The 57,671-nt window shown below is 42.9% G+C and carries 57 protein-coding genes and 1 other RNA gene (2 of these 58 cut by a window edge); 49 read left to right on the forward strand and 9 right to left on the reverse strand.

All coding sequences use genetic code 11. The features are described from left to right. Together WC819_00570 and WC819_00575 are read left to right on the forward strand one after the other, a co-directional pair. A protein-coding gene (locus WC819_00570; GenBank protein ID MFA5985824.1) for a DUF456 domain-containing protein crosses the window boundary here: on the forward strand, nucleotides 1-371 show its 3' portion. The gene continues 118 nt to the left of window position 1, outside the view; the window shows 371 of its 489 coding nt (coding positions 119-489); its start codon lies beyond the left edge, outside the window; its stop codon occupies nucleotides 369-371. Between the two features lie 128 nt (nucleotides 372-499). Continuing rightward, the gene (locus WC819_00575; GenBank protein ID MFA5985825.1) at nucleotides 500-631 is read left to right on the forward strand and encodes a hypothetical protein; all 132 of its coding nucleotides are present in this window, start codon (nucleotides 500-502) and stop codon (nucleotides 629-631) included. Nucleotides 632-769: 138 nt separating this feature from the next. On the opposite strand, the gene prmC is transcribed toward WC819_00575, so the two are convergent. Beyond that, entirely contained in the window at nucleotides 770-1,666 is an 897-nt protein-coding gene (gene prmC, locus WC819_00580; protein MFA5985826.1) for a peptide chain release factor N(5)-glutamine methyltransferase, read from the reverse strand. 138 nt (nucleotides 1,667-1,804) lie between these two features. Between prmC and WC819_00585 the strand changes: the two genes are divergently transcribed. The 6 genes from WC819_00585 (at nucleotide 1,805) to rnc (ending at nucleotide 6,419) form a co-directional block, all read left to right on the forward strand. Next, nucleotides 1,805-2,731, forward strand: coding sequence for a hypothetical protein (locus tag WC819_00585; GenBank protein ID MFA5985827.1), 927 nt, complete (start codon nucleotides 1,805-1,807; stop codon nucleotides 2,729-2,731). A 4-nt stretch (nucleotides 2,732-2,735) separates the two neighbouring features. Then, nucleotides 2,736-4,112 (forward strand): DUF4012 domain-containing protein, encoded by a 1,377-nt coding sequence (locus tag WC819_00590; GenBank protein MFA5985828.1) that lies wholly within the window; start codon nucleotides 2,736-2,738, stop codon nucleotides 4,110-4,112. A 112-nt stretch (nucleotides 4,113-4,224) separates the two neighbouring features. Next, nucleotides 4,225-4,731, forward strand: a complete 507-nt coding sequence (locus tag WC819_00595; protein MFA5985829.1) for a hypothetical protein — start codon at nucleotides 4,225-4,227, stop codon at nucleotides 4,729-4,731. A gap of 179 nt (nucleotides 4,732-4,910) precedes the next feature. Next, on the forward strand, nucleotides 4,911-5,108 hold the full coding sequence (gene rpmF, locus WC819_00600; GenBank protein MFA5985830.1) for a 50S ribosomal protein L32: 198 nt from the start codon (nucleotides 4,911-4,913) through the stop codon (nucleotides 5,106-5,108). A 40-nt stretch (nucleotides 5,109-5,148) separates the two neighbouring features. Beyond that, on the forward strand, nucleotides 5,149-5,637 hold the full coding sequence (gene nusB, locus WC819_00605; protein MFA5985831.1) for a transcription antitermination factor NusB: 489 nt from the start codon (nucleotides 5,149-5,151) through the stop codon (nucleotides 5,635-5,637). Between the two features lie 92 nt (nucleotides 5,638-5,729). After that, entirely contained in the window at nucleotides 5,730-6,419 is a 690-nt protein-coding gene (gene rnc, locus WC819_00610; protein ID MFA5985832.1) for a ribonuclease III, read from the forward strand. Nucleotides 6,420-6,486: 67 nt separating this feature from the next. Here the strand turns inward: rnc and WC819_00615 are convergent, their stop codons facing one another. From WC819_00615 to def, 3 genes are read right to left on the reverse strand one after another with little or no spacing between them, the layout of a single operon-like run. Beyond that, nucleotides 6,487-7,335: a rhodanese-like domain-containing protein gene (locus WC819_00615; GenBank protein MFA5985833.1), complete on the reverse strand. Its 849-nt coding sequence runs from the start codon at nucleotides 7,333-7,335 to the stop codon at nucleotides 6,487-6,489. A gap of 18 nt (nucleotides 7,336-7,353) precedes the next feature. Beyond that, on the reverse strand, nucleotides 7,354-8,601 hold the full coding sequence (gene fmt / locus WC819_00620; protein MFA5985834.1) for a methionyl-tRNA formyltransferase: 1,248 nt from the start codon (nucleotides 8,599-8,601) through the stop codon (nucleotides 7,354-7,356). A 14-nt stretch (nucleotides 8,602-8,615) separates the two neighbouring features. Then, complete coding sequence (gene def, locus WC819_00625; GenBank protein ID MFA5985835.1) at nucleotides 8,616-9,194, reverse strand: peptide deformylase; 579 nt, start codon at nucleotides 9,192-9,194, stop codon at nucleotides 8,616-8,618. A gap of 107 nt (nucleotides 9,195-9,301) precedes the next feature. Between def and WC819_00630 the strand changes: the two genes are divergently transcribed. From WC819_00630 to WC819_00655, 6 genes are all read left to right on the forward strand, one after another. Then, nucleotides 9,302-9,985: an FAD-dependent thymidylate synthase gene (locus tag WC819_00630; GenBank protein MFA5985836.1), complete on the forward strand. Its 684-nt coding sequence runs from the start codon at nucleotides 9,302-9,304 to the stop codon at nucleotides 9,983-9,985. A gap of 119 nt (nucleotides 9,986-10,104) precedes the next feature. Then, entirely contained in the window at nucleotides 10,105-10,389 is a 285-nt protein-coding gene (locus WC819_00635; protein MFA5985837.1) for an NUDIX domain-containing protein, read from the forward strand. Nucleotides 10,390-10,781: 392 nt separating this feature from the next. Continuing rightward, nucleotides 10,782-11,111, forward strand: coding sequence for a nucleoside triphosphate pyrophosphohydrolase family protein (locus WC819_00640; protein MFA5985838.1), 330 nt, complete (start codon nucleotides 10,782-10,784; stop codon nucleotides 11,109-11,111). Between the two features lie 46 nt (nucleotides 11,112-11,157). Next, nucleotides 11,158-11,556, forward strand: a complete 399-nt coding sequence (locus tag WC819_00645; protein MFA5985839.1) for a four helix bundle protein — start codon at nucleotides 11,158-11,160, stop codon at nucleotides 11,554-11,556. 57 nt (nucleotides 11,557-11,613) lie between these two features. Next, on the forward strand, nucleotides 11,614-13,089 hold the full coding sequence (gatB, locus tag WC819_00650; protein MFA5985840.1) for an Asp-tRNA(Asn)/Glu-tRNA(Gln) amidotransferase subunit GatB: 1,476 nt from the start codon (nucleotides 11,614-11,616) through the stop codon (nucleotides 13,087-13,089). An 80-nt stretch (nucleotides 13,090-13,169) separates the two neighbouring features. Beyond that, on the forward strand, nucleotides 13,170-13,454 hold the full coding sequence (locus WC819_00655) for a GIY-YIG nuclease family protein (GenBank protein ID MFA5985841.1): 285 nt from the start codon (nucleotides 13,170-13,172) through the stop codon (nucleotides 13,452-13,454). A gap of 155 nt (nucleotides 13,455-13,609) precedes the next feature. Here the strand turns inward: WC819_00655 and WC819_00660 are convergent, their stop codons facing one another. The 3 genes from WC819_00660 to thrS are packed head-to-tail and all read right to left on the reverse strand — an operon-like array spanning nucleotide 13,610 to nucleotide 16,914. After that, entirely contained in the window at nucleotides 13,610-14,185 is a 576-nt protein-coding gene (locus tag WC819_00660) for a YdcF family protein (protein MFA5985842.1), read from the reverse strand. Between the two features lie 3 nt (nucleotides 14,186-14,188). Then, nucleotides 14,189-15,139 (reverse strand): tRNA (adenosine(37)-N6)-dimethylallyltransferase MiaA, encoded by a 951-nt coding sequence (gene miaA / locus WC819_00665; GenBank protein MFA5985843.1) that lies wholly within the window; start codon nucleotides 15,137-15,139, stop codon nucleotides 14,189-14,191. A 23-nt stretch (nucleotides 15,140-15,162) separates the two neighbouring features. Continuing rightward, nucleotides 15,163-16,914: a threonine--tRNA ligase gene (gene thrS, locus WC819_00670; GenBank protein ID MFA5985844.1), complete on the reverse strand. Its 1,752-nt coding sequence runs from the start codon at nucleotides 16,912-16,914 to the stop codon at nucleotides 15,163-15,165. 595 nt (nucleotides 16,915-17,509) lie between these two features. On the opposite strand from thrS, the gene WC819_00675 reads away from it, so the two are divergent. Together WC819_00675 and WC819_00680 are read left to right on the forward strand one after the other, a co-directional pair. Beyond that, the gene (locus tag WC819_00675) at nucleotides 17,510-18,070 is read left to right on the forward strand and encodes a hypothetical protein (GenBank protein MFA5985845.1); all 561 of its coding nucleotides are present in this window, start codon (nucleotides 17,510-17,512) and stop codon (nucleotides 18,068-18,070) included. 177 nt (nucleotides 18,071-18,247) lie between these two features. Beyond that, nucleotides 18,248-18,964 carry a hypothetical protein gene (locus WC819_00680; protein MFA5985846.1) on the forward strand — a complete coding sequence of 239 codons (717 nt, stop codon included), beginning with the start codon at nucleotides 18,248-18,250 and terminating at the stop codon, nucleotides 18,962-18,964. 52 nt (nucleotides 18,965-19,016) lie between these two features. Here WC819_00680 and WC819_00685 read toward each other — a convergent pair whose 3' ends face one another. Then, nucleotides 19,017-22,535: a DNA polymerase III subunit alpha gene (locus WC819_00685; GenBank protein ID MFA5985847.1), complete on the reverse strand. Its 3,519-nt coding sequence runs from the start codon at nucleotides 22,533-22,535 to the stop codon at nucleotides 19,017-19,019. A gap of 162 nt (nucleotides 22,536-22,697) precedes the next feature. Between WC819_00685 and WC819_00690 the strand changes: the two genes are divergently transcribed. The 9 genes from WC819_00690 (at nucleotide 22,698) to WC819_00730 (ending at nucleotide 32,697) form a co-directional block, all read left to right on the forward strand. Further along, on the forward strand, nucleotides 22,698-23,369 hold the full coding sequence (locus WC819_00690; protein MFA5985848.1) for a ribonuclease HII: 672 nt from the start codon (nucleotides 22,698-22,700) through the stop codon (nucleotides 23,367-23,369). 72 nt (nucleotides 23,370-23,441) lie between these two features. Next, complete coding sequence (locus WC819_00695) at nucleotides 23,442-23,726, forward strand: hypothetical protein (protein ID MFA5985849.1); 285 nt, start codon at nucleotides 23,442-23,444, stop codon at nucleotides 23,724-23,726. Continuing rightward, on the forward strand, nucleotides 23,723-27,349 hold the full coding sequence (purL, locus tag WC819_00700; GenBank protein ID MFA5985850.1) for a phosphoribosylformylglycinamidine synthase: 3,627 nt from the start codon (nucleotides 23,723-23,725) through the stop codon (nucleotides 27,347-27,349). The genes WC819_00695 and purL overlap by 4 nt, the downstream gene beginning before the upstream one ends. Before the next feature lie 235 nt (nucleotides 27,350-27,584). Continuing rightward, on the forward strand, nucleotides 27,585-27,731 hold the full coding sequence (locus tag WC819_00705) for a hypothetical protein (protein ID MFA5985851.1): 147 nt from the start codon (nucleotides 27,585-27,587) through the stop codon (nucleotides 27,729-27,731). A 309-nt stretch (nucleotides 27,732-28,040) separates the two neighbouring features. Next, nucleotides 28,041-28,457 (forward strand): 30S ribosomal protein S12, encoded by a 417-nt coding sequence (rpsL, locus tag WC819_00710; GenBank protein ID MFA5985852.1) that lies wholly within the window; start codon nucleotides 28,041-28,043, stop codon nucleotides 28,455-28,457. Between the two features lie 44 nt (nucleotides 28,458-28,501). After that, nucleotides 28,502-28,969, forward strand: a complete 468-nt coding sequence (gene rpsG / locus WC819_00715) for a 30S ribosomal protein S7 (GenBank protein MFA5985853.1) — start codon at nucleotides 28,502-28,504, stop codon at nucleotides 28,967-28,969. A gap of 43 nt (nucleotides 28,970-29,012) precedes the next feature. After that, on the forward strand, nucleotides 29,013-29,915 hold the full coding sequence (locus tag WC819_00720) for a DUF1189 family protein (GenBank protein ID MFA5985854.1): 903 nt from the start codon (nucleotides 29,013-29,015) through the stop codon (nucleotides 29,913-29,915). Between the two features lie 90 nt (nucleotides 29,916-30,005). Further along, on the forward strand, nucleotides 30,006-32,105 hold the full coding sequence (gene fusA / locus WC819_00725) for an elongation factor G (protein MFA5985855.1): 2,100 nt from the start codon (nucleotides 30,006-30,008) through the stop codon (nucleotides 32,103-32,105). A 154-nt stretch (nucleotides 32,106-32,259) separates the two neighbouring features. Further along, nucleotides 32,260-32,697: a hypothetical protein gene (locus tag WC819_00730; protein ID MFA5985856.1), complete on the forward strand. Its 438-nt coding sequence runs from the start codon at nucleotides 32,260-32,262 to the stop codon at nucleotides 32,695-32,697. A gap of 98 nt (nucleotides 32,698-32,795) precedes the next feature. On the opposite strand, the gene WC819_00735 is transcribed toward WC819_00730, so the two are convergent. Next, nucleotides 32,796-32,996, reverse strand: coding sequence for a cold shock domain-containing protein (locus WC819_00735; protein ID MFA5985857.1), 201 nt, complete (start codon nucleotides 32,994-32,996; stop codon nucleotides 32,796-32,798). Between the two features lie 195 nt (nucleotides 32,997-33,191). On the opposite strand from WC819_00735, the gene WC819_00740 reads away from it, so the two are divergent. The 24 genes from WC819_00740 to murJ form a co-directional block, all read left to right on the forward strand. Continuing rightward, nucleotides 33,192-34,235 (forward strand): RDD family protein, encoded by a 1,044-nt coding sequence (locus WC819_00740; protein MFA5985858.1) that lies wholly within the window; start codon nucleotides 33,192-33,194, stop codon nucleotides 34,233-34,235. Nucleotides 34,236-34,499: 264 nt separating this feature from the next. After that, nucleotides 34,500-34,880 carry a septum formation initiator family protein gene (locus WC819_00745; GenBank protein MFA5985859.1) on the forward strand — a complete coding sequence of 127 codons (381 nt, stop codon included), beginning with the start codon at nucleotides 34,500-34,502 and terminating at the stop codon, nucleotides 34,878-34,880. Nucleotides 34,881-34,891: 11 nt separating this feature from the next. Then, nucleotides 34,892-35,923, forward strand: coding sequence for a peptidylprolyl isomerase (locus tag WC819_00750; protein MFA5985860.1), 1,032 nt, complete (start codon nucleotides 34,892-34,894; stop codon nucleotides 35,921-35,923). Between the two features lie 28 nt (nucleotides 35,924-35,951). Continuing rightward, entirely contained in the window at nucleotides 35,952-37,220 is a 1,269-nt protein-coding gene (locus WC819_00755; protein ID MFA5985861.1) for a trypsin-like peptidase domain-containing protein, read from the forward strand. Between the two features lie 24 nt (nucleotides 37,221-37,244). Next, on the forward strand, nucleotides 37,245-39,848 hold the full coding sequence (clpB, locus tag WC819_00760) for an ATP-dependent chaperone ClpB (GenBank protein ID MFA5985862.1): 2,604 nt from the start codon (nucleotides 37,245-37,247) through the stop codon (nucleotides 39,846-39,848). 7 nt (nucleotides 39,849-39,855) lie between these two features. Further along, on the forward strand, nucleotides 39,856-40,605 hold the full coding sequence (locus WC819_00765) for a hypothetical protein (GenBank protein MFA5985863.1): 750 nt from the start codon (nucleotides 39,856-39,858) through the stop codon (nucleotides 40,603-40,605). A 9-nt stretch (nucleotides 40,606-40,614) separates the two neighbouring features. Further along, the gene (locus tag WC819_00770; GenBank protein ID MFA5985864.1) at nucleotides 40,615-41,769 is read left to right on the forward strand and encodes a S1C family serine protease; all 1,155 of its coding nucleotides are present in this window, start codon (nucleotides 40,615-40,617) and stop codon (nucleotides 41,767-41,769) included. Nucleotides 41,770-41,884: 115 nt separating this feature from the next. Beyond that, nucleotides 41,885-42,535, forward strand: coding sequence for a hypothetical protein (locus tag WC819_00775; protein ID MFA5985865.1), 651 nt, complete (start codon nucleotides 41,885-41,887; stop codon nucleotides 42,533-42,535). Between the two features lie 545 nt (nucleotides 42,536-43,080). Continuing rightward, a complete protein-coding gene (locus WC819_00780; GenBank protein MFA5985866.1) occupies nucleotides 43,081-43,242 on the forward strand; it encodes a hypothetical protein in 162 nt (53 codons plus the stop codon). Next, on the forward strand, nucleotides 43,242-43,547 hold the full coding sequence (locus tag WC819_00785; protein ID MFA5985867.1) for a DUF1294 domain-containing protein: 306 nt from the start codon (nucleotides 43,242-43,244) through the stop codon (nucleotides 43,545-43,547). Before WC819_00780 ends, WC819_00785 begins: the two co-directional genes overlap by 1 nt. Before the next feature lie 78 nt (nucleotides 43,548-43,625). Then, nucleotides 43,626-44,195 carry a sigma-70 family RNA polymerase sigma factor gene (locus WC819_00790; GenBank protein MFA5985868.1) on the forward strand — a complete coding sequence of 190 codons (570 nt, stop codon included), beginning with the start codon at nucleotides 43,626-43,628 and terminating at the stop codon, nucleotides 44,193-44,195. A gap of 9 nt (nucleotides 44,196-44,204) precedes the next feature. After that, nucleotides 44,205-44,993: a hypothetical protein gene (locus tag WC819_00795; protein ID MFA5985869.1), complete on the forward strand. Its 789-nt coding sequence runs from the start codon at nucleotides 44,205-44,207 to the stop codon at nucleotides 44,991-44,993. Nucleotides 44,994-45,119: 126 nt separating this feature from the next. Then, a complete protein-coding gene (locus tag WC819_00800) occupies nucleotides 45,120-45,521 on the forward strand; it encodes a hypothetical protein (protein ID MFA5985870.1) in 402 nt (133 codons plus the stop codon). A gap of 240 nt (nucleotides 45,522-45,761) precedes the next feature. Beyond that, on the forward strand, nucleotides 45,762-47,303 hold the full coding sequence (locus WC819_00805) for an SdrD B-like domain-containing protein (protein MFA5985871.1): 1,542 nt from the start codon (nucleotides 45,762-45,764) through the stop codon (nucleotides 47,301-47,303). A gap of 126 nt (nucleotides 47,304-47,429) precedes the next feature. Next, a complete protein-coding gene (locus WC819_00810) occupies nucleotides 47,430-47,963 on the forward strand; it encodes an SdrD B-like domain-containing protein (protein MFA5985872.1) in 534 nt (177 codons plus the stop codon). A 138-nt stretch (nucleotides 47,964-48,101) separates the two neighbouring features. Further along, an RNA gene (rnpB, locus tag WC819_00815) (RNase P RNA component class A) lies at nucleotides 48,102-48,463 on the forward strand. A 45-nt stretch (nucleotides 48,464-48,508) separates the two neighbouring features. Beyond that, complete coding sequence (locus tag WC819_00820) at nucleotides 48,509-49,933, forward strand: sugar transferase (protein MFA5985873.1); 1,425 nt, start codon at nucleotides 48,509-48,511, stop codon at nucleotides 49,931-49,933. Nucleotides 49,934-49,970: 37 nt separating this feature from the next. After that, nucleotides 49,971-50,321, forward strand: a complete 351-nt coding sequence (locus WC819_00825; protein ID MFA5985874.1) for a phage holin family protein — start codon at nucleotides 49,971-49,973, stop codon at nucleotides 50,319-50,321. Further along, the gene (locus WC819_00830) at nucleotides 50,318-51,463 is read left to right on the forward strand and encodes a glycosyltransferase (protein MFA5985875.1); all 1,146 of its coding nucleotides are present in this window, start codon (nucleotides 50,318-50,320) and stop codon (nucleotides 51,461-51,463) included. Before WC819_00825 ends, WC819_00830 begins: the two co-directional genes overlap by 4 nt. Next, on the forward strand, nucleotides 51,450-52,031 hold the full coding sequence (locus WC819_00835) for a hypothetical protein (protein ID MFA5985876.1): 582 nt from the start codon (nucleotides 51,450-51,452) through the stop codon (nucleotides 52,029-52,031). The genes WC819_00830 and WC819_00835 overlap by 14 nt, the downstream gene beginning before the upstream one ends. Before the next feature lie 4 nt (nucleotides 52,032-52,035). Further along, entirely contained in the window at nucleotides 52,036-53,196 is a 1,161-nt protein-coding gene (locus WC819_00840; protein MFA5985877.1) for a glycosyltransferase family 1 protein, read from the forward strand. Between the two features lie 65 nt (nucleotides 53,197-53,261). Further along, nucleotides 53,262-54,383, forward strand: a complete 1,122-nt coding sequence (locus WC819_00845; GenBank protein MFA5985878.1) for a glycosyltransferase family 1 protein — start codon at nucleotides 53,262-53,264, stop codon at nucleotides 54,381-54,383. A gap of 2 nt (nucleotides 54,384-54,385) precedes the next feature. After that, complete coding sequence (locus WC819_00850) at nucleotides 54,386-56,824, forward strand: DUF4012 domain-containing protein (GenBank protein ID MFA5985879.1); 2,439 nt, start codon at nucleotides 54,386-54,388, stop codon at nucleotides 56,822-56,824. 79 nt (nucleotides 56,825-56,903) lie between these two features. Then, nucleotides 56,904-57,671, forward strand: partial view of a murein biosynthesis integral membrane protein MurJ gene (gene murJ / locus WC819_00855; GenBank protein ID MFA5985880.1) — the 5' portion only. 867 nt of this gene lie beyond the right edge of the window; only the first 768 of its 1,635 coding nucleotides appear in the window; it begins with the start codon at nucleotides 56,904-56,906; its stop codon lies off the right edge, out of view.

Below are 57,671 nucleotides of genomic sequence, written 5' to 3' on the forward strand. Positions count from 1 at the left end.
TCTATGGTGTTTTGACGAATTTTTCTGAGGTGACGATCACGGTCGTAGTTATTACGGGTGCGCTTATGATCATTGGAACCGTATGTGATCTTTTTGTCGGTTCATTTGGTGCAAAAAAATATGGAGCGAGTTGGGCAGGAATCTGTGGTTCATTTTTTGGTGGCATGATTGGTGCGATTATTTTTAATATTGGTGGATTTATTATTGGAACTTTCGTTGGTGCATTTGTCGGTGAATTTATTTTTTATAAAAAGACGCATGCGGCATTGAAAGCAGGTGCGGGAACGATCGTGGGATTTCTCTTTGGCATTGCGATAAAAATATTTATTGCGTTCGTCATGTTCGGTATTTTTATTTTTGCCCTTTTCTAATTTGCAAACTATTGATATAATAAAATAAGTTTGATATAATATTAATATAAAACAAAATTATTTTTTAAATAAAAAATAATTTGTGTGTAAATAGAAAATAAAAATAGAAAGGAAGGTGACATTATTTTATGGCAGCAAAGAAAAAAGCAACAAAGAAAAAAGTTGCAAAGAAAGCAACAAAGAAAAAAGTTGTAAAGAAAGCAACAAAGAAAAAAGCAGTAAAGAAAGCAACAAAGAAAAAAGCAGCAAAGAAGAAATAGTGTTTTCCTCAACTGTTTATATCTGAAATATTTAAACCAGAAACCCCGGCAATGTCCGGGTTTTTGGTTTTTGGTGAAATTGCACGAGATGAAGCAAGGATCTTAGGTGGACTATACGGTGCATTTATATGAGAAGCTCTATATGCGAGCAGAAAATAGGCGAGTCTTTCCAGTCAGATCGCAAAAAAACGTCATGTCTTTTTTTGTGCAGTTGTTTTTGTGCATAAACTCTGTGAGGACATCTTTTTGCTTAGGGTCGATTTCATAAAAAAGTAAGAATGTCTTTTGGGGATTATTCTTTTTTAGAGATAGGATCTGTCTTGTAAGTTTTTTGTAATAGGCTAGTCCACCATCATCTGCCCATAAGGCAATTGACGGTTCGTACTGCAGTGCAAAAGATTCTTTTTTTGTCATGAGGGTAGATTTTTCTTCTATGTCTACATAGGGAAGATTTGCGATGATGATTATTTGTGTATAATGTGATGCGGATAGCAAGTCACGCAAACAATTATTATGAAGAAGGTCAGACACGTAAAAGCGGATGCAATCATCAACTGAATGACGTGTGGCATTTCTTTTTGCAACTGTGAGCGTTTTTGGCGATATATCGGTTGCGATCATATCCAGGTGCTTCTGTGAGGGCAATAATTCTTTGGCGAGTGTGATCGCGATTATGCCACTACCAGTTCCAATATCAATAATTGCGGTATCTGAGAAATTTGTGGAATGTAGTTGCTTGATCACATCAATGATGAGCTCTGTCTCCGGGCGAGGTATGAGCGTGTCAGGTGTTACAAAAAAAGAGCGGTTGTAAAACTCTTTTTCTCCGGTGATATAGGCAAGGGGAGTATGTTGGGCTCTTTTTTTTAGGGCGACAATGATTTCTTGTTGTACGTGCGGAGTAATGATGTCGGTATTGTGTGCAAGGACAAAATTGCGATCTTTCTTTAAAACAAAGGCAATAATCAATTCAATGTCAATGCGATCAAGTATTTCTTGCCAATCATGGATGATGTCTTCTATTGTTTGTAGCATGATTTTATAGGGTTATGGGTAAAATTGACAAAAATAGGGACTTTTGATACAATGGGCAGTCATGTAATAATTGACGATTCAGTTGGTTGCTTCTTGTTGATTTTTGCGTATTTTTGTTTTATATGAAACGATAGTGATATGATCAGATTATATACAGTATTGATGTTTGTAGCAATTCTTGGCATGGGTGCATATGCAGTTTTTGTTGTGTTGCAACCGCAATATGTTTCACACACCTCTTTTATTATTACACAAAAAGATCATGCGATACAATTTACACAGATGGATCGTGTCGTAAATGATATTGTGTTTATTGCGCAGGAGTCCATATATGATAATTCTGTCGTCAAACAATATAATGCACGTGTGAACATTGCGTCTGCGGGCGACGCGAATGTCATTTTGATCGATGTATATGCAAAAGATCCGCGTGTAATAAAAAACGTGGAAAAAAATGTTTTTGAGGAAATGACAAAAAGTGTTCGTATGTATTATACAGAGGATGCGGTGTCGATGCGTACACTGCACCATGATCGTATGCCACAACATACGAGATTTTCACGCTTCTTTACATATGGGATTATGGTGGTCATTGTTGCTGGCATAGTTGCCGGTGTGCGTGTATTATATTACTATATTGATCAGACGCGTGATAAGCGTGTGCGTGTGACATCACTTGACGGTAAAAAAATTTTTGAGAAGTTCCATTTCAATCCTGTGATGGAAAAACATGAGGAAGATGCGCAACCTAAAGCGCAAAAGGATAAAGAAGAGGAAATTATCATAAGTGAAAGCGATCACAAAATAGACCAGCAATCAAAAGAAGAGACAAAAAAAGAACAATCACTTGCATATACAGAAGCGAAAGATGTGCGTACAATGAATGTGGCGACAATCCCGGGGGGATTAGCTGCAACTCCGGGCAACCTTCCGGTAGTTGATGTTGGTGCGTTAGGTTTTGTGACGACACAATCGCGCATAAATGAAAGCGCAGTTGAAACAAATGAACCGACAGAAGATGAATTGAAGGCACGACTCAATGATTTATTGCGAGGTAAATTATAAAAATATGATGCAAAAAAAATTAGTGAAAAATGTGATATTTTTTGTACTTGTGGCTGTGATCATTGCGATGATCATCTTGTTTTTTTCTCTAAAAAATAATCCACAAAAATTGGTTAACATTGCATATACAACATCAAAAATTTTACCACTTGGAGATCGATATAATACAGCTGTAGCATTGGCACACTATATTTTACAAAACGACGATCAAGAACGAACGTTCTTGATTCTTTTGCAAAATAATATGGAATTGCGTCCCGGTGGCGGATATATCGGCTCATTTGCCATTGTGACGGTTAAAAATGGCGCTGTGGTCAAGAGTGCGGTGCATGATACGGCAAATTTTGACGGGAGGATCCCTGATGCTCTGGAGCCGCCATATCCGATGAAAGAAACGATGCATATTCCATCATGGAAACTGCGCGATAGTAATTGGATGCCTGATTTTCCAACAAATGCACGTGTTGCAGAAAATTTTTATACATTGGGCGGCGGTACGGAAAAATTTGATGGTGTGATTGCTGTCAATGCGACAATTCTTGACATGATTCTCGATGTTACCGGTCCGATTACGCTTGATGATTATCCGCATACGTTTAAAAGTGGCGATGCAATCATGACGTTGGAATATCAAGTTGAGAAAGGATATAAGGAGCAAGATATTGAAAAAGGTGATCGCAAGGTTATCATGGATGCATTGATGAAAGAAATTGTGCGTCGTGTTGCGGATGTCTCTGTACAAGAAAAGATTGGTTTGGTAAATATGTTCGTCCAATCGTTTGATAATAAAGACATACAAGTGTATCTCGATGATGAAAAAATGGCGCAGATGATCAGCGCAGTCAATTGGCAGGGATCTGTTGACGCAACATGGGATAAAGATTATTTGATGGTTGTTGATGCGAATCTGGCATCATATAAAACGGATCATGTTGTAAAGCGCAGTGTGGATTATGATATTGATCTTTCTGGTACGATTCCCCAAGCAGTGCTCACTGTTCATTATGAAAATACTGCAACACAAAAGGATTGGAAGACATACGATTATCAAACATATCTCAGGATATACACGCCAGAAGATACATGGTTTACAGAAGTACCACAATGCGTATTACCACCGCAATATGGATCAAAATATGGCAAACGATATGTAGGTTGTCTCGTGCAGGTGCCACTTGGGACAGAAAAAGATGTGGTTGTGCGATATAATTTGCCGATTGATATGAAGAATAAATATCCATATGATCTTAAAATTCAAAAACAATCCGGCGTACATGATGTGCCGGTTGCTGTCCACGTACATAATCCTGGATCAACGGTAGCAGATGAATATTCGTTTGTGATGGACATGGATACTACACTGTCTGAATTGAAGAAATAACAGTGGAATGAATATTGTGGACAAGAAAAACACGTGTTTATAGCACGTGTTTTTTGTGGTATAGTGATACGTGGGAAATGAGTATTTATAATATACACTAATTTATATCATTATGAATAGATTTGAAGGTGGTATACAAGATGTGGCACATAAGAAAGTAGAAAATGGTTTCGATCCCGATAAAACAATTCGGATAGAACCTATGGAAAACGACAAAGATGAATTGTCACAGCAACTCCGTGAATTAGAAAATTGGAAAAAAGGGATTATTGATGTACGAGATCGTCGTCATTCAGATGATGATACAATTCTAAAAAAAATTGATGAAAAGATTGCACAAATAAAACTTGAAAAGGAAAAGAGAAGAATATTCAATATCATTGATAATGTTGGCGGAGCATATTCTCCGCCAGATGATCGTGAGATCTCTGCAGAAGAAATGAAAAAAACTATTGAAACCGTTTTGATTACTCATATGATCGATGATGATCCGAGATCATCGAACTATATTCCAGAATCGCCGATTTATGGTACAAGAAAAAATTTACGTGACAAGGTGCGAGAACTATTGGATATTGCACCGAAAAAACCAGATATCAAAAAAGATTTCATGATATAACAGGGAGTATTCGAGTGGAAAAACAAATATACACACCCGCGTGGTCTTTTTTGTCACTACATATGGAAATCTTGCAAAAATCGAGAAAACCTGATATACTGATTATATTGAATTCTTCACATCGGGGATGTGGCGGTTTCTGTTGTTTATAGGGTATAATCTGTTTTACAAATGATTCTATGGCTGTTCCAAAGCAAAGACATAATGTTTCGCGTCGCGAGCGACGGCGCAAACACAATATTTCAAAAATTGCAGTAAGCACAACGCAAAAATGTGCTTCATGTGGCGAGGAGAAGTTGCCACATCGTGTATGTGTTTCGTGTGGCATGTATCGTGGGACACAATACAAAGAAGTGGTGAAAAAAGTGAGTGCATAAAGGACGAGCGTATATTTTAAAATACAAAAGTAACATTATTATGGCAAATCGACATCTCCAACGTTCAATCGCAATGCAAAGTCTTTTTGAATGGGATTTTCGCGGACAAGAAGATGATCGTGTTGTTATGATCGTGACACATAATTGTGCGGAGTTTGCACCCGGTGCGGACAATTTTGCTTTTGTAAATGCTCTTGTTTCCGGTACTGTGGAAAAAATTGATGATATTGATCCACTGATCTCCAAGTGTGCGCCAGAGTGGCCACTTGAGCAGATTGCTACAGTAGATCGAAATATTCTTCGTTTAGGCACGTATGAATTGCTCTTTGGTAATTATGATGAAACTCCGCCAAAAGTTGCGATCAATGAGGCTATTGAGCTTGCAAAGACCTACGGTGGCGATAGTAGTGCACGTTTTGTTAATGGTGTTTTAGGTACGATCTATCGTGAAATGGGTGAGCCAATGAAGGATGATGATGCATCAAAGGCCAAGCAACGTCGAGTGAAAACAAAAGAAAAAACAACATAAGAATTTTTATAAGTAATTCAAAGCATGTTCAATGTGTTTTCATGTCAGTAAATGATTACTGATTTACATACATAGGACATTCTTTACGTGGCATGATGGATATTCACGCTTTTTCACATACATGTGGGATTAGTATTGTTAATCCTGATCTTTTTATTGAGGCGATGACACATCGCTCATATCTCAATGAGAACAAAAATCACAAGCATCCGCACAATGAGCGCTTGGAGTTTCTGGGCGATGCTGTTTTGGAACTCATTGTGACGGAATATCTTTTTCAGAATTTTCACAATCCTGAAGGTGAATTGACGGCATGGCGCGCAGCACTCGTCAATGGAGAAATGCTTGCAGTCGTTGCGCATGAGATTGGCATTGAGAGTTTTTTGCTTATGAGTAGAGGAGAATCCAAGGATACAGGCAAGGCGCGTAATTACTTATTGGCAAATGCAATTGAGGCGATCATCGGAGCGATCTATTTGGACCAAGGATATGACGCGGCAAAAGAATTTATCACTATGCACATTATAAAGCATATTAATGAAATTTTAGAAAAAAAATTATATTTGGATCCAAAAAGCTTTTTCCAAGAAAAGGCGCAAGAAGCGGTAAATGTTACGCCACATTATAAATTGATCAGCGAGTCTGGGCCGGATCATGATCGTGTGTTTATTGTGGGCGTGTATCTGAGTGATGAAAAAGTGGCAGAAGGCAGTGGTAGAAGTAAACAAGAAGCACAGCGCGAAGCGGCACGTATTGCTTTGGAAGTTAAAAAATGGCTCTAGCTCAAATGATACGGTGAACAGACTTTTGTAAAAAAGCATCATGCGTTTGTCGCATGATACGCTTTTTTTATTTTACGACAGGATAGTTGTATTTTTCCCATGCGTCAAAACCACCTTTTATTGTTTTTGTGTTAATGAAATTGAGATCATAGAGGAGGGCACCTGCTTCAAAGCTGAGGGTGTCATTTGCGCCATAAACAAATATTTTATAGCCACTTGGCAGTGTATCATAGTGATATTCTAATTCAGAGAAGGGAATATTAATTGATCCTGCAATGTGACCTGTCGCAAAATTACCGGGACGTCGCGTATCAAGGATGACGGTCTTTTTCATCTCTTCCAGATTTTTAATGATCATGAAAACATCACGTGGTTCTACAAACTGCACTTTGCTTGTGTTTGCAAATGTTTGTTCCGTTGTTGGTGCAATGAGGGAATAACCGTTATTTGTCCATTGCGCAATGCCACCAGAGAGATTAAAAACCGTATTATTGGTCGGGGTGATGTCCTTATAGTAGGAGATGATCGTAGACTCGTCACCGGTAGCTGTGACGAGTATGATCGTGTCATGCAATTGCGTTGACGCAATATCGTTAATGGGATAGCTGCCCGCAATATGACCGGCATCGAATAATGATCTGTCGCGCATGTCAATGATCATCATATGTGCACGATCTGTAAGGATTTTTGTGGAAAGTTCCTTTGCATCGATCTGTGGAATAACGGTTTTGACAGCGGGGGTTTCATCAGCATTGCTTATTTCTGTGTCAGAAGATTTTGTGCTAGTCTCGATCATTGTGTCATCTTTTGCATCTTTTTCATTTTTGATGGTAGTATAGCGTGTCATTGTCCACACCAAAAGACCTACAATGATAATTGCAAGTGCAACGATAATGTTTTTATCAGTCTTTTTCATGATATTTCTCGCATAATTTTAGTGAAGGACAGCACCTTCGAAATCTTTGTATCCGTTCAAAAAATCATATACTGGCATGACAGCTTTGCATTCCGGCTGGATTGATTCGAGGATGATCGCAGTGTCAAAGGTTTTTATACATAGTTGGTCACGCGCAATAAATACTGTCCCTGGGAGAAGATCTTTTTGTTCATCTGATAATTCGCCCGTAAAGGGATAAATGCCACGAAGCTTGATGCGGATGATGTGGCTTTCTCGAACCTCCCAATATCCAAAAATGCCAGGCCACGGATACAATGCGCGATAGCGATTGTAGATCTCTTCCGTTGTATCAGTCCATTGGATATGGCCGTCTTCACGGTCGATCATTTGACAGAGTGTTGCTTGCGCAGAATCCTGCTCCGTCGGTGTGATGGAGTGATCTAAGATTTTTGGGCATGTTTCGATGAACAACTTTGCGCCAACGCGAGAGAGTTTTTGCGTAAGTTCATCTGCTTTTTCATGATCCTCAATCGTCACTTTCTCTTGTGCAAAAATAGCACCGGTATCCATACCAGTATCCATGCGCATAATGGTTACACCAGTCTCTTTGTATCCAAGGAGAAGAGCATTTTGAATTGGGGATGATCCGCGTAGTTTTGGAAGAAGTGATGTGTGAATGTTTATGGCGCCAATTTTAGGAATTTTAAGGACTTCTTGCGGTAATATTTTGCCATAAGAAGCAACGACGATCGCATCTGGTGCGATGCTCTTTATTTTATCAATAGTTTCTGCATCAAACTTATATGGTTGGATGAGAGGGATATTGTTCTGCATGGCGACATCTCGAACAGGATTTAAGGCAAGTGCACGATTGATCCCGGTTTTTTTTCTGCCAAGTTTTTTTTCTGGCTGTGTTATGACTGCTGCGAGATTGCATTTGGCATGTGCAAGCATTTCATTGAGAATGTGCGATGCAAACTCTCCTGTACCCATAAAAATCGTTTTGATCGTGCCGGTATGCTTTTTGGGAAAAGGTTTCTTTTCTTGTGTTGGCAAAGGGGCTTCTGCCGGCGAGGGCGATTGCGTCAGCGGTGTTTCGGCAGGTGTAGAAGTCTCTGCATTTTGCAGTTGCGTCTCATCTGAATCTTTCAAAAGAGAGACCGGGTTTTCCTGGAGGTTTTCTGTTGAGATGTCTTCGTGCACAGACACAGGCGACTCGTGTGTGTCGGCATCAATAGTGATGTTTTTTGGTTTAACCTTTTTGATGTCTTCTAATATGCTCATATGGATTTTTATGACTATGAAATATTTATTTCTTCACGAATGGCCTTCTGTTGAGCATAACGATCGGTGATCAATATACCATTTAAATGGTCGATCTCATGCTGGCAAACAACGGCGAGAAGGGCGCTGGCCTTTAGTTTATTTTTCATCCCGTTTGCATCAATGTACTGTACAGTGATTTTTTGATGGCGGATGATCGGTAATTCTTGATCGGGCACACTGAGACAGCCCTCCGTAAAGATGATCATTTCCGGCGATCGTGTGATGATCTTTGGATTGATCAGCGTGAACTGCTGGCCGTCGAGATCGATCACAGCGATTTGTTTTGACACATTGATCTGTGGTGCCGCGAGTCCGACGCCGTTCTCAAGTTTCATGATCTCATACATGCGCGTGATAAGACCTTGCATTTCAGCACTTCCGATGTCTGACGCGGACGCTGCCTTTTTGCCCAAAACAGGATCACCAATCTCTATAATATTGCCACTGTGGGCATTTTTCTGATGGTATAACATACCTGTATTATGACGTATTTTTTGACTGTAGTCAAAAAGAATTGCGGCTACGAATTTTTGACATTTGGGGTGTGTCATGCGATGATGGTCTATTCAGTCCAATGGGGGACTGAGAACGTGTTTTTTTACATCATACACAAAGAAAAGGGAGGTGATGAGTATGCGATGCCTTTCGCGAGGCATATATGCTGTGCCCCACAGACACATGGATCAAGGGATTGGCTTGTGCGGTGGCAGTGCGGCATCCGGTATTTTTCCCCGAAGTGAATTTTGGCGGGGATAATAAAATGGAACAGCTGATCGAAAAAGTCGATCTGGCAACGCTTGACGGTGTGATCAAAGATGAAAACCCGGATCTGTGGCGCAGACATCGATTTGTCGCGGTGAAATTTATCGTCAATCGCGCAGTGACACATGAGCTCGTCCGGCACCGCCCGTGTTCGTTCTTGCAGGAAAGCCAGCGGTACTGTAATTATGGTCTGGACCGTTTTGATAAGCGGGTGACATTCATCAAGCCGTTATTTTTCCCCGAGGATTCAGAGGAATATCAGGATTGGCTGGAGGCTGTAGAATTCACAGCAAAAAAATATTTTAAGCTTCTCAAAACGTCAACACCGCAGGCGGCACGTACCGTATTCGCAAACAGTTGCAAGACGGAGATCATCGTTTTTACCAACATCGAACAATGGAATCACATCCTGCATCTTCGCACAAGTTCCGCAGCAGAGCCGTCCATGCGCGAGGTTATGATCCCATTGCAAAAGGCAATGCAGGAGATGTTCCCGCGAGACTCATTTGATAAGCGGATTCCCGAGGCATATGCTCAGTTTCCATGGGAGTGGGATGCATTTTGTCTGGAATATCCGTGACGCGCTGTTTTTGTGAGATGTATTATACCGCCTATGGGAGAATTCCTGTAGGCGGTCTATTTTTTGAGTTATTATATAAATAATGGTACGATAGCTTTGATAAAAGATGTATCAAAAATATGTTAAAAATTGCGTGTAAAAATAATTTTGACAAAATAGTTGATGTGCCAGCGGATAAATTCGTCTTTCGTCCCAGTGCGTACGGTGTGATCGTTCAAGATGATCGTGTGCTTATGTTGCGCAATAGAAGTAATGGAAAATTGTGGTTTCCTGGTGGCGGTGTGGATATTGGTGAAAAGATCGATAATGGATTGTACAGAGAAATGCAAGATGAGACGGGGTTGCAGGTCGAGATCAATAATATGGTTCTTTTTAAAGAGAATTTTTTTACTATCAACCATTAGATGAGGCATATCATGCGTTCCTATTCTTTTTTGCATGTACTGTGACGGGTGGCACATTGCATCATGATGAGCTTGTAGATGATCGAGAGTCCACAAAACCTCGATGGATTGATCGCACAACGCTTAAAAAAGAGGATATAAGCGATTTACAAGATGATCTGTACCATCTCATTACTCATTTTGAGGAATATATTTTTTAAATAGTCCAGTCGTATTTTGTCAGATTGTTAGTTGATCTCACTAAAATCCTGCGTCTTGTCAGGTCGCAATTACTGAGAGAAGTTGTCTACAGGTCTACCTATCTAATTATCTAATAATCCAGTTATTTTTTTCTTTGAATATTATAAAAAAAGTGGTAGAATGGTGGGGTTAAATCCTTACTTTTTGATCCTATGAATTTCAGTGAATATCAAAGTGAATCACGCAAAACAGCGCTGTATCCTGATGTGGGGAAGAATTTCGTCTATCCGACGCTTGGGTTGGCGGGTGAGGCGGGGGAAGTGGCGGACAAGCTCAAAAAGACGATCCGTGATGATGGCGGTGTTTTGACAGCAGAAAAAAAACAGGAAGTAGGCAAGGAATTGGGCGATGTGCTTTGGTACGTGGCACAGGTTGCGTCGGAGCTTGGACTGTCGCTTGATGAAGTCGCACAGGCAAATTTGGAGAAATTATTTAGTCGTAAAGAGCGCGGGACATTGACCGGGAGCGGAGACAATCGATAGAAAGAAGAGGTATATGTCATTGGAAATAGGATAAGAAATACGATGTATGTCAGAAGATTATCACAAAAGCATTTATAGTTATACGGATTTGGATGTTTATAAGAGAGCATATAAATTGTCTATTATTGTATGTACAAAGTTGATCATCAAGTTGCCAAAAGAAGAGCAATTCGTTCTTGTGGATCAGTTGCGAAGATCGTTCAAAGCAATACCGCGTTTGATTGCAGAGGGATTTGGTAAAAAACATCAGAAAAAAGGTTTTCAAAAATATTTAGATGATGCAATTGCTGAAAATAATGAAACGATTGTGAGCCTTTCACATGTACGAGATATTTACCATAAGTGTGTAAATAAATCATCAATAGAAAAAATGATCAGTGAATATGAGATTGTGGGCAAACAACTGTTTAGATTAAAACAAAGTTGGAACAAATTTTCTCAATGAACCAAAAAACAAATATCCGATGACTATTCCTAATGCTAATAACTTAACCTTATAACTATGTCAAAAAAGTATAACGTGACAATCGGTATGGAGATCCATGTGGAGCTCAAGACAGAGTCAAAGATGTTTTCCGGTGCGCCAAATCATTTGGGTATGGAGAAGACGCCAAACATGTCGATCGATCCCGTGACGATGGCGCTGCCGGGCAGTTTGCCGGTGCCAAACAGGAAGGCGATCGAATTTGTCCAAAAAGCGGGACTCGCATTGGACTGTGAGATCGCGCGCAAAAGCAAATTTGATCGCAAAAATTATTTTTATCCCGATCTGCCAAAGGGGTATCAGATCTCGCAATACGATATGCCTCTGTGTGAGCATGGCAAGGTGATGATCGGCGATAAAGAGGTTGGCATTACGCGTATCCACATGGAAGAGGACACAGGGAAATCCACGCATCCGGCCGGTGCGTCATATTCCCTTGTGGATCTCAATCGTGCGGGTGTGCCTCTTATGGAACTCGTGACCGAGCCGGATATCACCAGCGGAGCGCAGGCGAGAATGTTTTGTCAGAAGTTACAGCAGATCTTTCGCTATATCGATATCGCCGATGCGGATATGGAAAAAGGACAGATGCGCTGTGAGGTGAACATTTCTCTTTATAAAGAAGGTGCCGATCGTCTTAGTGGACAGAAGGTGGAGGTAAAAAATCTCAGTTCATTTCGTGTTGTAGAAAGAGCGATCGATTATGAGATCGAACGGCAAGCCAAGGCGTTGGATGGTGGCGAAGTGATCGTGCAAGAGACGCGCGGATGGGATGATGCAAAAGGTAAGACTGTATCACAACGCAAAAAAGAAAATGCGCATGATTATCGCTATTTCCCGGAGCCGGATATTCCGCCGATGACATTTACCGACGAGTACGTGGAGCAATTGCGTCGTACTTTGCCGGAGTTGCCGCGACAAAAGGAAGAGCGTTTTATCAAAGAATACGGTCTGAGTGTGCAAAACTGCTCTGTAATCACGGCGGATATCGCGATGGCAAATTACTTTGAGCATGTTGTCAGTGAGATCATGGAAAAAAAGGCGTCCGGTGAAATGCGATCCGAACCCGAAAAGGCCATAAAACTTGCCGCAAACTATTTGGTCAGCGAAGTGCAAAAACATCTCGTCAAAGAAGGACAGAGCATTGATGATATAAAAATTTCCGCGGAGAATTTTGCCGAACTCATGGCAATCGTTGCAGATGGCACGATCAATTCGTCGGCGGCACAGATCGTTTTGGAAGAAATGTTTTATGGTAAGGACGATGACCCAAGTCATATTATCGAAGCAAAAAATCTCTCACAGGTGTCAGACACGGGTGCATTGGAACAGCATGTCGATGACGTTCTTGCGCAGAATGCACAGTCTGTGGAGGATTACAAAGCCGGCAAAGAAAATGCGATCAAGTACCTTATGGGACAAGTAATGAAAGTTTCCGGCGGAAAAGCCAATCCACAAATGGTGATGGAGATCTTGAAAGAAAAGTTGAAATAATCACTGTTGCGGTGTAATGCTCGTTGTCATTCCCGCGCAGCCTGCCTGCCGGTAGGCAGGGCGGGAATCCAGATTTGTCTATGAAAAACTATTTTGTTTATATATTGGCAAGCAAAAGAAATGGCACTCTTTATATTGGTATAACGAGCAATTTGCAAAGACGCATATATGAGCATAAAACAAAACAGATTAAAGGATTCACAGAAAGATATGGCGTAGATCATCTTGTATATTTTGAGCAGACGACGGATGTGTACAGTGCTCTAACAAGGGAAAAACAATTAAAAAAGTATAACAGACTATGGAAATTGCGATTGATTGAAGAACAGAATCCGCAGTGGCAGGATCTTTCAGAAGATTTGTAATATTCTAGATTCCCGCCTTCGCGGGAATGACAACATATAATAATCTTGAAAGAAAAGTTGAGATAATTATGTTGTGATATTGGGAATGGGCATTGTCATTCCTGTGCAACCTGCCTGCCGGTAGGCAGGGTAGGCAGGGCAGGAATCCAGATCTATTAGATCAACACATTGATGTGGAAGAAATAGTAGATCGTGCCAATCACTTCATGGATGAAAAATTGGGGCTCTTTGAAGTAGCGACCGTGATAGTAGTTTGCACGGTGGAGAGAAAAATCTGTAATGCCATGTTGTCTCGCAAGGACGGCGATGCGTCCGAGATGAAAGTCATTGGAAACAAAGACAAAACTTTTATTTTTGGGGAGATTTTTGATCGTGGCGTGCGTGTTGAGTCCGTTGTAATCCTCGATGATGTCTTCGGTGGCAACGTTGTTTTTTTGCGCCAAGTCTAGCATGACGTCTACTTCGTGTGCGCCATACGTACTGGGACCGCCGGAAAGAACAAGGCAGGACACAGTATTATTCTTATATAATCCAATGCCGGTCATTGTGCGGTCATAGAGTGCATGTGATGGGATGGCATCACGCCACACGGCAGCACCAAACACCACAGCGCAATCTTTTGGCTCTGTGGATGCATGGAAATAATTTGCAATTGTGTAAAATGCGCTTGCAAAGATGACTGTAAATATTATAGCAATCAGCGCAATGCAGATCTTGATGAATTTTTTCATGAGTTATGGTGTGTATAAAAATTTCTTTGCAAATGTATGTGCTTCTTTCTCTTTTGTAATACGCCTGATCGGTGCATTTTGTTTCTCCCAGCGGCGGATCCAGGTCTCTTGTCTTTTGGCATAGTGTTTGAGGTCGCGGATCGTATTGTCGCGCATGAGATCAAATGAGACTTGTCCTCGCACATAGCGTGTACACCACTTGTACTCCAGTCCAAAGCTTTCCAAACGTGACCAAGGCACATGAAGGGTATGATGTGCATGGATGATCTCGTCAAAAATGCCGGTATCAAACCATGTGTCCATGCGTTTTTCAATGCGCGCGTTTAGTATATCACGCGGATGCATGATTGCGAGGATGAGGTCGCTCTGCGGATCGATCGGTATGCGCTTTTCTTGCGGTACGCTTCCAAGTGCTGTGGCGATTTCGATCGCGCGGATGAGTCGGACAGGATTATTGGGATCGATCTTTTGCGCATAGATGGGATCCAGTGATCGCAGTGTGGCGAGTAATTGTGTGCATGTTGATTTTTGCAACGATGTGCGTAAAGGAGGATTTGGCAGTACGGAGGGGAATACCGCATTTTCAATGAGTGCTTGTGCCCAAAACAGTGTGCCACCGCAGATGATCGGCAATTTTTTCCTTTGCTGGATGTCTTTTTGAATGCGCATGGCTTTGCGAACAAATTTTCCTGCGTTGTATGGGGTGTTGGGATGGACAATATCGATCATGTGATGACGAATGCCATTGGAAAGATAGACGGATTTCTTGCAACCGGAAAAATCCGTATACAACGTAAGATGTCCGGGTTCTTTGCCGGTGCCAATTGTAAGGTTGCGGTGGATTTGGCGCGAGTCTGCACTGATGATCTCACCGGAAAATTGCTTCGCCAGAGCAATGGCGATAGCTGATTTGCCTGAGGCAGTCGGTCCGATGATGGTGATACGCTTCGGCATATGGTTTTTTGTGCATATGACAATTATTGTGATTGTAGTTTTGTGATGAAATCATCCACGCTGGTTGTTCCTTCGTCATCATTTTCTCGTGAACGGATGGATACGGTTTTATCAGCGACTTCTTTTTCGCCAACGACAAGGATATAAGGCACTTTCTCTTTTTGTGCAACGCGCACGCGTTTGCCGAGTGTTTCGGATTGGTCATACAGTTCTACGCGAAAATCGTCTTGCATCAATCGATCACACACCTCTTTGCCATAGTCATTGAATTTGTCCGATACGGGGATGACAACAATTTGTACAGGAGAGAGCCAGAGGGGAAATGCGCCGGCAAAGTGTTCGATGATCACCGAGAGAAAGCGTTCCAATGAACCGGCGATTGCGCGGTGGAGCATGACGGGGGTTTGTTTGGCGTTTGTTTCGTCGGTATATTCCAATCCAAATCGCTCCGGCATCACGAAGTCGAGTTGTGCTGTTGCCAATTGCCACTCGCGTCCGATCGCATCACGGAACATGAAGTCTAATTTCGGTCCGTAAAATGCGGCTTCACCTTCTACACGTTTGTAAGGGAGGTTTTCTTTTTTAGCGATGTCTTCCAATGTTTTCTCCGCTTTGTCCCATTTGGCGGGGTCGCCGAGATATTTTTCCGGTGTCTTGGGATTGCGCACGGAAACAGAAACCCAATAATCACCCTCATTGAACATGTTGAGCGATGTGTAGAAATCCTTGATCACTGAGACGATGCCACCGACCTCTGTTTCGATCTGAGCGGGTGTGCAAAATACGTGTCCATCGTCCTGAGAGATCGAGCGTACGCGCGAAAGTCCCAAGAGTTCTCCCGCTTGTTCATCGCGATATACCATAGTCGTTTCCATATAACGCACCGGTAAGTCGCGGTACGAGCGTTGGTGTGATGCATAGATCTGTGTGTGATGGGGGCAGTTCATCGGTTTCATCACAAACTCTTGATCGGACTGACCTTTGACTTTGAATAATTCATCGCCAAACTTTGCCCAATGTCCTGATTTTTCGTAGAGATCTTTTTTGGTGATGTGAGGGATCGTGACTTTTTGATAACCGAATTTTTTCTGGAGGTTTTGGATCTTTTCGACGATCAGATCGCGCAGAAGTGTGCCTTTTGGTGTGAAGAGAGGAAGTCCGCCACCGACAAGTTCGGAGAATGTAAAGAGATCCAGCTCTTTGCCGAGTTTGCGGTGATCGCGTCGCTTTGCTTCCTCGATGCGCGCAAGGTAGATATCTAATTCTTCTTTGGTGTCAAAGAGTACACCGTAAATACGCGTAAGCTGTTCGCGCTTCTCGTCGCTTTTCCAGTATGCGCCGGCCAGACGTGTGATCTTGAGTGCAGATGCGTCGATCTCTTTGCTGTTTTCCACGTGTGGGCCACGGCAGAGGTCGGCAAAATCTTTGGATGTATATACTGAAACGATTGCTTCACCACTAGTTGCGAGATCGTCAATGAGCTCCAATTTGTATTTTTGATCCTTGAATTGACCTTTTGCTTCGGCGATAGAAATTTCTGATCGCTCAAACGGGATATTGTGACTGATCATTTTTTTCATGCGCTTCTCGATCTGTTTGAGGTCAGCCTCCGTGATCGGTTGTGCGGTTTCGATATCATAATAAAATCCGTCATCGACAATCGGTCCGATACCAAAGAGTGCATCGGGTCGGATCTCTCGCACAGCCATTGCGAGGAGATGGGCGGCGGAATGGCGTTTTTTATTTAGCTCTTCTGATGGGTTGTGTGAACACATATGTTTTTTAATTAGTCCTGTCGCTCACGAGCGACGGGATGATTGGTTAATAATTAATAATGAATTTATTGATTTAATGTCATTCCCGTGCAGACGGGAATCTAGTCAATAAAATATGTTGTGCTGGATTCCCGCCTATGCGGGAATGACAGCTATGAGATATTTTTGCAGTGCTGCCTTGATCTTGCCGAGAGGTATTCGTTTTTGTTGAGGAGAGATCCACCCGAGGCGCCTGCCTGCCGGTAGGCAGGGATTAATTTTTCTTTTAGAAAAATTAAAAAGCGTCAACAACAAATACTGCAAACTTTGTACTGAGACCCTTCTTTGGAGAGGGGCGGTTCCACTCAGTTTCCCGTTTTTGTTGTGGGCGCTCTTTGGATCGTGCATCTCACGTGTACACGTCATTACGCAGACTCCATAGTTTGGTAGGCTATATCATCATCTGTATGAAATTGTACTTGTATTGTGGCATGAAAAATGGCAGGATGTCAAGCATTGACAAAATACAAATCGTATGCTATAATGTACGGTTGTTATTTTTTGTTCGTTTTATCATCAAAAAAGCGCATATTGCGCACAAAAAAGGAGAAATGGTATGAATACTGTTGCGAGAAGTTTGTCAGATTTGGGTTTGGCCATTGCTTCATATGATCCGTCTCACAGGGCACCAAAAGTCCGGCGACCGAAAAAAGAGAAAAAGAGGATCGTCGTCATGCAGAAAGTCAGTGAAACGAAAGGCGGGTCACAGACTACCGATGAAAAAGTCGTAAAACCTGTAGCTCCTCGGTACACATCCATCACGACAGAAACCGGCGTAAAAATCCGGGTGCCAAAAAAGAATGGTCTGGAGTATAAGGAAGAGTATTTCTTAAGCGGAAGGTGCATTGAAGCGCACTATCATCATGTGTGTGGACTCGACAAGAAAGGCGTTCTCAATAGATTCTTTTATGGGATCAAAGAAGAGCATTTTGGTAAAAATATTATTACCACAGTTGTCGTTGTGGAAAAAACAATGCCGGACGGTCATGTGTTCACGATGACTAATATCTACAACACGCCGGAGGCTGTGAAAAAAAGTACGTTCACCATGCCAATCGGAGGTGACAAGGGCATAAAGATCATCCAGTCACAGTCGCAACACATCGTATTTGCGTAACCGATGTCAGTCTCCACAGGAAAGCAAAATGCTTTCTTGTGGGGATTTTTTATTTCATTGTGGTTACAGATGTATTAATATTGACTTTGTGGTGTATATTATGATACGATGATCTGTCGTTGGGAATATGTGATAGTCACTTAGTTTGTTAACAAATAGGAGAGGAGAAGTAAAACAATGGCCAAAAAAATGACAGGGGAAGTGGTAAGGAAGCGGTATCAGGGTCGACTGGAAAAAACTGCGAAATATGTCGCGAAACTGATTTGCAACGAAATTGATAAAAAAATAAATGCTTATAGCAGTCAAGATGCGAGTCAGCATGCAAAGTTTAGCGTTTTTATCGACAAAATAACCAGTGGCAATAAGTATAAATTACCGCAAGGGATGTTGGAATGGCGGTTTGCAAGTCCTATAAACTCTTGCAATTACCAGCCTCTGGTTGATCGGATTGTCGAACACATACGTGCGTATTACGCTGATTGGTCGAGAGTAGAACTGAATGGTTTTAAAGATAAGTTGAGAGAGGCATATATCGTTTTGGATGCCGGCTTCAAAGTGTCGACCGAGATCCGTCATCCGTGTGATCTTGATAATATCTTTCGAGATCGCAGAAGAGAAATGGTGCTGTATTTTGTCAATGGTATCCGTGCGGAGATCGAAAAGAGATACGGAAAGCAGTCTTCGTGCCAACAGATCTTTACTGATGATATGATATATCAATCAGACCTATCGCTTGATATGAAGGAGGCACAGGAACTCTTCCAGGATGTACGGCGTGTATTATTGGATGATAAATGGCAGATTGACCTCTATCCAAAACCGGACAATGTTGCTCAAGAAATGTTGTTTGCAAATAAGAAATATGCATTTTGTATCACTGCATTTAAGTTGTAAACAACAGACGACACAGCCGCCACAGCTTAGGTAAAAGCAGTGGCGGTTTTTTTTATTCCTGCGTAATTGCTGACGCGTCAACGATCGTGCACAGTTTTGCTTTGCATGCGTCGGTAAATGTGATGATATAGGATGTGCGCATTTTTTGTCCGTTGTGGATGAGAAATACATGAGCATTGCCACTCTCGCAGGTATCGAGAATTTCTTTGATCTGCGCGATGGTCTCGTAGGTGCTGTTGTCGGGGAGGGTGATAAATAATTTGGTTTTGGTGAGAAGGGTATTTTTTTCTTCCTTCTTTTTTGTGATGCTTTCTTTTGTGTCACCGTATTTTTTGCGGGTACTCATGATGCTTTTTGCGTAGTCATTTTTTTCCGGTACGATCTCTTCGATCTCGTTGGCGATAAATTTGAGTTCATCGTCTTTGTCGGAAAGATTTCCTTTCATCACAACAGCCTTGCCTTCTACGAGGAGGTCTTTGTGTTCTTCCAGCATCTTGGGAAAAATCAGACATTCCGTTGTGCTTTTGCCGTCTTCGAGTGTGACAAATGCCATATTTTTTCCACTTTTTGTCAGGATGATTTTGATCGCGATGATGATGCCACCGATCGAGATCATTTTATTTGCTTTGTCTTTTTTGAGATCATTGAGTGGTGTACACATATAGTCGAGGAAATCGCGGTATTCGTTGGATGGGTGATCGGAGATGTATAGACCGATGAGTTGTTTCTCCCATGCGAGGTGTTGTCTTTTGCCGGAGTCGATGCCTTTTTTGAGTTTGATCTCTGCGCGCGAGAGGAGTTCGGTGCCAAAAAGGGAATGCTGATTGGTCTGTGTGCTGGAACGCAAGTCTTTGACAAATGCGAGAATGGTGTCCATGGTAGCAAGGATATCATCGCGTGATGCAAAACTGTCGAACGCGCCAACCATCGCCAGAGCGTCAAGTGATTTTTTGTTGAGATCGCGGATGGTAATGCGTGTGCAGAGGTCGGAGAGATCTCTATATTTTCCACCGCGTTTGCGCTCTTCGACAATTTCGCGCGCAACAGGACGTCCGACGTTTTTGATCGCATTGAGTCCGAAGCGGATGCGCGGATTTTTCTTTTTTATGTCGGCGGGATCATAGATCACGGCAAACTCCTGGAAACTTTCATTGATATCGGGTGGAAGGACGGTAATGCCCATATCGCGACACTCGGCGGCCTCGATCGCGATGCGGTCGGTGTTGCCTTGGTCGGATGTCATGAGCGCGGCCATGAATTCTGCTGGATAGTGCGCTTTGAGATAGGCGGTCTGATAACCGATGAGACCATAGCACGCCGCATGCGAACGATTGAATCCATAACCGGCGAATGGTTCGATGAACGCAAAGACTTTTTCTGCGATCTCTTTTTTCACACCATGAGCAACACATCCTTCGACAAATTTGATCTTTTGCTCTTTGATGAGTTTGATGATCTTTTTGCCCATCGCCTTGCGCAAGATGTCCGCTTCTCCCAGTGTGAATCCTGCCAAATCCTGTGCGATACGCATGACTTGTTCTTGATAGACGGCAACGCCATAGGTGTCAGCGAGGATCGCTTCCAGCTTGGGGTGGAGATAGGTTACTTTTTTCTTGCCGTGCTTGCCATCGACGAAATCAGGGATCCATTCCATCGGTCCCGGACGATAGAGAGCAACCATTGCGATAATATCTTCCAATACAGTTGGCTTGAGTGCTTTGAGATAGCGTTTCATGCCACTGGATTCCAATTGAAATACGCCGGTGGTATGCGCGCTTTGTAAGAGTTTGTATGTTTTAACATCGTCAAGAGGGATTTGCTCGATGTCGATCTTGCGTCCGTGGATCTTTTTGACAATGCGGAGGGTGTTTTGGATGATCGTAAGGTTTTTGAGTCCCAAGAAGTCCATTTTGAGTAGCCCGATCTTTTCGACGGCGGAGAATTTGGTGCTGGATGCATATTGCGTCACTGTTGCTTCATCATCACCGGAGACGCGTTGCATTGCGGTGTATTCTACAACGGGTTTGTCTGTGATCACAACGCCGCATGCATGTACGGAAGAGTGACGGCACAAACCCTCCAAGCGTCTGGCGGTATCAATGAGGTCGCGTGCATCGGAATTTTCCTTATGGAGACGCTTGAAATCCGGTACTTCTGCCAGTGCTTTGTCAATCGATGTAAGCTCGGGGATGAGTTTTGCCACTTGATCGCAAAAATTATATGGATAGTTCAATGCGCGTCCGGCATCACGTATGGCGGCACGGCCGGCCATTGTTCCGAATGTGATGATCTGCGCCACATGATCTGCGCCATATGTTTTGCGCACATATGCCAACACATCGTCCCGACGATCGTCTGCAAAGTCCATATCAACATCAGGCATGGAGACGCGCTCAGGATTCAAGAAACGCTCAAAGAGAAGTTTGTACTCGATCGGGTCCATGTTGGTGATACCGGTGAGATAGGACACAAACGATCCGGCGGCAGATCCGCGTCCCGGACCGACGACGATCCCATCGTTTTTTGCCCAGTTGACGAAATCTTGCACGATGAGGAAGTAGGAGGCATAGCCGGTTTTTTTGATGATATCCAATTCATATTCCATGCGCTTGCGCTGGATGCTGGTGATATTCGTGCCGAATTTTTTGACGAGGCCTGCCTCAGAAATGTCGCGCAGGTAGTCATCGGCGGTTTTCCCCTCCGGCAGAGGAAAGGACGGCAGTTTGGTGTTACCGAGTTCCAATTCAAACGTGCATCGTGCGGCAATCTTTGTTGTGTTTGTGATCGCTTCGGGCACATCGGAAAAGATCGCAGACAGTTCTTTTTCTGTGCGAAATGAGAGGTCAAACTGTTTCATATTCGGTCGGTCTCCGTCATCCACCTTGCGATTCATTTGAATACATAAAAGCACATCGTGGATATCGCTGTCGTTTTTATTGATATAGTAGACATCACCGCAAGCAACAAGTGGAATTTTTGTATCACGACTCAGTTTTTTCAGTCCTTCATTGATCTTTTGTTGCGGTGGAAAATTCGGATGGTCGTTGAGTTCAAGATAAAAATGATCTTTACCAAAGATATTCTCATAGAGGAGTGCTTTTTCCTTGGCTTGTTCATAGCCATCGTTTTGGAGGAGCTCACCGATCTCGCCGGAGTTGTTGCCGGAGAGAGCGATGATTCCTTCGTGGTGCGTGCGCAATACATCATAGTCTACGCGTGGTTTGTAATAAAAGCCGTCGAGCTGTGCGATCGTGATGATCTTGAGGAGATTTTTATAACCGATCTCATTTTCGGCAAGAAGTACGAGCTGATTGGTTTTGCGTGATTGGAGGGAGGCGGTTTTTTTATCCATGCCACCGGGTGCTATGAGGATCTCTGTGCCGATGATCGGGCGAATGCCGCGTTCCTTTGCTTTGACGGAAAACTCCACTGCGCCATACACTGCACTTTTGTCTGTGAGTGCGAGTGCTGTCATGCCGTTTTTTTCTGCCGCGTCTAACAGATCATCGATCTTTGCAAGACCGTTTAAGAGAGAATGATCGGAATGGACATGAAGATGCGTGAATGACATAGTTTTATTAGGGGGTCCTGTCACTCGTGAGTGACGGGATTTGATGATCAAACTGTTTTTAGATGGTTATGGTAGATTTCTATGACATTGTAGCATATAATCGTATAAGGGTATAAGTTTTGATAATGGATACGTAATAACAGCTTGTCACTCACTAAAATTATGAAAATTGCAACTTTTGAGAAGGAAAAAGCATATGGTGATGCCGGGTACGAGATGATTGTTGGTGTCGATGAGGTGGGACGCGGACCGTTGGCGGGGCCGGTGGTGACGGCGGCGTGTGTGATCAAAGATGTGGCGCACATTGCCTGTGACACGGATCGCGACAAAAGATGGGATCTCATCCGTGATTCCAAGCTTCTTAGCGAAAAGCAACGCAAGGAAGTGTACGCATTTATTGAAGAATTTTTTTATATCGGCATAGGGCTGAGCACGCCAGACACGATCGATCGGATCAATATTCTCCAAGCGACATTTCTCGCGATGAAAAAGGCGGTCGTCGATCTTGAGCGCGTGATCGATAAGGCGTGCGCATATGCTGATGCACAGCGGATGATCGTGCTCATTGATGGCAATCAATTGATCCCGAATTTTACACGTGAACAAGCATGTGTATCAAAGGGTGATCAGATCGTAAAATCGATTGCCGCCGCGTCGATCATCGCCAAAGTGACGCGGGACACAATGATGGAAAAATATGACGCGCAATATCCGCAGTATGGTTTTGCCGCGCACAAGGGCTATGGCACCAAGGTGCATATGGACGCACTCACACAGTATGGCGCAACACCGATCCACAGGAAAAGTTTCGCACCGGTAAGAAATGTGCTATAAATTTGCTATTTCAAGGCGCTTTGTTACAATGAAGGACTCGCTTTTTGCGGGTTGGAAGTTCTTTGTAAACGTGTGGAAACATGCGAAAATAGCAAGAAATGTCAGAAATCATCGTTTTCTGTTGCAGGTCAATTAAACTCAAGAAGGAGAGAAGCCATGTTGCGTTTTTACAGAAAGGAATTGACGGATGGATCGGAGGATGTGGAATATTGTTTCAATGTGGAAATTTCTGCGGTACTTACTGATGAGGAGATGGCCAATTTGATGCAAATTCTCACGACGGGTTTGTTACACGTGCGTTATCCAGGGTCTCAACATATGAAGATCAAGATGTTGTTGAGATCGGTCCGCGTGTGAGTGTTGCGACAGCATATTCGACCAATCTGGTTTCTGTCTGCAGAAGTTGCGGATTGGATAAGATCATGCGTATTGAACGGTCGCGGAGATATGTTATCCCTGCAACGACCGACAGAGCATATTTTATCCGCACACATCACGATCGTATGACGGAGATGGTATATGATGAACCGCTTACGACGTTTGATACAGGCGTTGTGCCAGAGGAAGTGTATACGATTCCATTGATAGAAAATGGACCGGATGCACTGTGTGGTATCCCGGGTATTTCAATGGACGAAGCTGACCGTCAGTTTTACTACAAACATTTTGTAGAAGAGCACGGAAGGAATCCTACGATTGTTGAGATCATGGATCTCAACAATGCCAATTCAGAGCATTCTCGCCACGGTTTCTTTAAAGGGAAACAAATTATCGATGGCGAGGTAAAAAAGGAAACATTGTTTGATCTGGTGACCTCAACTCTCGTGGCAAATCCTGAGAGTTCGGTGATCGCGTTCAAGGACAATTCCAGTGTGATCGAGGGATATGACATTGAAACAATTATCCCGGAAAATCCTGGATTTCCTTCGGCATTCACGCACGTACAGTGCACGTATCTGCTTTTGCTGACAGCTGAAACACACAATTTTCCGACCGGTGTGGCTCCATTTCCCGGGGCCGAGACTGGAACAGGTGGGAGAATTCGTGATGTGCAGGCGACAGGGAGGGGCGGGTTTACCATTGCCGGTACAGCCGGTTATTGTGTGGGAAATATTCATTTTCCCGATCATAAGGTAAGTGGGCAATATCCTTGTCCGAGTAATCTGGCGACAGCATTGCAGATCGAGATCGAAGCGAGCAATGGAGCATCGGACTATGGAAACAAATATGGTGAGCCACTTATCGCCGGATTTACCAGATCGTTTGACATGATGTTGGAAAGCGGTGAGCGATGGGGTTTTATAAAACCCATTATGTTCACCGGTGGTATCGGTCAAATGGATGCACGGCATACTGAAAAGGCGGAACCGGAAAAAGGGATGCTGATCGTGCAAGTTGGCGGACCGGCGTATCGTGTCGGGTTTGGCGGCGGAGCGGCATCGAGCATGCTTCAAGGTGAAAATGATGCGGGACTGGATTTCAATGCGGTACAGCGCGGTGATGCGGAGATGGAACAAAAGATGAATCGTGTCATCCGTGCGTGCAATGAAATGGGAGGCAAAACCATCGTCGAGGTTATTCACGATCAAGGTGCCGGCGGACCTGCCAATGTTTTGAAAGAGTTGGTAGAAAAGTCAGGTGGCAAGATCGAGATACGCAACATTCGTGTTGGCGATCCGACGATGTCGGTTTTGGAAATCTACGTTGCGGAATATCAGGAGCGTAACGGTTTCTTGATTCGTCCGGAAAACAGAGAACAGTTCAAGGCAATTTGCGAGAGGGAAAAAGTGGGCTGTGAATTTTTGGGCGAAGTGACGGGAGACTTGCGTTTCATCGTCAATGATGCACAGGATGATTCAACGCCGGTAGATATTGCGTTGGATAAACTTTTGGGGGGTATCCCTCAAAAAGAGTTTCGGGACAATTCTGTTGACCCGAAATTGGTACCGCTTACTATTCCGGAAAGTCTTACCGTATGGGATGCTTTGTGGACGGTTCTACGTCTTCTTTCCGTCGGATCAAAACGGTTTTTGACCAGCAAGGTAGATCGTTCTGTAACGGGATTGATCGCGCAACAGCAATGTTGCGGTCCACTGCAATTGACAGTTGGTGATGTGGCAATTGTTGCTCAATCGCATTTTGGACTGACGGGAATGGCTACAGCAATCGGAGAACAGCCGATCAAGATGTTGGTGGATCCGGCTGCCGGTGCGCGGATGTCTGTAGGCGAAGCCTTGACCAATCTGGTGTGGGCGAGCGGCGTTGATCTGAAAAAGGTAAAATGTAGTGCCAACTGGATGTGGGCGCCAAAACTTCCCGGTGAAGGAGCGGCAATATATGCCGCCGCTACAGCAATGCGGGATGTCATGATCGAGTTGGGAGTCGCGGTAGATGGTGGTAAAGATAGTTTATCCATGGCCACCATAGTGGAAGGCAAAACAGTCAAGTCACCGCGTGAACTGGTGATCTCTGTTTATGCAGCCATACCTGACATCACGCGGAAAGTAACACCGGATATTAAACGTCCTGGTGAAAGCGTGATTTTTGTCATTGATCCTTCGATGTGGAAAATGCGTATGGGTGGATCAGCGTTGGCACAAGCACTGGATCAGATTGGCGATGAATCGCCGGATATGGATGATCCAATGCTCGTAAAACGGATGTTCCATGCCGTACAAGAACTCATCGATAAAGATCTCATTTTGGCCGGTCATGACAGAAGTGATGGTGGAATTATCACGACACTGCTGGAGATGGCTTTTTCCGGAGATTGTGGGCTGGATGTCACGATGCCGGGGAGTGGCAATGCTTTGGAAATGCTCTTTTCTGAGGAGCTTGGCGTCGTGTGTGAATGTTTGCAAAAGGATTGGAAAGCAGTTGCAGAAGTTTTGAATTCAGCCGGTGTGCCATGGGCGGTTATCGGTGACACTATCGAGGAGAGGCACATCAGAATCAGTTGTAATGGTGACGTCGTGCTCGATGAAGAAATGCGGTTTTTGAGACAATGGTGGGAAGAAACATCCCATCAGTTCGATCGAGTGCAAACCAATCCTGTGTGTGCTGAGCAAGAATACCGAAACATCGTTCTGTGTACGGCTCCACAGCATGTTGTTCCTTTTACCCCATGTCCGACGCCAACACACATTATAAAGGCGACGGAAAAACCGCGTGTAGCGATATTGCGTGAAGAGGGGAGTAACGGCGACCGAGAGATGACCTCCGCTTTTTATCACGCGGGATTTGACGTATGGGATGTCATGATGACGGATCTCTTGGAAGGCAAAGTGAAATTGGATCAATTCAGAGGACTTGTGGCTGTTGGTGGGTTTTCTTATGCCGACGTGCCGGAGAGTGCCAAAGGATGGGCGGCAACGATTCGGTGCAACACGATGCTCAACAAAATGTTTACGGACTTTTATGATCGTCCGGATACATTTACATTGGGTGTGTGCAACGGGTGTCAACTCTTTGCGCTTCTGGGATGGGTGCCATGGCGCGGTTTGTCTGATGAAAAGCAACCACGATTTGTGCGCAATGCCTCGGGTCGCTTTGAGTCCCGGTGGTCAACAGTGAACATTCAAAGCAGTCCGGCCATTATGCTGAAAGGTATGGAAGGATCTACGCTGGGTGTTCCGATCGCACACGGGGAGGGAAGGATATACTTTCCCGATCCGCACATCATGTATGATGTGTATAATGATGATCTGATCCCGATCGTCTACACGGACTATGAAGGAAGTGTTGATGGGGAAGTTTCTCATAGCTATCCTTTCAATCCCAATGGTTCGCCAATGGGCATCGCGGGCTTATGTTCACCGGATGGGCGACATCTTGCGATGATGCCACATCCTGAGAGAGCTTTTCTTTTGTGGCAGTGGCAATGGATGCCTGAGCGGATGAAACGCAAACTCAAAGCATCGCCGTGGCTCACAATGTTCCAAAATGCGTTTGACTGGTGCATAAAAAATACCAGCATATAATTTTAAGGGGGTGATCTCAAAAGCCTGACTGATAAATACAGTCAGGCTTTTTATTTTTACGGATAAGCGTATACATATATTATGATAATGAACTTGGGGGGTGACAAGATCGCGGATCTGTGCTACACTGTCAACTTAGTGGTCCTTTTACAACATGATAAATGGCATAATACTGTCAAAAAAAATAGAGGTGTAGATTTTTTTATGATGAAAAAATATGAGGAGGTTTGCACGCATGAGATGGATAGTTTGTGGACGATACGAGTATGAATATGACGCACATGGCAAGTGCACGGGGTGGTGTCGTTATGTGGACGGTAAACGAGAAGATGGCCGTCATCCGGCATGGCATATCAGAACGGGCGATACGCGCATTACGTAAATGCAAGACATTTCTCACAGGGAACACAAGGGCGATCTCAACAGTAGATCGTCCTTTTAATGTGGTTTTGCATAAAAACATAGTACGCTACATATACAGCGCAATCCCATAATCCCCAAAGTAACATAATCCTACGGCCGTAAGATTATGTTACAATTTCTTTCGCGAAAGTTGTGTTGACAGATCATAAAAAATGAGATATTCTGTACAAAGCTATTTGCGAATAGTGTTTTTTGCTTATATTGGTAATGGGTTACGGTATGAGCAAAAGAGTTGCAAGGATGTTAATTGATCTAATAATAAATTATTGTGCCTACAATCAACCAATTGAAGCGCCGTTCACGCAAGCAACAGAGCAAAAAAAACACGTCGCCTGCGATGACTACGGTTTTCAATACACTGCAAAACAAGCCGGTGAAATCACAGGGTCCGTTTAAACGTGGCGTGTGTCTCAAGGTTTCTACTACAACACCAAAAAAGCCGAACTCCGCATTGCGCAAAATTGCTCGTGTGAAATTGACCAACGGGATGGAAGTCACGGCATATATCGGCGGTGAAGGACATAATCTCCAAGAGCATTCCATCGTAATGATTCGTGGCGGTCGTGTGAAAGATTTGCCGGGCGTGCGTTATCATGTGGTACGTGGCGTTCTTGACTGTGCCGGTGTAGATGGTCGCAGACGCGGTCGTTCAAAATACGGAGCAAAGAGACCACAAAAAGCATAGTCTTAACTGATGATAATTTTTTTTGAAATCTAATTGTAAATTTTATGCCAAGACGTAAGAGAGTTTATAGAAAGTCATGGCGACTTGATCCACAATATGCCAACATATTGGTCGGTCGTTTCATCGGACAAATCATGCTCAACGGAAAAAGATCAACTGCAGAGCGGTTGGTGTATGACTCTTTTGATATTATCCAAAAACGTACCAAAAAAGGCGGTTTGAATGTTTTTGAACAAGCGATCAAAAACGTTTCCCCGCTCGTTGCGCTCAAATCACGCCGTATCGGTGGGGCGAATTATCAAGTGCCGGTACCGGTTGTGGGAGAGAGACGACAGACACTTGCAATGCGATGGATCCGCGAGGCATGTCGCAAAGGCAAAGGCAAAGGTTTCGCAGACAAACTGGCTACAGAACTTATCGCAGCAGCCGAAAAAGAAGGCTCCGCAATGAAAAAACGTGAAGAAACCCATCGCATGGCAGATGCAAACAAGGCATTTGCACATTTTGCATAATATTTTTTGATCCCACGGGAGCATAAAAAAATAAAAAAACAGTATGAAGAAAATAATGTATCGCTTTGTCGATGTGTGGAAGGTTGATTTTCTCACAAAATTTTTTGCAGGAGAACATCGTAATACGTGCACGACGATTTCTTTTTGGGTGCTGTCCAATGTGGTCATTGTTTTTGTTTTGTCTGTGCAGATGTTCGTTTTTCTTTATGCATCAAAAAGCGTCGTGATCGATGGCGTGCAAAATGCTATCGGTGATGGTGCCACGATCACATTTTTGGACGGTCAGATGACCACTGAAAACATCGATGACCCGTTCTTCAGAGAAATCAAAACAACAAATGCCAACGGGCAAAGTGTGACATCGGTCGTGATCATTGATATGCATGCAGATACTTATGATCTTGACGCTTTGGACGAGTATGCGGGCGGTGTGATCGCTTTGCATGATCGTATGTATATCAAAGACGGCAATGATATCACACAAATGTTGTATACCAATGTGCGGAATTTTTCGTTGTCAAAAGAACAGGTCTTGGCGTATATCGATCGATATTATGCAGTGCCGTTTGTCCTTTTGGCGACGGTTATTGTTGGTGTAGTCCTTTTGCTTACGATGATGATCGGACGGACGATTGCCGCGTTATGGTGGGCGCTGATGCTTTATATGATCGGTCTCATTATGAATGTGCGCATGGCATACGACATTGCATTTAAAAGTGTGTTGAATTTGTATTTTGTCCCGATGAGCGTTGTCGTGCTTCTGGGGATTATCAATATACAAATTCCTCTCTTGACAACGGTGATCTTTATTGCGATGTTTGTTGCAAATCTCATATGGCTCAAGAGACACGTTGAGCCGGAAAAAGCCGATACATCTGACGTTGTTGTGACAAAGACGCAAGAAGAAGCGGAAGAAGCAGTCGCGACATCGCCGGAAAAAATGTAAACTATAATATATAGTGACAGGAACTGCACCATGTGGTATAGTGGTACAACAATATAACGTAGATATTTATAAATAAATCAATCAAAACATATGAGTAGCAGTAGGAAGACGCCGATCGGTAAGTTGCGTAACATTGGTATTATCGCACACATTGATGCAGGAAAAACCACGACAACGGAACGTGTCCTTTTTTATACGGGGATTTCACATAAAATTGGTGAGGTACATGAAGGAGAAGCGACGATGGACTGGATGGAGCAGGAACGAGAGCGTGGTATCACGATCACATCTGCGGCAACGACAACTTTTTGGAAAGGTTATCAGATCAATATCATCGACACACCGGGACATGTGGACTTCACTGTAGAGGTAGAGCGTTCGATGCGCGTATTGGACGGTGGCGTAGTCGTCTTTGATGGAAAAGAAGGTGTGGAACCGCAATCAGAGACTGTATGGCGTCAAGCAGACAAATACAAAGTGCCTCGTATTTGCTTTATCAATAAAATCGATAAAGAGGGTGCCGACTTTGATCGTGCATTAGACTCAATTCATCAGCGTTTGACACCGCATGCAATTGCAGCACAATTGCCAATTGGTGAACGTGGGGGTTTTGAAGGCGTTGTCGATCTTGTGACGATGAAAAAAATCACCTTTGGCGGTAAAATGGGTGAGGAAGTGATCGTGGATGAGTGTCCGGAAGAATTGAAAGCAAAGGCGTTGGAATGGCGAGAAAAATTGATAGAAAAAGCTGCAGAGCAGGATGATAGTGTCATGGAAAAATATCTTGCCGGAGAAGAAATTTCTGAGGCAGAATTAAAAGCGGCGATCCGCAAGGGCGTGATTGCGACGACGCTTATCCCTGTATTTACGGGGACAGCTTTGCAAAACAAGGGTGTACAACCGGTATTGGATGCAGTTGTTGATTATTTGCCGGCACCAAACGAAATTCCGCCAATCATCGGTAAAGATCCGAGAAATGCAGAAAAAGAAATTATTCGCAAGGCAACGGATGAGGAGCCATTTTCTGCGCTTGCATTCAAGGTAGCGACGGATCCTTTTGTGGGACAGTTGATCTTTTTCCGTATTTATTCAGGTTCTCTTCAGTCAGGGTCATATGTCGTCAACACGACAAGTGGAAAGAAAGAGCGCATCGGTCGTATCTTGCGCATGCATTCAAACAATCGTGAAGAAGTGCCGGAGCTTTTTGCCGGTGAGATTGGAGCACTTGTGGGATTGAAGGCGACAAAAACCGGTGATACATTATGTGATCCGGACAATCAGGTGGTGTTGGAGTCCATCGAATTTCCGGAGCCGGTGATCGCGATTGCCGTCGAACCAAAGACAAAAGCAGACCAAGAAAAAATGGGGATCGCATTGGGCAAACTTGCCGAGGAAGACCCGACATTTCGTGTGCGCACAGATGAGGAGTCCGGGCAAACGATCATTTCCGGTATGGGTGAATTGCATCTTGATATTATTGTGGACCGTATGCGTCGCGAATTCAAAGTGGAGGCAAATATCGGACAACCACAAGTGTCCTATCGTGAAACGATCACACAGACAGCGGAAGGTGAAGGTAAATTCATCAAGCAGTCCGGTGGACGTGGGCAATATGGTCATTGTTGGGTACGTATTTCGCCGCGTGAACAGGGTCAGGGATTTGAATTCGTCGATGAGATCAAGGGTGGTGTGATCCCGCAAGAATACATCAAGCCGGTACAACAGGGAGCGGCAGAGGCGATGGGTAACGGCGTGATCGCAGGATACCCGATGGTGGACGTTTCCGTTGCACTCTATGACGGTAGTTATCATGATGTTGATTCATCTGAGGCGGCGTTCAAGGTTGCGGGCTCAATGGCGTTCAAAGCGGCCGTGCGCAATGCGAAGCCGATCATTTTGGAACCGATCATGGCAGTGGTGATCCTCACGCCGGAACAGTCTATGGGTGATGTGGTGGGTGATGTCAATGCAAAGCGCGGTATCATCAAAGAGATGAAAGATCGCGGAGAAGGCATGGCAATTCTCAAGGAAATTCATGCTGAGATCCCGCTTGCGTCAATGTTTGGCTATGCAACACAATTGCGCTCAATGTCACAAGGACGTGCAAGTTCCACAATGGAATTCAGTCATTATGCAGAAGTGCCAAATAGCATCGCACAAGAGATCATTGGCAGTAACGAGAAAAAGTAGATCATTACCGGAATCGATGGGAATATGTGCAAACCCCGCATTTGTATGCGGGGTTTGACTTTTTATATTGCATTGTCTATCCTGCATAAGAAGGAGTTCTTTTGTATGTATGGATGTAAAAAACAACATCTTATGACTGTGGAGGTAAGGACGCATGAAATTCAAGCTCGTATTGATCGGTAAGTCATGGAAAGACAACGTGTGGGGGTTGACGATGGTCAATGCTCTCAATGATGTTAAATTTAATGCCGTATTGGCGGATATTTTTGATGCATGTATCGAAGGTGCAAACAAAATGGGACCGGCCGAATTGTATCGGCAAGATGACGACTACGGAAAACATCCCCGTTTTCCTGATCGTGTGGCGATCAGTATTTGTTTTTCGCAAGCGTTTGATAAAGATGGTCGAGATTGGGAAAGGTTTGCAAGATCTGTTGTGGATCATGTAAAGGCAACACTGAGTGATGCACGAAATAAGATGGGAGGATTAACGGAAACGCACAATGTGCAACTTTTTTTTGAAGGACATGTCACGAATTTTTCCGGAGCAAGCAGATTTATCGAAATTGGACCGATGAACATGCACGTGTGATCTTGGATGGTAAAGCAATAACAAAATCAAAAAAGCAGCGATTACTCGCTGCTTTCTTTTTTTACAAAGATGTTTTAAATATCCTGTAAGAAGTCGTATTACGCTCGGCTAACATTCACTGCGTTCTGGCCTTTAGGACCATCAGCAATTTCAAATGTTACGTCGTCACCTTCCTGAAGGTCATTGAATTCAACACCCTGCAATTCAGATGCATGAAAGAACAAGTCTTTTTCTGCACCATCTTGAGAGATGAATCCAAAACCACGGTCTGTGAGACGAGCAATTTTTCCTTTGTTCATCGTTTGGAATAGCTTATATTTGTTACTTTATTCAAATACAGGTGGTCTGTTCGATGAAACTCGACTAAGATCTTCTTACAGTTCTGATTTGATTGCATCAAGTATAACAAGGATTGAAAATTTTGTCAAGGTGTGCCTTGTTGACGCAATGTGATATAATTGTATCGATGTGTAAACAAAAAATAATAAAAATATATGAATCAACAGATTGTGGCGTATCTCCAAACGAACAAAGGGCAGTACACGCAAGAATCATTGGTGGCACAATTGCGTGGTGCGGGACACAATGAGAATGATATTGCTGATGCGGTAAATGCGGTTTATGGGGGCGTATCTGCGTCACCGGTACCAGGTGTGCAAACGGTAAAATATGCGGGATTTTGGATCCGTTTTGTCGCGGTGATCGTCGATAGTATCATTGTTAGCATTGCAGGCGGGATCATAGGATTTATCCTGGGATTTATTTTGGCGGCCGTTGCAGGAACGGGAAGCGACAGTCTTTTTGGAGGCATGTTGTCATCGCTTATCGGTCTGTTGATAACATGGACGTATTTTATTTTCATGACGCATAATTTTCAGGCGACGCTTGGCAAAAAATTATTGGGACTTGAAGTGCGTGCATCAGACGCATCAAGTAAAGCGACACTCGGCAGTATTATTTTACGTGAAACAATCGGCAAACTTCTTTCGATGATCTTCTATATTGGGTATATCATGGCGGGATTCACAGCAAAAAAACAAGGGTTGCACGATATGATCGCAAAAACAGTCGTTGTATATAAAGATCCGCAAAAGAAGTCTTCCACAGCAATTATCGTTACCATTATTCTTCTTGTGGTTTTTATGACAATCGCAATTGTCGGGATCATTGCTTCGGTTATGTTTGTATCCCTCAATTCTGCACGCGATAAAGCGTCAGGTAGCAATTATGAGAGCATAAATGAGATGCCTGGCAATGGCTATGAGAGCACAACAGATCCTGTCGGGGATGTCGGTACGTACGCGGATGCAATTCTGACGCAAGATACGATGCAAGGCGTTGTGGCAAAGCTCTCGATACTCGGATGTGACCAATATGAATCATATGAGCCACATATCCTTACGGATGTTGCATATACCGGAAATGATGTGCGTTCGTGGGAGGAGCGATGGGTCGTCTCCGGTTGCGGGAGTGAATATCCCATAGATATCACATTTACTGAAACGCGTGGAGAGGGCACCGTATGGACGATCAAATAACGGATCAGATGGCATAAATCGACCGCAAATAAAGATAAGAAGATCAATACTGTGGGCACGACATTTTATGCTCGCAGTATTTTTATGTACATGCGTCAGTGTTGTCCTTTGAGGATTTTTTTGATACAATAGTCATATATGTGGACAAAAAAGAGAAAGAAGACAATATATATTTTTTGGGTGATTTTCTCCATTCTTATGATTATTTCAATGGTGGGCTTTCTTTTGTTGCCATTGCTTTATGTTTAAAAAAGGAGCATCTCTATGAATCAAAATTTTCGTACGATCATCACGGCCGTATTGTTTATTGGAAGCATTGTCGTCATATCGATAACGCTTGTTTCTGTTGTAAAGGAAAAACGTCGCTCGCATGCAATTCAGGACGAGATCATCGCTTTGCAAAATGAAAAAAAACAATATGAACATGAAAATGGTGATTTGATGGATCGTATCGCATATTTGCAGTCGGAGCATTCCTATGAGAAAGAAGCAAAAACCCTCAATTATAAAAATCCGGGTGAACGTGTTGTAGTAATTCGTCGTTCGCAGGATGAGTTGTCTGACACGCAACCAAGTGATGATACAAAAAACGGTGATGTGGCATTTGTGCCGCATTATCGCATATGGTTTAATTATTTTTTTTAAAATAAAATTGTATGAACGACAGGCATAAGAAGATTTTAACGGTGATCAGCGCAATTGTATTTATTGTAATCATTTTTATCGGTGTGGTTACCTATATATTTCGTATGGATACACCTGCTGTTGTTTATGTGAGACAGGCGTTACATTTTCCTGCCGTTATTGTGGACGGTGTGTGGATTTCTATGAAGGAAATGGAAGAAAACACGCTCTCGATCAAGCAGTTTTATGAAAATCAGGACTTTTCTTCTTACGGTATACGCATTGATTTTACGACAGATGATGGCAAAAAACGTCTCAAGATCGAACAAAAAAAGATGTTAAACAAGCTGATCGAAGACAAAGCAATTGCGGCAATAGCAAAGGAATGGAACATTTCTATCAGTGATGAGGCTGTTCAAACAGCGATGGACCGGCCGATGGATGAGGCGGGTACGCGAGAAAGCGTGAAAGAACAATTAAAAAATCTCTATGGGTGGACATTGGATGATTTTGGCAGAAAAGTGGTGTATGAGCAATTATTGCGCAGAAAGGTTTCCGAAGAATTTGATAAAAAAAATGTTGCTACCGACGCAATGCATGAGCAAATCAATAAAGCAAAAAAAGAGCTTGATGATGGGCGAACTTTTGCAGATGTTGCAACAAAGTATTCCAATGGATCGACGGCATCGGAGGGTGGTGTGATGGGGTGGTTTGCCGCAAGTGATCTGCAAAAGGAAATTGGTGACAAAATATTTACAATGGAAAAAGGTACGTATACCGATGTAATTGAAACATCGCTGGGATTACATATTGTACAGATCAACGATGTGGCGGAAAAAGATGGTATAAAATTAATGCACGTTTCGCAAATCATTGTCAAAAAACAAACATTCGCACAGTTTTTGGAAGAGAAAATCAAAAAAATGAATGTAAAGATCTTTTTGCCACAGTATGTATGGGACAAGGAAAATGGTCTTATCATTTTTAAAGATGATGATATGAAAGCTTTTGAAGAAAAAATGCGTACTGAAGAGGCAGAGGCGCAAAATGCCTCAAGTAAGTAATACATTAAACAAATTCTAATAAAAGTTTATGAACGAAGATCATGTTTTCACCGTGCAACCAAAAGAAGAGTTGGTTGTGTCACATAAAACGGTTTTGCCCACGTTGTTATTGGTGGGTGCCATCAGTCTTTTGGTGAGCATTGCCGGAAGTGCGATCGTGTGCGCATTTGTTTTTGAGCGATATGTGCAAAAGTTGTCTGCGCAACAAGAAAGTCCTGTGGCAAAAGAAGTTGTACGATTGCAAGATGATAATATTGTTGCCATGGTGGAGAATGTCTCACCCGCTGTTGTGAGTATAGTTGCGACAAAAGAGGTACCACAGTACCAGCAGTTATTTAGAAATTCACCACTGAACTTGTTTTTTGGCGTTCCAAATCAACAACAGGAACAGCAGCAACAAAATGTTCCGAGTGAAAAACAAAAGGTTGGTGGTGGAACGGGATTCTTTATTTCCACTGATGGAATGATCGTGACCAATCGTCATGTTGTCGCAGATACGGATGCGGAGTATACCGTTTTTTTGTCGGATGGATCTGAACACGTGGCTACTGTTTTGGCACGGGATGAATATTTGGATTTTGCTGTGTTAAAAATAGATGGTGATAATTTTACGGCGGTTGATCTGGGAAATTCAGATGATATCAAGATCGGACAGACGGTGGTTGCAATCGGCAATTCTTTGGGCGAGTTTTCAAATTCGGTAAGTCGCGGCATTATATCCGGTATGCAGAGAAATATTGTTGCCGGTGGCGGTCTTGGCGGCACAGAGGAACTGACGAACATCATTCAAACTGATGCGGCAATCAACTTTGGCAATTCCGGCGGTCCGTTGCTTGATGTGAACGGAAAGGTGATCGGGATCAACACTGCGGTAGCGCAGGGAGCTGAAAATATCGGATTTGCCATTCCGATCAGTCAAGTGACACGTCTGATCGATGAAGTAAAAAATAATGGAAAAATTTCCCGGCCATTTGTCGGCGTGCGCTATGTGGACATGACAGATGAGATAAGGAAAGCGTTAAATGTGTCATATGACCATGGTGTCTTGATCGTGCGAGGGGAACGCATCACTGATTTCGCGGTATTGCCCGGATCTCCGGCAGACAAGGCAGGTCTTATGGAAAATGATATTATATTGGAAATTGAGGGAGTAAAGATTGACAAAACACATTCTCTGACGGAGCAGATCAATCATTATAAAGTTGGTGATTCTGTTACACTGAAAATCTGGCACAAGGGAGAGGAAAAGGACATAAAAATTCTCCTAGAGGACAAGGTGGCACAAAATCAAAAATAAATCGTAAGTGAAAATCTTTTGCGTATGAATATCGAACAATTCACTACAAAATCACAAGAGGCGTTACAATTGGCGCAGAGAAGTGCAATGCGCTATGGCAGCCAATCAATTCTTCCGGCGCATTTGGCGGAAACGTTAATTGTGCAGGAGGGGTCGATTGTACCAATTGTATTGAAAAAAAACGATATTGCATATAATGATCTTACACAAGAGATCATATCGATCATAAACACATCTGGCGCGAAAACAAATGCAAAGGAGCAGGATCATACACAAGTGTATGTCTCACAGGAGCTTTCACGCATATTGACAGAGGCAGAATCTGAGATGAAGGATATGGGAGACACATTTATCTCAACGGAGCATGTTATGTTGGCTGTGCTTGCAGTGGATCAAGAATTGCGCGATATATTCAAAAAATATGGTGTTACGTATGATTTTTTCAAAAAAGCGATTACGGACGTGCGCGGTGAGACACATGTAGACAGCCAAAATCCCGAAGAGACGATGCATATGATCCAGAAGTTTACCGTCAATCTGACGGAAAAGGCGCGCAAGGATACACTCGATCCTGTGATCGGGCGAGATGATGAGGTGCGTCGTGTGATGCAAATTCTCTCACGACGGACAAAAAATAATCCTGTTTTGCTCGGAGAGCCGGGCACGGGGAAAACGGCAATTGTGGAAGGACTTGCACAGAGAATTGTTGCGGGTGATGTGCCGGAATCTCTCAAAAATAAAGAAATCCTTGCACTTGACCTCGGACAGTTGATTGCTGGTGCAAAATTTCGGGGTGAATTTGAAGATCGCTTGAAAGCGCTTATCAAAGAACTGGATGCGAGTGCGGGGCGCATGATCCTTTTTATTGATGAATTGCACACGTTGGTTGGTGCGGGAGCAAATGAGGGTGCAATGGATGCCTCAAACATGCTCAAACCTGCGTTGGCACGCGGTGAAATACGCACGATTGGCGCGACAACATTGAAAGAATATCAAAAATATATCGAAAAAGATGCGGCATTGGAGCGACGATTTCAGCCGGTGTATGTGACGGAACCATCAGTACAAGACACAATTGCAATTTTGCGCGGCATAAAAGAGAAATATGAATTACATCATGGTGTGCGCATTACCGATGATGCTGTGATTGCAGCAGTTGATTTGTCGCGTCGTTATATTTCTGATCGATTTTTGCCGGACAAGGCTGTGGATTTGATTGATGAGGCGGCGTCATCGTTGCGTATGGAAATCGATTCAATGCCTGTGGAGGTTGATCAGATGGAGCGAAAGATCCGGCGTATGGAGATCGAAAAAAAAGCATTGCAAAAAGAAAAAAAGAACGGTAATGTGGCAAAAATTGAAAAAATTGACAAAGAACTGTCAGAATTGAAAGAACAATCAAAAAAAACACTCATGCAGTGGCATGCAGAAAAAGACGTTTTGAAGTCCGTGCAGACAGCAAAGGAAAAGATCGAGCGATTGCGCATTGAGTCGGATAATTTGGAACGCACAGGAGATTTTGATAAAGTTGCGGAGATTCGTTATAGCAAAATTCCGGAAGCGGAAAAAGAAATCAAAACAGCGCAAGAAAAATTACATGCGATTCAGGGGGATGGAGCGATGTTGCGAGAGGATGTAACGGAGGAAGATATTGCACGCGTGATATCGCGATGGACAGGTGTGCCCGTGTCCAAGATGTTGGGCTCTGAAATGGAAAAATTGGCAACGATGGAAAAAGAATTGGCACAACGTGTCGTCGGACAGAAAGATGCGATTGATGCTGTGGCAAATGCTGTGCGACGTGCACGGGCGGGTATTTCTGATGAACATCGGCCGATTGCATCATTTATATTTTTGGGACCGACAGGTGTGGGTAAAACAGAGCTGGCAAAAGCATTGGCGGAGTTTTTATTTGATGATGAACGATCGTTGGTGCGCATTGATATGAGTGAATACATGGAAGCACACGCTGTGGCACGGTTGATCGGGGCGCCACCCGGATATGTTGGATATGAAGAGGGCGGTCAATTGACGGAGATCATTCGACGAAAACCGTATAGTGTCGTGTTGTTTGATGAGATCGAAAAAGCGCATCCGGACGTTTTTAATATTTTCTTGCAAATTTTGGATGACGGACAATTGACCGATAGTAAGGGACGCCTTATCAATTTCAAAAATACGGTTATTATTATGACGTCAAACATCGGTTCTGATGAGATTTTTGCCGCACAAAAAAGTCACAAAAAAGACAAAACAGATATGAATGAGACGATCATGGCGCAAATGCGCAAAAGGTTCAAGCCGGAATTTCTCAATCGCATTGACGATATTATTGTCTTTCACGCATTGACACAAGAGATGATTACATATATAGTTGATATTCAGTTGGATCAAGTGCAAAAAAGGCTCATCGAAGAAAAGATCGCACTTGATGTTTCTGATGAAGCGCGCACACTTCTTGCAAAAAAAGGATTTGATCCCGCATATGGCGCACGACCGCTTAAGCGCATTATCCAAAAAATGGTACTTGATCCGCTCGCGATGAAAATCGTGGAAGGAAAGATCGGTGCCGGGCAGACGGCATATGTGCATGTGACAAAAGACACGATCGACATATCAGTAAAATAATATTTTTATGATTGCTCATTTGCGCAGCTTGTTGTTTACAATCGTCTTTTTTATAGGCGTGGAGTTGATAATAACATTTTCGCTTCTTGGAGAAAGAAAAGGTCTTGTGCTGGGTGCTGTATTGTTACTTTTTGCACTGTACGCGGGGTGGAATGTGGGGAAATCTTTTATTTATGCATTTTTTCCATTTGCTTTGGCACTTGCTTCATTTGGGTTGTTATATTTTATTGACAATTTTCAAGAGAGGCAGATATTCAGTGTGTTGGTTTCCATTTTGTATTATGCAACATTACTGGGTATCAAACGTATTTGTAAAAATCCATTCGATATGACAGCACGAAGTTTATTCTCAGCGGCACTTATTGCAACAATTTTCCTTTTTTATGCTGTTGTGTATGGTTTTTATATCAATTTCAATATCCCACTCTGGTTGTTTATGGCGACGCATTTTGTTTTTGTCAGTACGATTACGTTTGTTTCTTTGCGTTCTTATTCCAGCGATATCAAGAGGATACTTTTATATAGTACGATCATTGCTTTTGTAATGATCCAATTCGTATGGATGACAAACTTTTGGCCGTTTGGATACCTTACCATGGCGGCGATCAATTTAATGTTCTATTATATATTATGGGATATGGTTCAGATGGTTTTTTTGGAGACATTGTCAAAAAGACGTATTCTCATCTCAATTATTTATTGTATAATTTTGACTGTGGCTGTGCTTTTTACAACACAGTGGCTGTTGGTTGATTAATATATTTTTATGAAAAAAATTGGAAAAATTTTAGGAATTACAGGGGTCATTTTTCTCGTTGGTGGTATTGGCGGCATGCTTTTTGATTACATCTTTTTTGCACATTTTGTCAATAATCCTGTGTGGGCGGACAGTCCTTTCGTGCAAACAATGGCCAGTCGTTATCAAGTGATCAAAAATACTGAAAAAGTTATCGTAGAGAATAGTGAATCAATTGCCGATATTGCATCACGTGCGGCAACATCTGTTGTGTTTGTTGAAGCGGTAAATGCCGATGGAAAGAGTTTATCTGGAAACGGCGTGATCGTCAGTAGTGACGGTGTGATCGCGACGACGGATGCTGTTGTGCCGGACGGTTACAATACGCAATATGTCAAATTTGCAGATGGCACGACGCGTCCTGTGACAGCAATGTATCTCGATGCATATAGTGGTATTGTTTTTTTGAAAACAGATGTCCAAAACCTCGCGACAATATCATTTGCAAACTCTGATGATGCACAAAGCGGAAAACGATTGATCAGTATTATGCAGGATCGCTCGGAAAACAGCACACACTTTTCTTCCGGTGGCTTGGTGGGCAATATCTATGATTTTAGCGTGCGTGGTCCGGCCAGTGATCATCTTCAAGGGACATTGGATATTGATTTTTCCGATGCAGTGTTCAAAGAGAATATCGGATCGCCGGTTGTTGATTATCAAGGAAATATGGTGGGATTGATCTCGATGAAAAAAAGTATCGTTCCGACGGAAGAAGAAGCATATTATGCGATTGCGGCAAATGATGTTTACAAAGCATTTGAAAAATATTTATATACAACCAATGCGACAGAGGGTCAGGCTCCCGCACAGCCGATCTTGTTGGGCGTGAACTATGCGGTGATCGGGGGAATCGATGCCTATACGAAAAAACTTCCGGTTGATCGTGGCGCAATGATCGTTGCACCGGCAACGTATCAAGAAACAGCACTATTCAACAGCACTGTCGGAGCAAAGAGTGGCTTGCACGGAGGCGATGTGGTGATCATGGTGAATAATGATGAGGTAACGGCAAAAAACAATTTGTCACGTCTCTTGAACAAGTACACAAGTAATGACATGATCACGCTTAAAGTTTTGCGTGCGGGAGAAATTGTCACTGTGACAATTCCACCACAAGCGTAGGTTTTCCACAATAAATAGAGGTTTGACAGGGTATGAGAAGACACGTATAGTGCAGACAACGTGTCGTAGTTCTTTTCATATAATTGCGGAATAATTCAGGAGGAGGGAATCTATCATGATCGGGAAATCAAGAAGGTTTGGATGTCTAGATGAGGATATGGAGCTATTTCGACAGGTGCAACGTGTCGCTGAGGAGCTCATTGCTGTTATCAGGACGAACTTTACTTGGGGAGTAAATGTACGCGATGTGCGAAAGGCACAGTATCTGGAGGGATATGCATACATGGCAAATGGCGTGGCGTTGATCTTTTACAGGCTGTCAATGTATCTGATTACACCGTGGGGCATGTGGAAAATACTTGATTTTGATGGAGCCAGTGACTATTATTCAGCACGGGCACAACGCGATGAAATTGCTGAATTTTTTAAGGGAGAACCATTTTGGCGGTATGATTTTCGATCGCGCGACGTTGAACTTGATACGGCCTATGGACTGCATTCCGTGAAAGGCAAGGCTCTGACTGAGCCGGTTTTTTTGGAATTAATGTCGTGGGATGACCCTGTTGATCATATATCGCGCATGCGCTCATGGAATAATCTCATTGAACGTGTGCGGGAAGTACAAAAAGAGGGGAATAAGAATAGGATCAAAAAATTCACGTTCCGCCCATTGCGCAACGGACGGTTTCGTTGTATTCAAACCAAAAAGAAACTCAAGAGGGGTGCTGTGGATGCATATCGCAGGACGCAGGAAAAAATGCGATAAAATCACTGATATCTATCCTTTTTATAAAACACTTGTCTGTAATGGGCAGGTGTTTTTTAATTGTGCCAGAGGTAGTTATTTATCTTTTTCCAAAAAAACAGACGTCATTGCGAGGAGGAACGACGAAGCAATCTTGAGCATTGTACAAAAAACGGTCTATGCATATGAGATTGCTTCGTCGTCCCTTTTCCCGCAAAAGGTGGCAGGCGCAATGACAAAGGCGAAGATCTCAGATATACTTTTTATAAAAAGGCGAATGGCGATCGTTGGAGATATTGCGCGATCACGCAGGTGCGCTTACACTAAAGGGAGATAAATAATATGATGTATCTGTGAAAAAAGGCATACTAAAAATAATTGTTTTTTTCTGTTATATATCTATCCGACAATCGCAACAAAAGAGCGGGCGCAAAAATTACTGTTGCTGTTGATGCAAGACGTATGACAAGCCGGTTTTTTATAACACGATATTCAACAATTGTACGAATGCGATTACACGACGCGTAGAGGATATTTCCGACGTTAAATTTCCGCTGACATATCGGATGCTTCTTCCGGGATTTGTCGATGAGATCCTCTATAAAGAGCAGTTGATTCCACATGACGGATCGTATGATCAGACCAAGGAAAACTATCGGGTAACGAATGATCGCATTGTGCCGAGTGATCCGGATTTTTCCACAATAATTCGTCAAGGGAAAAAGTAATGATGCATGGAGTTGAAAATGATATATTGATGGGCATGGGTGTATTTTTTCTTGTGACGAATGCATTGGCATTTCTGATCATGGCGTGGGATAAAACGCGATCACGCAAACGCGGTGCTGAACGCATTTCGGAAGGCATGCTCTTTTTTATGGCAACGATCTTTGGTAGTGTGGGTGTGTCTATCGGCATGTTTGTTTTGCGTCACAAAACGAAAAAATGGTATTTTATCATTGGTATCCCATTATTGATCGTACAAAACTGCGCATTGCTTTACGTGGTGTATTTATGGATGAGTGGGAATTAGTGATTGTTTTATAATGAGGGATAAACGCGCTTTTCTATTTGCAAACACTTCTCCTCGTTTTGCGTATATAGTAGCAGTATGATACATAGCAATGAGAGCACCGACAAGGAGTTGGTGGAGGCGGCAAAGGCGGATCCGGATGCATTTGCACGGATCGTAGATCGATATTGGCATCGGCTGTTTTGCTATACACGGCGATTGACATATTTTTCTCAGGAGGATATTGAGGATGTTTTGCAAGAAGTTTTTATCAAGGTGTATCGCTTTCTCAATGATTATGACGAATCATTCGCATTCTCCACGTGGATCTATCAGATCACGCGCAATACAGTGATCGATGAGATCCGCAAAAAGAAATCACGACCACAGGCTGTACAACTTGATACGGAGGAAATGATGACAGTGCTGCGCTCCAGCATGGATGTTGAGAAGGAAGTGCATGTGAAAGAGTCAATGCATGATCTGCAAAAAGCGATCGACCAGGTCCCATTCAAATATCGTGAAATTCTCACATTGCGTTTTTTGGAGGAAAAGGATTATAACGAGATCATGGACATCATGCAAATCCCTAAAGGGACAGTAGCATCGCTTATCAATCGCGGCCGAAAGATATTTCTTGAAGAAGCACATAAATATGACATTATATAAAGAACTGCTATGAAAAAAGATTCTATAAAAAATATTATCAATACGATCAAAAATGATCATATTACACCAAAAACGATCTTTGCGATCAGGTGGAAGAGTTATGCTTTTTGGTTTGTGTGGGCATGCATTATGATCATTGGTGCGATCAGTTTTTCGTTGATGATCGTGAATGTATTGGATGTGCGTCCGGAATTTTTTCATCACTTGGGAATTGGCCGGTACATGCGCGTACTTTTTGTTACAGCGCCGTACTTGTGGTTATTCCTTGTACTTGTAGCGACCGTTTCCGGTTTTGCGGTTTTGCGCAAAACACATCGTGGTTATCGTCACAGCGTGCTTTTTTTTACAAGCATTAGTGTTTTGGCGATCATGTTTTTGGGTGCTGTAGTGCATATGGCAAAAATGAATGATCGTATTGGCAAGGGGATCGCGGACGGGGGTATGCCACGTGGTATGATATTTCCCGCAGAAGGGCGTTTGCAACGACCGGATCATGGACTGCTTGGCGGACGTGTTGCTACGGTGGCGGAAGACCATCTCGTGATCACAGGTTTTCGCGGGGAGCAATGGACAATTCTTTATGACGAAAATACGCAGATCGATTTGCCGTTTACGATCGCAGAAGGTGTAATGATCGAGATTGTGGGAGAAAAGATCGACGAAGGAAATTTCCGTGCAAAATTTATCAGACCGCTTCCTGAGCGCATGCCACGACCGTCTGAGGAGGGGCGAGATATGTCGAAAGAATCATTGAGATATCGAGACGATGATCCTATGCGTGGAAAAATCATGCCATGATCACAGCAAAGTGATGGGTGTCGTTTCGGCAAAATAGCAATCACATGCGCAAACTATTGCTAAAATGTCCCGTATATTTTTGTACCGACTGGTAGCAAATATAATCATTTATAAATAAAAAAGATCATGCAAAGAAAAAAGATCGTTATAGGAGCGTCAATTATAACAGTGTTTTGTGTTGTTGTGTTGAGTGGATGTGCAAAGAAAAACACAGAGCCGACACAAATACAAAATATGGCGCAAAATCAGAACACACAATCATCGCAAAATGGCGTGGTACAAAAGGACGATGATGGTAAGGGTGGCAAAAAACCGGCAATGCCGGCAGAAGCGATCGCTGTGTGTGCAGATAAGTCTGTGGGAGACACTTGCACGGTGGAAATGATCGGTCCGGAAAATTCTACGACGACGATGAGTGGCGCGTGTCAGGCGCAACCGGATAATACTGAAGAATTGGCATGCATGTCACAAAATATGCAAGGCGGTCCGCAAAGAGGACATGGTCCCTCTGGTGATGTGTCAGAGTAGTATCCGCATAGATTATAATGAACAAATGGAGGCTCATGTCCGGGCGGAAGCAGGATATGGGCCTTTTTGGTGTAAAAAAAGCAATAAAATAAGAGAAGGGAAAATATCCCGGGGTATTCTTCTTTGAGCGAAATCTTGACAATTGTTCAAAAAAGTGCTATAATAGACGGTTATAACTTTTTAGCAACAATTATGAGCAACACTATATATATTATAAATAAAGCTAAAAAGGGTCTTTTTTTGGCAATAATCATTGCTACAGGCTTTTTTGTTGCAGGATTTCATCCATCGATCGCTTATGCGCAGACGGTGAATTTTGGAAATGACGGGAAAATGTTCGCTCCAAACTGCCACTGTAATGAAGATGTTTCTCCATATCATCTTGCAACATGGTGTGGCGCAACCAGTTCCACATGCAATGGCCAATCCGGCACATATACAACCAATGTTGAAAGTGGGGATTATGGTGTCACGGTAAATCTCGGCAGTTTATCTGATTTTCAGCGATATGAAGAAGTGATCATCAATATCAATGGTCGGGATTTTGCAATTGCTGATCTCGGCGGCAATGGTTCTTCGACCGGGAGTGCGCGTCATTCTTTGGGAAATATGCATCTCTCTGGAAGAATTACGGTGAGTGCACGACACAAATATGCAAATACTTTTACAGGGGGATGGTATTCTGATATGGCAACGCGATTTGGTTCAGGATCGGCGTTGGAGAGTGTTGAGATCGTATCAGTTGTTTTTGATCGTATTGCACCGCCTGCTCCACCAGAGCCAATTTGTGGTGCGGCACATGATCAATCATTTAGCAGTGCGCCGACGACAGGATTGTGTGGTGTTGGTACAGCATCAGTCGTTGCACACACAAATGATCGTTGGACATGGACGTGCACAAGCGGAGAACATGTGGTTAATTGTTCCGCAGCAGAAGCACGTGTCTCTATAGGCATTGTAAAAAGAAATGGTGACAATAGCGGTGATACACAGACGATTACATCCGGCGGTAGGGCAACGTTCACTATTACAGTGACAAATACCGGTGAAGATAATTTGACAGATATTGTCATAGCGGATGCAGAGGCGTCACAGTGTGATCGCACAGCACAACAAACGCATGAATTGTATAGCGGTGATCTTTTTGATCCGCAGGAGAGTTTTACATATACGTGTGTAGACGAAAATGTACAAGCGGGTTATACAAATGTTGCGTATGTAACGGGACGTGTGGCAACAAGTTCACAAACAGTAACTGCACATGACGATAGTCGTGTGAGTCTTGCATCCGATCCTGCGGACCCTGTTGAGCCGGATGACCCGGAGGATGAGGATGACTGCGATGGGGCAATTGGAAATGACGTATGGCATGATCGCAACAAAAACGGCATACAAGACGCAGGCGAAGAAGGGATCGCTGATGTGCGATTGAAACTTTATAATGGCGATGATATAGAAAAGGACACGACAAATTCTCTTGGACATTATAAATTCAAAGATCTCTGTGAAGGATCATATCGCGTTGTGGTTGCAGAAGAAACACTGCCAGCCGGTTGTTATCAAACGTATGACAAGGATGGCGTGTTGGATAATGCGTCAAAAACTAGCATCAAAAATGATGAATATAACCGCAAAATCGATTTCGGATATTATTGTCCAAGCACGAAATCTTTTACTGTATCACCGCAAACCGGTTCTGGCGTGTGGGTATGGGTAATATCGATCATTGGTGCATGTATTGTCGCTGTGGTGGTATATCGTAGAAAATTGATTGCAAAATAAAAATCTCGTCTGTTGTTATTGACAAAAAGAACGTCGCATGGTAGATTATGATATTGTTTTCATGGAGTAAATACGGTGAAAAACGTGTTTTTCCATGAGCAATATTATTTGTTAGTATATGCATATATGCAAAGAATGCACATGATAGTCGCAATTTGTGCCGTAGTGATCGGCATGGGAATTGCAACACAAGTTCACGCAGCAACGATTGGTAATACCGTATGGAACGATCGTAATGGTAATCACGTTCAAGATCCCGGTGAAGAGGGAATCGCGGGCGTTCGTATCAAATTATATCATGGTGATGATGTGGATACGGATCGCACAAATTCTCACGGACGATATGAATTTGATGATCTTGAGCCGGGACATTATACGGTTGTCGTTGCACAGGAGACGCTTCCGCGAGGGTGTCGAGCGACATATGATCGTGACGGAAACAAAAATGGAACATACAGTGATAAATATCTCCAAGAGGATGATAATTTCACACATGCAGACTTCGGTTATCAATGTACAAATACTGTCGCATATGTGCGTCGTGTTTCTCCTGTGACGGGTCCCGGCATGGTATCGGTAATTATTGCCACAGCTGTAGCGATTGCCGCCGGTATGTATATGTATCGACGTTATACGATCAAAAAACTTTTGCAAAAATAAGTCACCCTCATTGAAAAAAATGATGATGTGAAAGACAAAAAAAGACCTTATGATCATCAAGTGTACATAAGGTCTTTTTTGTGGCAGAGAGACTGCTTATGGTGTATAATTGGCATAGCGTGTTCGTTTGTAGAATTGGAAGATCATCAGGTGACAGCTCTACGGAGAGGAAAGTCCGGACACCTCGTGTCTTTATTGACACGTATAAATGGTAGCGGGTAACGCCCGTCCAGAGTGATCTGCGAGGTGCGAACAGGAACGGTTTTTTCGCGAGAAAAAACCATCCCGCATGTATATGCGGGATGATGCCCTATGGCAACATGGGGAGTGAAACGGCTAAATCCTTACTCAGGTGCAAGATCGTGTCACGCACCCCAAAATAGTGAAAATGTTTACTATTTTGGGGTGCGTGAAGAATCGCAAAGATGTTTATGGCAACATAAACACAAGACAGATTGTCATCCCAATGACAGAATCCGGCTTATCGATGATCTTCCAATTATATAAGTGAACCAGATATGTATTTAATGTACAGATAAAAAAATATGAAAAAATCAGAATTATTCTTCAGTGCGTTGCAGGTGATCGCAGATTTCTTTCTTGTGATCCTTGGTGCGCTGCTGGCATATAAGTTGCGTGATACGGCGCAAATTCAAAGCTTGATCAACAAAGAGGGTCTCTATAATGTTTCATTTGAACAATATATAAATTTTACAATTCTCATCGCGATTGTTGCTGTTGTTGTCTATGCGTTTGAGGGATTGTATAATGTGCGCTCGACACGTCGCTTCTGGCAAGAATCATACTCCATTTTCAAGGGGTCGACGATTGTTGTTGTGTTGGTGATGATCGGTTTCTTTCTACAGCGAGAGTGGTTTTCGTCTCGTTTTATCATTGTTGCCGCGTGGGGATTGGTAATTCTTGCGGTTTCTCTTGGCCGTGTATTTCTGCATGGGGTGCAAAAATATCTTTTGGTGTACAAAGGCGTTGGCGTACATCGCGTTTTACTTGTCGGAGCCAGCGAGAAAATGAAGTATATTTGTCGCATGATCCGTACGCAGAAACATTTGGGTTATAGTATTGTCGATCATGTGGATTATATCAACCTTCCGCAGATCAAGGATATTTACAAAACACAGGGCATTGATGAGATCATCGTGCATGAGTCATCATTGCCGGATGATCTATTGATCAAATTGCACGACTTCTGCGAGATCAATAATATTACGTATAAGCATATCCCGTCATCACTGCAGACGACGCGTTTTGAGATGATGATGTTTGTGGGTGAGCCACTGATCGAGCATTTGCATACGCCGTTGGATGGATGGGGCAAGATCACAAAACGTATTATGGATGTGATTTTGTCGAGTATCTTGATCATATGTACTAGTCCAATCATGCTTGTCGTTGCCATACTTATAAAATTAGAGAATATTCATGCGCCGATCGTATTTAAAAATGCACGCATTGGTGCTGATGGCAAAGAATTCAATGTGTATAAATTTCGTTATTTCCAGTGGAAGTTTTGTACAACAAAATTAAATCCAGAGTGGAAAGAGGCGATGGAGTATGAAAAAAAGTTGATCGCAGAACAATCAATTCGTGTTGGCCCGATTTACAAGATCAAAGACGATCCCAGAAAATCATGGATCGGGAAATTTCTTGAGAGATTTTCCATCGATGAATTCCCACAATTTTTTAATGTGTTTTTTGGTGATATGAGTTTGGTGGGTCCACGACCGCATCAAGGACGAGAAGTGGAAAAATACCGTGAGTATCATCGTCGCCTCCTTACGATCAAGCCGGGAATTACCGGCATGGCGCAGATTTCCGGACGGAGTGATTTGAATTTTGAGGATGAATATCGACTGGATGTCTATTATATTGAAAACTGGTCAATTCTCCTGGATTTAAAGATTATTTTAAAAACGCCACTTGCCGTTTTGCGTTCACGAAACAATTCATAGTATAATAGAAGCGAAGGTAATTTTTGAATAGAAAACTATGAAGTTTATCATAAAATTGTGCGCAGTTGCTGCGGCGCTTCTTCTTGCAGCGCGGTATGTTGATGGTATAACGATCGAAAACTTTTGGCCGTCTGCAGTTCTGGCTGCAGTGATCTTCGGTGTGTTGAACGCAGTGGTGAAGCCTGTAGTAAAATTATTTGCACTGCCGGTATCGATTTTGACATTGGGTGTTTTTTCTCTTGTGATCAATGTGGTGATCTTTTGGTTGATCACATTTGTACCCGGTGTAACAATTAGCGGTTTTATGCCGGCATTATGGGGTTTGATCATTGTGTCTGTTGTTGCATGGATTGTCGATCTGATATTTAGCAATAAAGATAATTCATGAAGATCGCATTGGTGCATGATTATCTCGTCCAGCATGGTGGCGCGGAAAAAGTGTTGGAATGTTTTTGTGAGTTGTATCCTACGGCACCCATTTACACACTGATCTATGATCGGGATGCGATGGGTGAGACGTTTGCGCATCGTAAAATCTACACATCACGATTGCAAAAAATACCATTTGCCCAAAAAAAACACCGTATCTTTCCACTTCTTATGCCGGCGGCGATCGAAGAGTTTGATCTGTCGCAATATGATATTGTCCTCTCTGACTCCTCGAGCTTTGCAAAAGGTGTTTTGACACAGCCAAAGACACTTCATATTTCTTATGTGCATACGCCGATGCGTTACGCATGGGATGACTGTCAAAAATACACCGCAGACTTCGGTTTTCCGAAGATGATTGAAAGAGTTGTACCGTTCATGATGAATTTTGTGCGTGTATGGGATCGTGTGAGCAGTGATCGGGTTGATCGATACATTGCCAATTCCACGTTTGTGTCGCGGCGGATCAAAAAATATTATAATAAGGATACAATTGTGATCAACCCCCCGGTGGATACAAAGAATTTTTATATTGATAAATCGAGATCACATGATGAATATTATCTGATGGTAGGGAGATTGATCGCATATAAAAGACATGATATCGCGATCGAGGCTTTCAATCGCTTAGGTTTGCCGCTCAAAATTATCGGACGTGGACCGGAATTGGCAAATTTAAAAAAGAACGCAGGTAAAAATATTGAGTTTTTGGAACGAGTGAATGACAAAGAGCTTGCGCGATATTACGCACAAGCCAAAGCGTTTATTTTCCCCCAAGAAGAGGATTTCGGCATTGTTGCAATTGAGGCGATGGCATCGGGGCGGCCGATCATTGCGTATCGGGGTGGCGATATTGTTGAACATTTGGAGAGCGGTAAAATGGGTATATTTTTTGATCAACAAACGCCGGAAGCATTGATCGATGCGATCAAAAAATTTGATGTAGCTGTCTTTGATGAAAATATCATCCGACAACATGCGTTGCGATTTGACAGAGAGATATTTAAGCGTACAATAAAGGACTACATTGATAAAGAATATACGAATCATATGAGAGATCGAGAATATTTATCTGTAAAATCTTTCCATGGAATTCAATAAATTTTTTGATATTTTTTGTGTATATAAAGCGTTGTTTTGGAGCATTGTTTTGTTGAGCGTTGTGTGTGGCGCTTTCTATTTTTTGTTGCAAAAACAAACGTTTAAAAGTTCGCTCATTATCAATGTGACGCGAGATGCGGCAAAGAGTCAAAATGTTTACACGTATGATGATTTTTATCGGTTGCAAGCTGATGAACGTTTTGCGGATACGGTCGTGCAATGGATCATATCTCCGCAAATGAGAGAGGAAACCAAAAATGTATCCGGGAAACTGACGGCAAAAAGACGGTCTTCCCAAGTGATCGAGGTATCATTTAGCACAAAAACGATGCGCGATGCCCAAACGGTTGCAGAAGATATTGTCACGGCACTCAATGATAAATCTAAAAAACTTAATGAAAAACAGGGGCAAGATCACTGGTTTATCATCCAAGGAAATCCTCCAACAGTTGTCGATGGAACACGATCGCTGTTCTTTTTGATCGGGTTATGTGGCATGATCGGTTTTTTTACTGCTTTTTGGAGTGTTTTGATCCGCCATTATTTTGGGAATCCCACACATTTGTGATCATATGAAAATAGGTATTGATGCGCGATGTTTTGCACAAGGCAAAAGAACCGGTGTAGAGGAATATGCGCAAAAATTATTAGAGGCGATCTTTCGCAATGATCCACATAATGAGTATGTGCTTTTTTTTAATGCTTTGCGACACAAAAACAGTGATTTTTCATGGGCGACAATTTTTCCGCATGTATCTGTCGTATCATTTGCGATTCCCAATAAGTTTCTCAATCTCAGTCTGTGGTTATTGCAGTATCCAAAAATTGATCGTTTGTGCGGTGGCGTGGATTTGTTTTTTATGCCAAACAGTAATTTCATTTCACTGTCACGCGACGTGCCGCTTGTTTTGACGGTGCATGATCTTTCTTTTGCGCATTACAAAAGGACATTTTCATATAAACGCCGTTTGTGGCACTACTTTGTCAATCCGCGAAAACTCGTTGCGCGTGCCACGCACATCATGGCGGTTTCCGCATATACCAAAGAGGATCTCTGTAAAACCTATGGCAAAAAAAAGGAAATGGTCGCCGTTTCGTTAAATGGGACAACATCGATCAAAGGCCTCTTAAATCGCAATGATATCGAACTGATCGATGTAAAAAGAAAATACAATTTGCCATACAATTTCATTTTATATTTTGGTACGATTGAGCCACGCAAGAATATTGTCGGCCTCGTGCGCGCATATGAGATCTTTCGTAAAAAAAATCCGCACATTACACCACATCTCGTGCTTGCAGGTTCGCGCGGATGGAATATGCACACAATTGAATATGCAATTGCATCATCGTGTTTTTCCGCGGATATTCATGTGATCACAGATATTCCGGAAGAGGACAAGGAAGCATTTTATGCACTTGCCACCGTCTTCGTGTACCCGTCATTTTTTGAAGGATTCGGATTTCCGCCGTTGGAAGCGGCTCTGTGCAAAAAACCCATCATCATGTCACATACAACATCAATGCCGGAAGTGGTTGAGGAAGGCGTGATCATGATCGATCCATACCGCACAGAAGAACTTGTTGCGGCACTGCATGCCGTTTTTACGCAAAAAGAATTTACACAGTATAGCGAGAAAAGTAATACCGCTACGCTTAGGCACAAGTTCAGCTGGGATCGTAATGCGCGTGACTTTTTGCGGGTATGTTATGGCGGTGGCGGATCCACATGAGTGGGATAATGGCGTATGTGTGATTTTCTCCCATATTTGTGAAAATTTTGCTATACTATGAGTATATGCGAATAGGTATTGATGCACGTTTTTATGGTCCGGACAGTAAGGGTTTGGGACGATATACACAAAAACTCATTGCACACATGGAAAAGATTGATCAGGAAAATGATTATATCATTTTTCTGCGTAGGGATAATTATGACACATATGTGCCTCAAAATTCTCGTTTTCGGAAAGTGCTTGCCGATTTCCAGTGGTATAGTTTTAGTGAGCAAATATTTTTTCCGTTTGTTTTATACAAGCATCGATGCGATCTTGTGCATTTTCTGCATTTTAATGTGCCGATTTTGTATGTGAAGCGGCTGATCGTGACTATCCACGATCTCATTCTTTTGCGCTATCCGACACGTAAAGCATCAACACGAAATAGACTTTTTTATTGGATCAAATTTCTCTGTTATCGTATCGTGATCGCGTCAGCGGTTGCAAAAGCGTGGAAGATCATCGCGGTTTCACAATTTACAAAGACGGATATTTGTGCGCAATATCCGCGGACGTGCAAAAAGACGACAGTGATCTATGAGGCGGCAGAAGTGATCGATCAAAAGTTGATCGATTATAAGGAATTTTTTGCGCGATATGATATAATGAAGCCGTACATGCTGTATGTCGGCAATGCATATCCGCATAAGAATCTCTATAATCTTGTGGATGCGTTTGCTCTGTATGTCAAAAACGGTGGTGCGGTCAGCCGTATGGTTTTGGTTGGACGAGATGATTATTTTTATACGCGACTTGAGGAACATATTACGTCGCACGAGATTGAAAATATCATCATTCTTTATACAATTGATGATGCGCAATTGCATGCGCTCTATCGTCAGGCGACGATGTTCGTTTTTCCGTCATTGTATGAAGGATTTGGTTTGCCGCCACTGGAGGCGCAATTGTTGAAAGTCCCGGTATTATCATCAGATCATCCATGCATGAAAGAAATTCTCTCCGAACAAGGAGCGATGTTTGTGGATGCATCGGATGTACCTGTTTTTGCGCAAGCAATGGAAGACATTGTATCGGATACAGTCCAACGAAATAGACTCATTGTTGACGGCTATGAAAATGCGCGGAAATATTCATGGCGAAAAATGGCGATTCAAATACATAATATATATACAAAAAAATAACGATGGATGGCGTTGTTCGCACAAAAAAATATACTGCACGCGCAAAACTCTCTAGGCATTTTTCTGTGGGAAATTATGGGGCAAAAAGTGCTTCTGCGCAAGAATCTCCTGCGTACCGTGTGTATCAGTTGGGAAAGCCATATGTGGCGTATGATGATTGCATTGGGAGTGATGTGCGCGATGGTTGTCCGATGACATACGATGCACGGACGATGCTTATGAAAAAGGAGGGGGATTTTGTGTTTTCCGGTGAATCGTCTTTACCACGTGATCTTGTTGATGTGGTCGATGAAGGAAAAGAGTGGGTGGAAGAAAGTGACTTTGCATATGATAATACAAAAGAGCAAGCCCGTTTTCGACTGAAAGACATTCCGGTTTTTGTCCATGAAAGCGTTTTACATCCACGGCATATTTCTTTTCGTTACGCAGTAATCATGGGGTGCGCGGTTGTGTCTATAGGATTTTTTGTGTTCATAGGCACAGTGTATGCTGTGAGGGAGCATGTAAATGATGCAACAGAGCGGGCGATCATTTCCATCAAATCGGCGATGGGCAGTATTGCGCAGAATGACTTCTCATCATCCGGAGAAGAATTGGATCACGCATATCAGGATTTTGCATTTGCGTCTTCAGAAATGGGAAAGATCAATATGCTTGCAAAATATATTGCGCAATATGTACCGGGTGCATCACGTTTGGCAAGTGGTGACCATATTATTGAGGCGGGAAAATTTCTGACACATACAGCAAAGGAGTTGCATAGCATCATTCCGGAGGTGATCACCGATGATCATAAGCTTGTATCGCCGGACGGAAAACATGTTTCTTTTTTGGCATTGTATCAACTTTTGGCGGATCGTATGGATATTGCGCGGTATGATCTCGCCGAAGCACAAAAACATATCGATCAAGTATATATTGATGATGTGCCGGAGAAATACAGGGATACTTTTGTGCAGATGAAGACCATTTTACCTGAGATCAACACATCCCTGCGTCTGATCACAGAATCACGTCCCACAGTCGAGGATATGCTGGGTGCCAATGGTCCGCGCACGTATTTGTTGTTGTTTCAAAATAACAATGAAATGCGAGCCACTGGAGGGTTTATCGGCAGTTATGGTATTGTGAAGATCAATAATGGTCGCATCACACAAATGATGATCGATGATGTGTATAATCCCGACGGACAATTGATCGATCGTGTTGTGCCACCGCTACCGATCCAAAAAATATCGGCAAATTGGAGTATGCACGACAGTAATTGGTTTCCGAATTTCCCAACATCGGCAAAAAAAACCATGGATTTTTATGAACGATCCGGCGGTGCAACTGTCGATGGTGTCATTGCCATCACACCGGAACTGATGAAAAAACTTTTGGAAATCACCGGACCGGTCGCAGTGGATGGGTACGATGTGACGTTGACAAGTGATAATTTCGTACAAATATTACAGGGTGAAATCGAAGATGAGAGTAACTATGTGTCAAAGACAGAAGAGTCTCTTGTAAAAAATGATAATAAAGAGGAGAAGAAGGAAGATGGTGATGCAAAAATTACAAAGAAGGAAAAACCAAAAAAGATCCTCTCGGATCTCATGCCGATCATGATCGATCGTCTCTTTGATCGCAAGAGTCCGGAGCATCTCGCTGTGGTTGCACGTGTTGTGTCAGAGAGCCTCAAAGAACGACATATCATGATCTACATGACAAAGCCGGAAGCGCAAAAGATCATAGAAAATAACGGATGGGGTGGATTGGTTGTGGATACGAGCAAGGATTATTTGAGTGTAGTAAATACCAATATCAATGGATTTAAAACAGACGGTGTGATCACAGAAACAATCTCGCACAACGCTGTGATCGATCAAGATGGTGCAATCGTTGATACTGTACAAATCAAACGGCAGCACATCGGCGGACACACGGGATACCCATGGTGGGATGCTGTCAATGCTGATTACATGCGTCTCTATGTGCCGAAGGGTTCAGAGTTGATCTCTGTAGAAGGTCAGACACGAGAAATCAATGAAGAACGGTTGGCATATGATGCATTGGGATATGAGCACGATCGTGATGTGAAAGAAGAAGAACAAAATATGCACATTGATGAGGAAACGGGAACGCGTATTTATGAACAGTCGGACAAAACGGTTTTTGCAAATTGGGTCTATGTTTCACCACAAGAAAGTGTAACGGTCACATATGTATATCGATTACCATTTCATGTTGATATGGCAGAGGATGAGGAAGGAAAGTTTGGTTCATATGCAGTTTTATTTCAGAAGCAATCCGGAAGTGTGAATTCGTCGATTGAGAGCACGATGGCATTGGATAAGAGTTTTACGCCAGTGTGGCAAGCACATGATCAAGGGGATGATGTTATGAGGGATGCATTGACGACTGATCGATATAACGGCGTGGTTTTTCGCGTGGAATAATAATGACGAAAATGCTTGCAAAATAGTGAAAAGATGCCTATAGTATGATGTGATCAGGTAAAAATATTTACGAAAGGATATGATCGCCAATTTCAAAAAAACTATCATAAAATCATCACGGGAATCAATTGCCGCAGCTGCAGCAATTGTTGCATTTTTTGGTATCCTCAGTCGACTCTTGGGGGTGGTGCGTGATCGTGTTTTGGCTGGGCAATTTGGTGCCGGGGACACTCTGGACGCATATTATGCGGCATTTCGATTGCCGGACCTCACATTTGAGCTTTTGGTGGTGGGTGCGCTTGCCGCAGCGTTTATTCCAATTTTTAGTAAATTGATCGCTAAAGAAGATGGTCATGACGATGCCTGTATTTATGCAAGTGGCGTTTTGACAGTGATTGTATTTTCCGTAGCCGTGTTGGCCGTAGTGGGCATGGTGTTTGCACCATTTTTTATCCACATCATGGCACCGGGTTTTCCTGCTGACAAAATGGCTGACACTGTCCGTTTGTCGCGTATCATGTTTATCAGTCCGATATTTCTATCGGCAAGCGCTGTTTTAGGAGGGGTTTTGGTATCATTTCGTCGGTTTCTGATCTATTCGATGGCACCGATCTTTTATAACATTGGGATTATCATCGGTGCAGTATTTTTTACGAAATATATTGGTCTGATCGGTCTGGCGTGGGGTGTGATTTTTGGTGCCATTTTGCATTTTGTAATTCATATCGTTGCGGTACGATCTGTACATTTTCGCTTTCTCTTTTTTCGGGAAATGCCGTATCGCAATAGTGATGTGCGCAAAACGATCGCACTTATGTTGCCACGTATGTTTTCAAGCGCCTCCAAT

It is taken from the genome of Parcubacteria group bacterium, from assembly GCA_041660065.1.
Taxonomy (GTDB): domain Bacteria; phylum Patescibacteriota; class Minisyncoccia; order Moranbacterales.

Bases quoted from the DNA above. Each gene is read 5' to 3' on its own strand.
- WC819_00685 (MFA5985847.1), bottom strand. From the start codon at position 22,535: ATGTCATTCACGCATCTTCATGTCCATTCCGATCATTCTCTCTTAAAC.
- WC819_00745 (MFA5985859.1), top strand. From the start codon at position 34,500: ATGAATCAAAATTTTCGTACGATCATCACGGCCGTATTGTTTATTGGA.
- WC819_00630 (MFA5985836.1), top strand. From the start codon at position 9,302: ATGCTGTGCCCCACAGACACATGGATCAAGGGATTGGCTTGTGCGGTG.
- def (MFA5985835.1), bottom strand. From the start codon at position 9,194: ATGACACACCCCAAATGTCAAAAATTCGTAGCCGCAATTCTTTTTGAC.
- WC819_00640 (MFA5985838.1), top strand. From the start codon at position 10,782: ATGAATTTCAGTGAATATCAAAGTGAATCACGCAAAACAGCGCTGTAT.
- WC819_00585 (MFA5985827.1), top strand. From the start codon at position 1,805: ATGATCAGATTATATACAGTATTGATGTTTGTAGCAATTCTTGGCATG.
- WC819_00595 (MFA5985829.1), top strand. From the start codon at position 4,225: ATGAATAGATTTGAAGGTGGTATACAAGATGTGGCACATAAGAAAGTA.
- WC819_00850 (MFA5985879.1), top strand. From the start codon at position 54,386: ATGGATGGCGTTGTTCGCACAAAAAAATATACTGCACGCGCAAAACTC.
- WC819_00645 (MFA5985839.1), top strand. From the start codon at position 11,158: ATGTCAGAAGATTATCACAAAAGCATTTATAGTTATACGGATTTGGAT.
- WC819_00660 (MFA5985842.1), bottom strand. From the start codon at position 14,185: ATGAAAAAATTCATCAAGATCTGCATTGCGCTGATTGCTATAATATTT.
- rpmF (MFA5985830.1), top strand. From the start codon at position 4,911: ATGGCTGTTCCAAAGCAAAGACATAATGTTTCGCGTCGCGAGCGACGG.
- WC819_00720 (MFA5985854.1), top strand. From the start codon at position 29,013: ATGAAGAAAATAATGTATCGCTTTGTCGATGTGTGGAAGGTTGATTTT.
- WC819_00755 (MFA5985861.1), top strand. From the start codon at position 35,952: ATGAACGAAGATCATGTTTTCACCGTGCAACCAAAAGAAGAGTTGGTT.
- WC819_00840 (MFA5985877.1), top strand. From the start codon at position 52,036: ATGAAAATAGGTATTGATGCGCGATGTTTTGCACAAGGCAAAAGAACC.
- rnc (MFA5985832.1), top strand. From the start codon at position 5,730: ATGATGGATATTCACGCTTTTTCACATACATGTGGGATTAGTATTGTT.
- WC819_00730 (MFA5985856.1), top strand. From the start codon at position 32,260: ATGAAATTCAAGCTCGTATTGATCGGTAAGTCATGGAAAGACAACGTG.
- WC819_00785 (MFA5985867.1), top strand. From the start codon at position 43,242: ATGATGCATGGAGTTGAAAATGATATATTGATGGGCATGGGTGTATTT.
- WC819_00790 (MFA5985868.1), top strand. From the start codon at position 43,626: ATGATACATAGCAATGAGAGCACCGACAAGGAGTTGGTGGAGGCGGCA.
- WC819_00590 (MFA5985828.1), top strand. From the start codon at position 2,736: ATGATGCAAAAAAAATTAGTGAAAAATGTGATATTTTTTGTACTTGTG.
- nusB (MFA5985831.1), top strand. From the start codon at position 5,149: ATGGCAAATCGACATCTCCAACGTTCAATCGCAATGCAAAGTCTTTTT.
- WC819_00800 (MFA5985870.1), top strand. From the start codon at position 45,120: ATGCAAAGAAAAAAGATCGTTATAGGAGCGTCAATTATAACAGTGTTT.
- WC819_00615 (MFA5985833.1), bottom strand. From the start codon at position 7,335: ATGAAAAAGACTGATAAAAACATTATCGTTGCACTTGCAATTATCATT.
- WC819_00770 (MFA5985864.1), top strand. From the start codon at position 40,615: ATGAAAAAAATTGGAAAAATTTTAGGAATTACAGGGGTCATTTTTCTC.
- WC819_00835 (MFA5985876.1), top strand. From the start codon at position 51,450: ATGGAATTCAATAAATTTTTTGATATTTTTTGTGTATATAAAGCGTTG.
- fusA (MFA5985855.1), top strand. From the start codon at position 30,006: ATGAGTAGCAGTAGGAAGACGCCGATCGGTAAGTTGCGTAACATTGGT.
- WC819_00825 (MFA5985874.1), top strand. From the start codon at position 49,971: ATGAAGTTTATCATAAAATTGTGCGCAGTTGCTGCGGCGCTTCTTCTT.
- WC819_00750 (MFA5985860.1), top strand. From the start codon at position 34,892: ATGAACGACAGGCATAAGAAGATTTTAACGGTGATCAGCGCAATTGTA.
- WC819_00675 (MFA5985845.1), top strand. From the start codon at position 17,510: ATGAATACTGTTGCGAGAAGTTTGTCAGATTTGGGTTTGGCCATTGCT.
- WC819_00775 (MFA5985865.1), top strand. From the start codon at position 41,885: ATGATCGGGAAATCAAGAAGGTTTGGATGTCTAGATGAGGATATGGAG.
- WC819_00810 (MFA5985872.1), top strand. From the start codon at position 47,430: ATGCAAAGAATGCACATGATAGTCGCAATTTGTGCCGTAGTGATCGGC.
- WC819_00705 (MFA5985851.1), top strand. From the start codon at position 27,585: ATGAGATGGATAGTTTGTGGACGATACGAGTATGAATATGACGCACAT.
- WC819_00795 (MFA5985869.1), top strand. From the start codon at position 44,205: ATGAAAAAAGATTCTATAAAAAATATTATCAATACGATCAAAAATGAT.
- WC819_00575 (MFA5985825.1), top strand. From the start codon at position 500: ATGGCAGCAAAGAAAAAAGCAACAAAGAAAAAAGTTGCAAAGAAAGCA.
- WC819_00635 (MFA5985837.1), top strand. From the start codon at position 10,105: ATGTTAAAAATTGCGTGTAAAAATAATTTTGACAAAATAGTTGATGTG.
- prmC (MFA5985826.1), bottom strand. From the start codon at position 1,666: ATGCTACAAACAATAGAAGACATCATCCATGATTGGCAAGAAATACTT.
- rpsG (MFA5985853.1), top strand. From the start codon at position 28,502: ATGCCAAGACGTAAGAGAGTTTATAGAAAGTCATGGCGACTTGATCCA.
- fmt (MFA5985834.1), bottom strand. From the start codon at position 8,601: ATGAGCATATTAGAAGACATCAAAAAGGTTAAACCAAAAAACATCACT.
- WC819_00780 (MFA5985866.1), top strand. From the start codon at position 43,081: ATGCTTCTTCCGGGATTTGTCGATGAGATCCTCTATAAAGAGCAGTTG.
- WC819_00830 (MFA5985875.1), top strand. From the start codon at position 50,318: ATGAAGATCGCATTGGTGCATGATTATCTCGTCCAGCATGGTGGCGCG.
- WC819_00845 (MFA5985878.1), top strand. From the start codon at position 53,262: ATGCGAATAGGTATTGATGCACGTTTTTATGGTCCGGACAGTAAGGGT.
- WC819_00765 (MFA5985863.1), top strand. From the start codon at position 39,856: ATGATTGCTCATTTGCGCAGCTTGTTGTTTACAATCGTCTTTTTTATA.
- miaA (MFA5985843.1), bottom strand. From the start codon at position 15,139: ATGCCGAAGCGTATCACCATCATCGGACCGACTGCCTCAGGCAAATCA.
- thrS (MFA5985844.1), bottom strand. From the start codon at position 16,914: ATGTGTTCACACAACCCATCAGAAGAGCTAAATAAAAAACGCCATTCC.
- WC819_00690 (MFA5985848.1), top strand. From the start codon at position 22,698: ATGAAAATTGCAACTTTTGAGAAGGAAAAAGCATATGGTGATGCCGGG.
- gatB (MFA5985840.1), top strand. From the start codon at position 11,614: ATGTCAAAAAAGTATAACGTGACAATCGGTATGGAGATCCATGTGGAG.
- WC819_00735 (MFA5985857.1), bottom strand. From the start codon at position 32,996: ATGAACAAAGGAAAAATTGCTCGTCTCACAGACCGTGGTTTTGGATTC.
- clpB (MFA5985862.1), top strand. From the start codon at position 37,245: ATGAATATCGAACAATTCACTACAAAATCACAAGAGGCGTTACAATTG.
- WC819_00655 (MFA5985841.1), top strand. From the start codon at position 13,170: ATGAAAAACTATTTTGTTTATATATTGGCAAGCAAAAGAAATGGCACT.
- WC819_00820 (MFA5985873.1), top strand. From the start codon at position 48,509: ATGAAAAAATCAGAATTATTCTTCAGTGCGTTGCAGGTGATCGCAGAT.
- WC819_00680 (MFA5985846.1), top strand. From the start codon at position 18,248: ATGGCCAAAAAAATGACAGGGGAAGTGGTAAGGAAGCGGTATCAGGGT.
- WC819_00740 (MFA5985858.1), top strand. From the start codon at position 33,192: ATGAATCAACAGATTGTGGCGTATCTCCAAACGAACAAAGGGCAGTAC.